The organism is uncultured Solobacterium sp. (genome assembly GCF_963517755.1).
Classification (GTDB): domain Bacteria; phylum Bacillota_I; class Bacilli_A; order Erysipelotrichales; family Erysipelotrichaceae; genus Bulleidia.
The window spans coordinates 1-57,671 of sequence record NZ_CAUQGG010000010.1 but is presented as its reverse complement, the minus strand read 5'-3'; the positions used below and the strand labels follow the sequence as shown (position 1 = coordinate 57,671).

The window sequence follows — 57,671 nt, the reverse complement described above, 5'->3', positions numbered from 1 at the left end:
AGTTCCATCGTCCTTGCAGTTTTCAAATACCTATTTTCATTTAAATCTTGGAAATGGAGCTTATATTACTACACTTCCTGGTTCCACATTTACAGAAGGACCTATTACTGCGACTGGATTCGAGGAGCTTGTAAAAACGCCAACCGGAACAGGCACTTCTCCATATGGATATCCAACCGCAGGGTCTGCACAGGCAAGAAATGGTGAATTAATCTATAAGACAAAGACTTCTTTGACTAATGTGGCTTCTGCTGGTGAAATTAGTTTTAGTATTGATAGTGCATATCTAAACCAAGATCCAAACCAAATTCTTACGAATTTAATTCAGGTGAGTTTAAGTACGGATGCAACTCCAACGGTGGATGTACGTTCTTTTAATGCAAAGTCTACAGAAGAATTTAGATATAATTTCTGGACGGATCAATCAACGGAGACGATTAATAAAGGTGATACTACAATTTCATTGATGGCCTCAATTACGGGTGGTAAATCATTGACAGAGGCAGGTAGTAAGACAACTGTTGAAATTGAGTATCCGAGTGATATTGAATTAGTTTCTCTTGAAGAGACACAACTCTATCATAGAAATGGAACTGTTGTATCTACAACAGAGAGTGGTGGTATTAAGACTACAAAACTAGAATGGGATGAGCCAGGTTCTTATTCTGGGACTCCTGTATTTAAGCCACATGTTAAGGTTCCTGCAAGTTCTACTCGTGCAAGTGGATCTACCTTTAATATTGTTTTAAGGAATTTTAAGAAGACTATTTGGGATGATACGCCAAATGTTGATCGTACATCTAGTAATGTTTCTACAATGATCGTTAAGATGATTGATGGAGTTGATCCAGAACAGGTAACATCGCATGCCTTAACAGATACAGCAGTTAACTGGGCTTATCAAAAATATGATACTTATAACGTACGTTTAGGTTCTATGTTGATTAAAAATGAACTGACAACTCCAACAAAACCAAAGACAATTGAAATGACAATTGATGAGACAGATACTGCTATCATCCGTGGGGTAACAATTCCGTATCATACTGATATGGTGTATGGAAATATCTATTGGACATCTGCTAGTGGTGCTAGCGGTGTAGCTAGTTCAAGTATCTTACAGAAGTCTAATGTTTCTGCGCTAATTACAAATACTGCACTAGGCTTAGATATCAATGATTCTATCAAGTCTATTAAGGTTGATTTGGGACCAATTCCGGCACAATATGATGGTGTTCGTCCACAACGTGACCTATTAGATACATGGAATCCAAATAATAAATTTATTAGTGATGGTGAATACTATGGTTGGTCTTATATTCCAAACGGCGTGTACGGTAGCTGGAAAGTAGGTACAAACGCAGACGTTAAGACAACTGTTAAATTTTATACAACAGGCATAACACCAACCGCAGGTGATACTTACCACTTAACGGGTAAGTCTAAGGCACCGGAAGTAAAAAATGGTGTTGGCACGATCAATAAGACACAAATTCTAGGTGGAAATTCCTTTACGGTATCAGGACGTATCGATGATGCCAACTGGGACTGGAATCCACTTCAAGAGCCTGAGATTTATGTGATTATGCCGGAAGGTTTTACATATTCAAATCTACAAGTTACTGAAGGAACGTTAAGTGCACCAACTTATGTAGGTGAGTTTGAAAAAGATGGTGATAAGATCAAGGTTTGGAAATATTCCATCGACATTGGTCAAGAGACAAGAGGTCAATACCAACCTAACTTTACTAGTAAGAATATGACGGTGAAGTTTGATGTTCATGCGGATAAGACCGTCAAGGTTGCGACTTACCATATCAATGATTTCTTAGGTATTACGACGAAGGACTTCGACGCGATTGGTGCAGTCATCAAACCTGAAAAATGGGACCGCAGTAACTGGAATACTGACAAATATACAACTGTATTTGGCACGTCGGTTAACTCTGGTAAAACGATGGTTTCCCTATCTGAAAGTACTGGTGTAAAAGTAAATCAAGCTGCAGAGGTAAACGCACATTCTTCCTTAATCGATAAGGATACAGGTGCTGAGCTTATCTATGATAATACTTCTGCGACAACAAAAGAAAACACCACAGTTGTACTAGGGAAAGGTGATACGACAACGATGCGTATCAAACTGAGAAATAATAGTGGACAGCCAATTAACTATGCAAATGTATTTATTCCGTTACTGAATGAGAATTTAGACTTTGGTCCTTCATTTATGCCAGAAGGCGCAACACAGTTACCGCTAAAACTAGAACGTGTGGAGGCGACACCTAACTTTGAAGTGAAATACATCAAGTTAAGACCAGGGAAAACTTATGCACTCAATCATGCTCCACAGCCAAGTGATTACGATATCGTTACAAATCCAGCAGATGCCAATATGGTAATGCTCGTAGCGAGAACAACTGTAAGTGATGGGGATGGCGGTAGAATTGAAGTTACATATAAGGCTGAAAATGACCTATCGATATCTTATAACAATAAGGTAGATGTTATTACGCCAGTGTTAGATTATGACATTAATGGTAACCGTGCGACATTAACACTTGAACCTGCTGCGATGACCTATCATGGTTCTTCAATCAAAGTCACAAAAGAATGGAAGAATTATGATGGAACATTATTAACTGCCCCAGTAAGTGAAGTAGAAGTAGAGTTATATCGTGATGGAACATTTGTAGAAAAGAAGAAGATTACAGCTGCCAACCACTGGAAAGTATCCTTCGATAACATCGATATAGTAAACCCAGCTACGGGTGCTAACTATCAATATACAGTCAAAGAAGTTGGAGTAGATAGTTCTAATAAGATTCAGATCGATAATGCTTGGTATAGTGCAACTGTAACAGGTGATGTAGACCAAGGATTTACAGTCACAAATAAAAAGTCTTTAAATGCTACACCGCTGGTTCCATCAATAATCACAAAGACGATAACAAAGGAATGGGTTAATCTTACACAGGCAGAAATTGATACATTATCTACAACAATTGCCCTATATAAGAATGGAAATAAAGTCCAAGAAGTAACTGTTGATAAAAACAATCACTTTACAGCAACATTCTCTAACTTACCAGTAACTGATACAATTACATCTACCGCAAATGTTTACACGGTAAAAGAACTTGATGGTGATGGTAATGCGGTAGAAGAGGGAAATTCAATCACAATTGATAGCAGAGACTTTATAGTCCACTATGATGGTACAAAGATTGTCAATACTTATGTACCAAAACCTGTATTGGTTGATCCTCCAGTCAAGAAGATTGTAGAAGGAAATCCAACGAACGCATCCACATTCCAATTTGAGATGAAGGCAATCAATCCAACAGATCCAATGCCAAATGGCAGTGTAAATGGTGTAAAACTAGCTACGGTAATTGGAAGTGGTGAAGTTGAATTCGGTACTTTTGAAATTACACAGGCAGGTACGTATCAGTATGTGATTCGTGAAATCAATGGTGGTATCGCAAATTATACCTATGATACAACTCTCTATACAATCACATTTGATGTAAGAGACATTGCTGGACAACTTGTGGCTGATACTCATGTCGAGAAGGCGGATGGTACAGTCGTAAATGAAGCAGTATTTACAAATGTCTACAAAGCACCAACATCAACACCAAAGACAGGAGATAGTTCACATTTACCAATTTACATTGGTGCGATTATCATCACTCTTGTAGGATTTGGTTTTGCATGCATAAAGAAAATTCAATCAAACAAGCAATAACAAAACTCAGTGGGTTGATAGGTAAAAACTATCAACCTTTTTTGTGGAAAAGAATGAACTTACGTGAATATTAGGGTAGAGGTGAGATGATGAAATGTCCGCGTTGTGGGAATGCTCGTAAATCGTACTTTTACAAAGGGAGTCATGGATATTATTGTAGAAAATGTATTGGGTTTGGAAGACTGCTATTAGAAGAGGAAGAGATGGCTGGAAAGCTTGAAGATATACACGCTGATTGTAGTGAATACACCATGCAGTATCCCTTAACAAAATTTCAAGAAGTAGTGTCGAAAGAGTGTCAGATGTACATACGTACACAGGATGTATTACTAGAATGTGTTTGTGGTGCGGGTAAAACAGAAATGGTGCTTGCTAGTATTGCGGATGCGCTAAACGAGAATCGAAAAGTTTGCTTTGCGATTGCGAGAAGACAAGTGGTATTAGAACTATCAGAAAGACTACAAATCTATTTCAAAAAAGCAAAGATTGTTGCGGTATGTGGTGGCCATACAGATGTACTTGATGGAGATTTAATCGTGTGCACTACCCACCAGTTATATCGCTACCAAGGCCAATTTTCATTACTGATATTAGATGAACCAGATGCTTTCCCATATCGTGGAGATGAGGTATTACATGGTATTGCACAACATGCGTGCATAGGTCATATCATCTACCTAACGGCGACACCAGATAGTTACCTGTTAAGTAAAGTGAAAGAAGGAACAATGCGTCATATCGTATTAAATAAAAGACCTCATGGACACGATTTACCAGTACCAAGACTTTTTATTTATCCATCGATAATATTGTTTTATGTATTGTTACGATGGATAAACGAACATGCATGTAATCCAAGAATTATCTTTGTGCCAACGATAAAAACAGCAAAGAGATTCGGATATATTCTTAGTACATTAATGAAGTGTTATGTATGCACAAGCGAAAGTGAAAATCGAGATACTATCATCCATGAGTTTAAACAAGAAACAAATGGCATCATGATTGCGACGACAGTACTTGAAAGAGGTGTCACAATTCCAAAAGCAGATATCTGTGTATGGCATGCGAATCACTCTGTATTTGATGAGGCTGGTTTAATTCAAATGGCTGGTAGAGCAGGAAGAAGCTTTACATCACCAGAAGGAGATGTCCTGTTTTTATGCAGTGAAAAGACAGAACTTGTACAATTTTGCAAAGAAAAGATTGAGCAGGCAAATCACGTATGTATTGTTTAATGTGTGGAATGGAAAAAGGGGATGGAGATTTCATTGATATCCTAGAGAATGATGATCCCCTATGTCATAGATGTCGCAGTAATTTAAATCGTGTCAAATTTCGTATGAAGTTTCATGGATACAAGCTATATGCAAGTTATGTTTATGATGATGCTTTTGCGAAGATATTAGTTCAATACAAGGAATGTTTTGATGAAGCTTTGAAAACAGTATTTCTCTATCCATTTCGTTGGTGGTTTATGATTCGATTTTTTGGATATACTGTCTGTTATTTGCCAAGTTCAAAAGAGAAAATCGCAAAACGTGGGTTTCACCATCTAGAAAAGATGTTTTCATCTATTCCTTTACAACAGGCAGATCTCTTTGAAAAAGTGAATGATTTTGATCAGAAAAATCGTAGTGTTGAAGAGCGAATGAAGATGGTTGATAATATTGCATTAAAGAAACATTGCGATGTGCCTAGGAAAGTTTTATTGGTGGATGATACGATTACAACAGGTGCTTCTTTGTTGGGGGCACTTCATTGTTTACAAGATTATGACTGTAAGATTGTAATCTATGTTGTCAGTGTGAATCATTTATGGCTAAAAAAGCCGAAAATATTCGGAAAATAAGGTGCTTTCTAGAGCGTTGGTGGTGCTTGTCTCATTGCCTTTTATATGCCGAAAATATATAATAAAATAGTTATTTAGTATAAAAAATATGGAGGCATTATGGCAAATTTTTTAAGTCGATTATTCAACGAAGACGCCCGTAAGTTAAAACAGATTCAAAAGAAGATCAAGCCAGTTTTGGATTTGGAAGAAGAATATAAAGTAAAGAGTGATGATGAACTCAAAGCGATGACACCTTATTTGAGAGAAAAACTCGCTGCAGGTGCTACATTAGACGATATCTTTGTGGAGGCGTTTGCGACAGCACGTGAAGCCTGCCGAAGAGTAATCGGCGAATTCCCATATCCTGTTCAGCTCATGGGTGCTGCTGTTATGCAAGGTGGCGATATCGCCGAAATGAAGACAGGTGAAGGTAAGACTTTGACATCTGTTATGGCGGTATATCTAAATGCCTTAGAGGGTAAAGGTGTTCACGTTGTAACTGTAAACGAATACCTATCAGAACGTGACTCCGCATGGATGGGAGAAATTCACCGCTTCTTAGGCCTAACAGTTGGCTTAAACCTTCGCCAATTAACAAAGGCTCAAAAGCGTGCAGCGTATGCATGTGATATTACATATACAACAAACTCAGAACTTGGATTTGATTATCTACGTGACAACATGGTGACTCGCGTTGAAGACCGTGTACTTCGTGGCTTGAATGTTGCGATGGTCGATGAAGTTGACTCCATTTTGATTGATGAATCTCGTACTCCATTGATTATTTCCGGTGGTAAGAAAGATACAGCGAATCTTTATCTACAGGCTGACCGTTTCGTAAAGCGTTTGGTAAAAGATGAAGATTATGAATTGGATGTTAAGTCACGTACAGTTCAGTTAACGGAAAAAGGTACCGCAAAAGCAGAAGCTACTTTCCGTATTGAAAACTTATTCAATCTAGCGCATACGCAGTTATTGCATCACATTAATCAGGCTTTAAAAGCTAACTATGTGATGTTAAGAGATATTGAGTATGTCGTAGATGAAGAAAATGATGAAATTGTTATCGTCGATCCAAATACTGGTCGTTTGATGAAGGGTAGACAATGGTCTGATGGTTTACACCAGGCAGTGGAAGCTAAGGAAGGTATTTCTATCAAGCAAGAAACAACAACTCTTGCGACAATTACATATCAGAACTTCTTCCGTCTCTATAACAAACTTTGCGGTATGACTGGTACAGCGAAGACAGAGGAAGAAGAATTCCTAGAGATTTACAACATGTACGTATTTGAGATTCCAACAAATCGTCCAGTTGCACGTATTGACTACCCAGATGCGGTATATGGCACAAAGAAGGCAAAGTTCAATGCACTTGTGGATGAGGTTGTAGAACGTCATGCGGCAGGTCAACCTGTGCTTGTAGGTACAATCGCGGTTGAAACTTCTGAATTGATCTCTAAATACTTAAAGGAACGCCATATTCCACATGAAGTATTGAATGCTAAAAACAATGCTCGTGAAGCAGATATCATCGCTAAGGCCGGTCAGAAGGGTGCAGTTACCATTGCGACAAACATGGCTGGTCGTGGTACCGATATTAAGCTTGGCGAAGGTGTTCGTGAGTTAGGTGGTCTTTGTGTATTGGGTTCTGAAAGACATGAATCTAGACGTATCGATAACCAGTTGCGTGGACGTTCTGGTCGTCAAGGGGACCCAGGTATGTCACGTTTCTATGTATCTGTACAAGATGATCTTATGGTTCGTTTCGGTGCAGAACACATGGAAGCGCTATTCGCAAAACTTGGTGATACTGTTATTGAATCTAAGACAGTGACGCGTTCTATCTCTGGCGCACAACGCCGTGTTGAAGGTGTTAACTATGATGCTCGTAAGCAGTTATTACAATATGATGATGTTATGCGTCAACAGCGTGAAACAATGTATGATACAAGAAATTTCATTCTTGAAAATGAAGATGTTCACGCAGTCATTCATGATATGTTTAAGCGTGTTATTTCCGACATTGTTGCAGCACATTTCAACAGTGAAGCTAGGGATCAAGACTTAAATGAACTCATTGCGGCTTTAGATGGTATCGGGTTCAAGGGTGTTGTTCGTGTAGAAGATATTGAGGGACGTACTGAAAATGATGTTGTGGATATCTGTTTAGAACAGGCTTGGTCTGATTATGAACAGAAGATTGAAAAAGTAAAAGATAAGGTACTACCAATCGAGAAGGAAGTATCCTTACGTATGATTGACCGTGCTTGGTCTAACCACATCGATACGATGTCGAAGTTACGTGATGGTATTGGTTTACGTTCTTATGCGCAAAGTAATCCTCTACAGGCATATGTCACAGAAGGATTCAACTTATTCGAAGATATGATGCGTACAATTTCTCGTGAAATCGTAGCATTCTGCATGAATATCCGTGTTGTAGACGGACCTGAACAGGAGGCGTAATCATGGAATTGTATGAGATGAGACAAAGCGTTTCGCAGTGCCAAGCAAAATTGGAGTCGCTTGGCCACTCTCTTTGACTTGAAAGGAAAAGAGAAACGTTTAGCAGAAAACACTGCCTTAATGTCAGAAGCTGACTTCTGGAATGACCAGAAGAAAGCACAAAAAATTATTCGCGAAAGTAATCAATTAAAAGCTTTAATCGAAACACACCACTCCTTAACCGATTCCTTTGCGGAGTTAGGCGAAGGAATCAGTGAGTTATCATCTTCCTTTGATGAAGATATGAATGAACTCATCAGTGAAGAATATGTTGAGACAATGAAGAAGTTTGAAGAGTTTGAAATTCAAGTTCTATTGTCTGGGCCGTATGATGATCATAATGCCATTTTAGAAATTCACCCAGGTGCTGGTGGAACAGAAGCGATGGACTGGGCCGCAATGTTATATCGCATGTATATGCGTTGGGCTGAAAGAAAAGGCTTCAAGATTGAACTAATAGATTATCAAGAAGGTGAAGAAGCAGGTATGAAATCCTGTTCTGTTCTCATCCAAGGTCCGATGGCATATGGTTACTTGAAAGCAGAAAGTGGAGTACATCGTTTGGTTCGTATTTCACCATTCGACTCTAACGCAAGAAGACACACGTCCTTTGCATCGGTAGAAATCATGCCAGAATTTGAGGATGATCTTGAAATTGAAATTGATGATAAAGATTTAGATATTATCACAATGCGAGCTTCAGGTGCTGGTGGTCAGCACATCAATAAGACAGACTCTGCTGTACGTATGACACATATCCCTACTGGGATTACTGTGTTCTGCCAATCACAGCGTTCGCAGATTCAAAACCGTGAAGCATGCTTGAATATGTTGAAGTCAAAGTTACTACAACTCAAAATTCGTGAGAATGAAGAGCGTGCAGCTGCGGTAAGAGGTGAAGTGAAGGCAAATGAATGGGGTTCTCAAATTCGTTCTTATGTCTTTGCGCCATATACAATGGTAAAAGACTTACGTACCGGTCATGAAGCAGGCAATGTACAAGCTGTCATGGATGGCGAAATTGATGGCTTCATTGATAGTTATTTACGTAGTATGATTAAGGCAGATGAATAAAGAACTGCACTATCAAATCACAGATAAACAAAACGGTCTTACAGTAAAGGCCGTTTTATCGTCTTTGGGTTTTAGTCGTCATGAAATTTCACGCTTTAAATTCTCAGCATATCAGATGTATTTAAATGGAGAACCTGTGATGGTCAACCAAGTTGTACATACAACAGATGTTCTAATGATTGAAGAATTGAATCTAGAAACATATCCACTTCATCCAAGTGTCATGCGACCAGACATCTTGTATGAAGATGAAGATATTGTGATTGTGGATAAACCTGCAGGCATACCATCTCATCCGAGTCATCTTCATTTAACGGATGATATGGGAACAATTCTAAGAGATTATTACCAAGATGAGCACTTTGTGATTCGTCCAATTGGACGATTAGATAAAGATGTATCAGGTATTATGATTTATGCGAAAAATCAACTCTCTGCCGCAAGATTAACAGCACAAAGGAAAGATGGAATCCTTCAAAAGCACTACTACGCGATTGTTGAAGGACAACTAGAAGATAAAGCTACACTAATTTTTTCCTTGTTGAAGGAAGATGGACAACTGACACAATCCTTCAATCAAGGTGGAAAACAATGTATTACAGAATATGAAGTAATGAAAAGGTATCAAACAGAGTGCCTGATAAAAGTGCATTTACAAACGGGAAGAACACACCAGATACGTGCTGGTTTTGCGGGGATTGGTCATCCACTTTGTGGGGATACGTTGTATGGTGGCAGTACACAATGGATCAAACGACCAGCATTGCATTGTGCAAGAATTGAATTATTACAACCCTTTACCAAAGCGAAGATTATTCTAGAATCACCATTACCAGAAGATATGAAAAGAAAGTAGTTAGACTACTTTCCCTTGTTTGTAATATTGAATCATCTCAGTTGTAAGTGAAGCATTATCTAGACTGTTAATCTCTTCCTCACGGTCTGCCCACCGTGCAACACGTAACTCATTTTCATCCATCTGGATAGGAGAATCACCATGTGCTTTACACCAGAATCCAAAAAGTAATGTGGATGAGAAGGACCATGGTTGTGATTTATAGTATTGAATATCGGTTACATCTAGACCAGTTTCTTCTTTTACTTCACGCTTTACGGTTTCTTCGATTGTTTCACCAATTTCACAGAAACCGGCAACCAGTGCATAACTTTGGTAGTGACCATGCGCATACTTCGTTACGAGAATCTGACCTTTTTCATTGGTAATACCAACGATAACAGCAGGTGAAATCTTAGGATATACTATATTTGAGCAATGTGGACAACGCATCGCTCTTTCTTTTTGATCAAAGTTCATTGGATGGCCACACTTACCACAGTATTTGTTATCTTGAATCCAACGATACAGTTGCCAAGCTGTAATCGCCGCAAAACCTAACATTTGATTTTCAAAGGTACGCATCGCGCGGAAGGATACCTTAATATGATCAAGACTTGTTAAGTCAGTGAGAAAGAATTTTATATCATCGATAGAAAATAGATAATAACAACGACTTTCCTGGGAAATTTCATGATAGCGATAAAAGTGATGTTCGTCTTTCATTAAGACTTGGTCTTCTTCAAAAGAGAAGATAATATCATTCTCGGCAGGCGTAACATCTGTTTGAAACGAATTCTTATAAACGTGTGGGTAGATATCTTGTATCATCTTATGACCTCCTGGAAATAAGAAATGGTCCTTATCGGACCAACAATAATATTATAGAACAAAAAAATTTTAATTGTAAGACTATTAAATTTAAAAGCGGATGCTATAGTAAAGGTGCGAAGAGAAGTACCCTAGAAGAAAGGATAAGGAGGTACGAGCTCATGAAGGAAGTGTTACTCAATTACAGTTTACGCTCCAACATTTAACAAAGATCGTTAAATGAAATGTTTCTCAAGAAAAGTTGAGGACAGACCAATGGACAATTTAAAATAAAAATAGAATATAAATAATCATTTGTGAAAAACAAATTATTCTGAAATCCGTATTTCAGTAGCGAAGTATCGCAAAAAAGATAATGCAGTAAATCTATAGCATCAAGAAAGGTCTCGCAAAAACAAACCGTTGGATTGAAACAGCAGGGTTTAATCGAGACCTTTTGTTATGTCTATGTAGCAATGTACGTTTAAGGTTTATAATATTTATTTGCATTGCATTGTAATATGAATTATATATGAAAAATATAAATGAAAGGAGTGAAATTAATGGCAAATAAAGAAAATATGACACTGCGAATCGATCATGATATTAAAGTACAGGCAACGAAGTTATTCAAATCTTTAGGGCTTGATATGAGTACTGCTACTGGAATTTTCTATCGACAAGCATTACAACATCGTGGACTACCATTTGATGTGAGAATCGAAGAGCCAAATATAGAGACATATGCAGCGATGGAAGATGCCACAAAGAGAAGAGATTTAAATGGTCCTTTCGATAGCGTTGAAGAACTGATGGAGTCATTAGATAGTTAAATAGATTTATATAAATAAACTATCAGAAGAGGCTGTATTAAAAAATTGTAAGGAATACATGCATGAATGAGAAATGATATGCGTATTTATTTGTTTAAATATGTATTAAAAGCAGCACATAAAACCAGAATCGTTGAATATGCTGCTTTTAAAGGACTATGACTGTATAGAAACTTATGTCATTGATTCTTTACAGGTTTGTCTTATTTATGCGATTGAAATAAGAATCGAATGACATAGATGGAAGTGATACATGGCAGGACTACTGGAAGTGGAATGGCGAAGAAGATTGGGGTAATAAAGCCAAATACTACGACAGCTAGTATATGGTATGCAATGATTGCAATCTGTTTAAATTGGATCTGTTGATTTAGTTTTGCGGATGTCTGGATTGTAAAAACTAAATCACTTAAACGTTTACGCGTTAATATAATATCGTTATCTTCAGAATCTAAATTCTGGCTAATACCAAATTGAACATTCACATCAGCGGTAGATGAAGAAATAGAGCCATCGGCATTTGCGTACATACTGATAGAGTCATGCGAGCATGATTTTATCAGATTTTCTTTTTCATTCATGTCTACATTTGCATGAATGTTTTTAATATCACAATTTTTTTGAATATATTGAATTTCTTCATCATTTCCACGCGCAAATAAATGTACATCTGTTAGTTCTTTAAGTGAATGGATGGCTTGTAAACTATTTGGGACAATTGGCTTTTGCATAGCGATTAAACCGAGCACGTGGTCTTCACCAATTAGGATAAATACTTTCTTTCCTTGCCCTACAAGTTCATCAATCTTTTGTCTTGTAGTTGGGTTAATGATATCTGTATAAGATAAATCATGAACATTACATAACTGATAGGTATTTTGAATTGTATCGCTTTGATGTGTCTTTTGAAAATTTGTTAGAACACTTAGGTTTACAGAAGAAATCTTTTGTGATTTTAAGTAACGTGTAATCGCTCTAGAGTAACTGTCATGTCGTTTGTTGGATAGCGTATATGCAATATAGCGCATGATATTTAAGTCGGTTTCATCAAGTGGAATAAAATCCGTTACTTCAGGCTTTGAGGCAATCAAGATATCGTCTTGTTCGAGGAATAATGTTTCAACTTTACCGGCTGTTTCTAGTGCATCCACATTACGGAATAGCACATGATTTTTCGCTGCGTAGATTGCCTTTTCTAGTACTTCTTTTTCAGAGGAGATTGTTAATGCATTCATTGCAACGGAAGCTAGTACTGCAATTGAAACACTAATCGCGATAGAGAAAGATTTACCAATTAAAATCCAACCAAAGAATAAAATAACAGCCGCAATAATCGAATATAAGAATAAGTATTTAGAGAAGTTTTTAAATGGTGAATCAAACGATTTATCGTTCGCTGTTTCCTTAGCGAGTTTTGCGAATTGTAATAGGGTAGTCTTTTCACCAATCTTTTCTACTTTAATCTGAAGAGAGCCTTGCAAGCAACGTGTGCCTGCATATACGTAGGAACCTTCTGACTTTGTGATATTGGATTGTATACCAGTTAATGTAGATTCATCTACAGATGCGTAACCTTCTACAACAATGCCATCACAAGGAATATTTTCATTTGGTCGAATAATTAAAATCTGATTCTTTTTGAGTTGGCTTGTTTCTTCAATAAATTCACCAGTCTTATTAAAGACTGCTGTATTTTCTGGGATATATTGTTTAATGTTCAATGATGTTGTGGATGTTTGTTGCATGTATTTTAAATACTTTGTTTTATAGAGATCTGTACCAAGAATTGTAATCATTGAAATCATAAATGGGTACGCATTTACGGTATTTTGAATTGTTAGCAAGATACCGTATAAGAAAGAAATACTAATGGCAATACTACCGATGGTTGCAGAAGATGGATTCTTCTTTTGAATCTCCTCTTTTGCATGCATGAATATTATGCGTCCAACATACAAGGAATAAAATGAGAATAGTAATCCAATCCAAGGCGTTATATGTAATATCCATAGTATTGTTAGTAGAATGACTTCGAACACAAAGACAATTAAGATACGGTAATTTGGCTTGGTTGGATTTTTCTCATCTTGTTGAATGAAAAAATCTGAAGTTGGAATTTCACGTGTATATGCATGATATCCACAGGCTTTAATTTTTTCAATGATATTATCTGCAGTAATGATAGTTGGATTATATTCTACGGTCACATTGCGGTCGCTTAAAGTAACCGTTACAGTAACGATTCCTTTTGTGTTGATTAAGTATTGATAGATTGTATCAGCACTTGCATTTAAATACAGATTTGCGACCGAAAATGTTTGTTTCTTTGTTTCCATGGATATCCTCTGTTATATTTTACAAAATTATCATCAGAATAGGAATGTAAATTCTGTGATAGATAAAAGAAAACACATGGAATCCATGTGTTCATGATACAAATTATCTTCCGCGGAAACTGAAGACTACGATGATGGCGCTGACTACTAGTTGCACAATCGATCCTGGCAATACACCAAGTGTATCGTAAATGACAAGTAGAAGACGTGGTACTTTGAAACTGCCATTTAGATTTCCAGTTAGATATAGAGCTAGAAGTACAGCTGCGTATAGAAACCAAATTGTACCGAAAATGATACCAGCCCAATCTTTTCTCTTCTCCATAATTTTGTTCCTCCGTAAAGAATTATACCATTCTTATCGCATATAAAAACTAGTTTTGTATATATTAACAATACAAATGTTATTTCATATTTTGAATGAAAGGATTATTTTACAATTTTGGTTAGTATTATCTAACAAAAAAGCATGGAATTGATGCGGATTTGTTTTTGTTTGACAAATATTGAGTATAATTATAACGAGGTGATTAAATTATGATACAGGATAGAATCAAAAAGTTAAGAGCTTTGATGGCTGAGCGTAAGATTGATGTATATTATATTCCAAATGAAGATGACCATCTTTCTGACGAATATACAGCTGATTATTTCAAGTGTAAATCATACATGTCTGGTTTCAGTGGTGAAGCTGGATGTACAATTATCACAAAGGATTTCGCAGGTCTTTGGACGGATGGTAGATTCTTTACACAGGCTGAAAATGAACTTCAGGGAACTGGTGTTACACTAATGAGACTACGTCAAGAAGGTGTACCAAATCCAATTGACTTCTTGATTGCGAATACACCAAAGAACGGTGTGTTAGGTTTTGATGGTGCAGTGGTTTCTGCTAGAAATTACTTACATCTAACCCAAGCATTAAAAGAAAAGAATGCGAAGTTATATACAACAGAAGATCTTGTTGGCATGGTTTGGGGTAAGGAAAGACCTACAATGCCAACGGAAGAATTATATGTACTTCCTAAGAAGTATACAGGAGAAGAGGCTTCTGAGAGAGTTGCACGTACAAGAGAAGCGATGAAGGCTGCTAACTGTGATGTAATCTTATTGACAGCGTTAGAAGATCCATGTTGGTTGTTGAATATTCGTGGTAATGATATTGCATGTACACCAGTTAGTTATGCATTCGCTGCAATCACAAATAAGAAGCTCTACTATTATGTAGATTCCAAGAAGATTAATGCAAAGGTTGCAAAGTACTTCAAGGATAATAAGGTAACAGTACGTCCTTACAATGCGCTAATGAAGGACTTACAGAAATTAGAAGGAAAGAAAGTTTGGGCAGATTTGGGACATCTCAATTCCAATCTGTATAAAGCATTAGTAGGTAATGAAATCTATGATGCAATTTCACCAGTTGCTTACTTCCGTGCAATCAAGAATAAGACAGAAATTAAGAATACTCGTAACGCACACGTAAAGGATGCAGTTGCGATGGTGAAGTTTATCTATTGGGTAAAGAATACTGTTGGAAAAGGTAAGATGACAGAAGTGACTGCACAAGATCATTTATATGCATTACGCGCAGAGCAGAAGGATTACATCGAACCATCTTTTGAAACAATCTGTGCATATCAAGAGAATGCCGCAATGATGCACTATACCGCAACAGAAGAAAAACATGCGGCAGTGAAGGCAAGAGGTTTCTTACTTGTTGACTCTGGTGGAACGTACAAGGATGGTACAACAGATATCACAAGAACAATTGCGTTAGGTGGTTTAACTGCAGAAGAAAAGAAGTTATATACAAAGGTATTAAAGGGACATCTTGATTTACTGCATGCAAAGTTCTTGTATGGTACAACAGGTAATAACCTAGATATTCTTGCAAGAAATCCATTATGGAATGATTGCATTGATTATCAATGTGGTACAGGTCATGGTGTAGGTCATGTATTAGCGGTACATGAAGGTCCACATGGAATTCGTTGGGGCATGCCAGTAAATGGTAAGGCAGCTGTTCTCCAAGAGGGTATGGTTGTTACAGATGAACCAGGTGTATATCTACCACATAAGTTAGGTATCCGTATTGAAAATGAAATGATCGTTCAAAAGGAAGAAAAGAATTTCTATGGACAATTCTTATCCTTCGAAGACATTACATATGTACCATACGACCGTGATGCGATTGATACACAGTATCTCAGCGATGAAGAAATCGATTGGATCAATGCATATCACAAGATGATTTGGGAAAAGATTGGACCACTTCTCAGTGGTAAAGAAAAGAGCTTCTTAAAGAAGGCAACAGGAAAGATTACATGCGCATGAAATTTATCTCTTGGAATGTAAACGGCTTAAGAGCCGCGATGAAGAAGGGTTTTGCGGACTTCTTCCGTGAACAGGACGCAGATTTCTTTGCATTACAGGAAACGAAGATGCAGCCGGATCAACTTGAAGATGCGATGAAGTTCGAAGGTTATCATATGTATATGAACAGTGCAGAAAGAAAAGGATATTCTGGAACACTCATCTATACAAAACATGAACCACTCAGTGTAACTTATGAAATCGAAGGCGACGAAACCAAAGAGGGTAGAGTCATTACCCTTGAATATCCAGATTTCTATTTTGTATGTGCATATGTACCAAATTCCAAAGATGGATTATTACGTCTACCATATCGCATTGAATGGGAAGAGATGCTACGCAAGCATCTGATGGAATTAGATAAAAAGAAACCAGTTATTTATACAGGGGACTTAAATGTTGCACATGAAGAAATCGACTTGAAGAATCCAGCAACAAATCATAAGAACCCTGGTTTCTCAGACGAAGAACGTGCAGCGATGACGAAACTACTAGGTTCAGGTTTTAGCGATACATTTAGAGAGCTTTATCCGGATACACAAAAGTTTTCTTGGTGGAGTTATCGTATGAAAGCACGTGAAAGAAATGTTGGTTGGCGGATTGATTATTTCTTGGTAAGTCAGCGTCTACTAGCAAATGTACAAGATGCATTGATATTTGACGAGACCGAAGGGTCTGATCATTGTCCGGTTGGATTAAATATCAATCTGTAATAAAATAGTACATATTAGAATTACGGAGGTGGAATCATGGATGTAAAATCTATGGTATATGGATATAAGGAAGAACTTTTAAAAAGATTAGGAAAGCTTGTATCAATTAATAGTGTAGAAGGAACACCAGAACCAGATGCACCGTTTGGTAAAGGACCTAAGGTTGCTTTAGAAACGGCATTAGAAATGATGAAAGCAGATGGTTTTAATACAGTAAATTTAGATAACTATATAGGTTATGCGGAAATCGGTTCAGGGGAAAAACTGATTGGTATTATTGGACATTTAGACGTCGTTCCTGCCAATGTAAAAGATGGATGGAATACGGATCCATTTGAAATGGTAGAAAAAGATGGCATTCTATATGGACGTGGTGTAAGTGATGACAAGGGTGCGATGGTTGCCAGCATGATTGCATTAAAGGTAATCAAGGACATGAATGTTCCACTTACAAAGCGAATTCGTTTAATCTTCGGTACAAATGAAGAAACTGGATCGAAATGCTTGAAGCACTATGTTGAAAAAGAAGGTTCTGTAGATTATGGATTTACACCTGATGGTGACTTCCCAGGTGTGCATGGTGAAAAGGGCATGATTTCCATGCGTTACCTATCTAAACATACAACAATCAAGGATATCCAAGGTGGTAGTGCAAAGAATATCGTTTGTCGCAACTGTTATGTGGTTATCGATAAAAATAGTTTTTCTCGTAAGACACTAGAAGATTATTTCAATAACGAAAATCTTGAATTTAGCATTGAGAACGTTGGTGAAAATGATGTTAAGATTTCTGTTCAGGGAATCGCAGCACATGCAAGTTTACCTGAACTTGGAAAGAATGCATTATCCTATCTGATGGATGGTTTAAAACAGTCTGGTTTCCAGGATGGATTCGTTGACTTTTATTGCAAGCACTTTGGTCTAGCGACTGATGGTAGTGGCTTTGGTGCAAATTGTTCAGATGAATATGGAGCGTTAACACAAAACAATGGTGTCATCTCTATGCAGGATGGTGTCATTGAAGGTTCTGTCGATATCCGTTTCCCAGTTACTTTAACATCGCGTAAGGTGCTTAAGTTAATGGAGGGACATCTAGAAGATGAAAATGGTGTGATTGAAGTACTCCATACACATGAACCACTATTCTTCCCAATTGATTCTCCACTTGTAAGTGCATTATGTTCTGCATACCGTGAGGTAACTGGAGATAAGGATGCACAACCAATCACATTAGGTGGTGGAACATACGCAAAGGGAATTGATAATACAATCGCATTTGGGTGCGCATTCCAAGGCAAGGATTATCATATCCATGACGCAAATGAATATGTTGAGATTAATGAATTACTGCTACAAGCAGAAATCTATGTAGCCGCAATTCTAAAACTCTTAGCAATCTAATACATTAGACAGGAACTGGTAAAGCAGCCTGTCTTTTTCATTTATCTAATATTCTTTGAAGATTGGTGCGTGGTATAATAGTCACATGACAAAAGTAGCGATTTTATATGATTTTGATAAAACACTGTGTGGAAAAGACATGCAGGAATATAGCTTGATTCCTTCTCTAGGCTATGAAAACCCAAAAGATTTTTGGAAGGAAGTAACTTCTTTAGCGTATGAACATAATATGGATGCGATTAGTGCATATCTATATCTATTGCAAAAGAAGTTTGAGGAGATGGGTCAACCACTTACAAAACAACAATTTGAAGGAGTAGGAAAGGGTATTGTTTTGTATAATGGCGTAGATACTTGGTTTAAGCGAATAAATAAATATGGTAAGAAATTAGGGCTTGAAGTAGAACATTGCATTATCTCAAGTGGTATGAAGGAAATCATTGAGAATGTAACAGTTGCGGATGCGTTTAAACATATTTATGCATGTAGCTATTTCTACGATGAAAATGGATTTGCTAGATGGCCAGCGCAAATTGTAAACTACACAACAAAGACACAATATATCTTCCGCATCAATAAACAAGTCTTAGATGAAAATGACTCGGAAGACCTAAATACTTATATTGATCCAAAACTACGCCCCATCCCATTAACGAAAATGGTTTATGTTGCGGATGGTTTAACAGATGTACCGTGTATGCGTCTTGTAAAAGAGTATGGTGGTCGTTCGATTGCGGTCTATAATGAAAAATCCGCGAAGGCAAAAAAGATTGCGGAAAAACTCATTCGTGAAGAACGTGCAAACTACATGGTGAAAGCAGACTACAGTGAAGGCTCAGAAATGGAAACACTAATGAAGATGATACTCAATCACATGAGTGCAGATAGTGCATTAGAAGCTTTGGAAGGCAAAATCAAATAAAGAGGGATAGATTAATGACAAACGCAGAGAGATTTTTAAATGCCTATGCACAATGTGAAAAGAAGTTAGCAGAACTAGCAGAACAGCCAAAATATATTCCATTCTCACAACTTGTTGCGCGATGTGCAAATCGAAGTAGAGTCGTCGCAATCAACCAACAATCCCTACGGGAGTACAGTGAATTGCGTAACGCAATCGTACATATTCGTGGTAGCGAAAAAGAGATTATCGCAGAACCATGCGATAGTGTAACAGAGGATATTGAACGTATTGCAAAGTTATTAACGGAGCCACATGATATTTTAAAGTATGCAAGCATGCCTGTTAAAACAGTGCATATCGATGCAAGTATTCGTGATGCTTTTCAACTGATGCAAGAAATGGACACATCAAAGCTTCCAGTATATAAGGGACAAAATTTTGTGGGAATGATTACGTTAGATGAAATTGCAAAAGTTGCGATGCAAGGAAGAACAGATAATACAGTTGTATCAGATATTATCTCTTCTACCAAAAATTCTAGAGTTGTATTTACTTCGAAGAGTAATAATGTGGATGTTGTATTACGTTATTTCGATAAGGCAAGAGATGAAGGTATTACGCTACTAGCAATCCTAATCACCGAATCAGGAAAGCCTAGTGAAAAACCTATCGGAATTATCACAACAGCTGACTTACCAAATATCTTAAATATTTATGCATAAAAAATAATAGGGTGAATGCCCTATTATTTTAGTTCGAATTGTAGTGATGCTTGACCATCTTTGTAATGCAAGTGCAACATTGCACCATTGATCATTGTGATGCGTGGTACAGTATGACCGATATCCGCATCATAGATAACTGGTATATCTTGTAATGCATGTTTAATTGCATCTTCATAACTTAATCCAGTACTATTGGATTCAAAACAGGTTCTACCAATAATGATTGCTTTTGTTGTTTGAAACCAGCCTATATACTTCATCTGTAAAAGTGTACGGTAAAGTGTTTCACTATTCATTGCAAAGTTATCGAAATACCAAATAATACCATCATTACGATAACGTTCGATAAACTGTAATGTACCATCGTATGGTGTGCCAATTAAATCTTTCAATACATCAATACAACCACCGATACATCTACCTTCTACATCGATTGTATTTGAAGTGGACTTCCAGATACTATCTTTATCATAGATAATATCATCACTGAAGAATGGTGGCTGTTCCATGCGACGTGGATAGTTGTGTTGTACAACTAAATCACCTTTTAGAATCGCAAGATTTCCCTCTAAATAATCGGGAGTAGGGGTTGCGTAGTAATCACCTGCGTTTTCTCCATAGAGTGTTGCGATATCGTATTTTGTTGTAATTGGATATACAAGCCCAGTTGGATCAGAAGCACCCATAATCCACTTTGGATTTTCTTGAATGATAGATGGGTTTAAATGAGGAAGGATATCAAACAAGAAGTCACCTCCAGTTGCGGCCATCATCATATCTACATCTTGATCGAGTAAGAGTTCTTCAACTTCTTTTGCACGAATGATTGAAGTATTACTTGGTTCAGTTTCATTGCGTACAGATGCAGTTTCTTTTGTTTGATAACCATACGCATGCAGGTTATCGATTGAACGCTTATATTTCTGTATAAATTTTCCAACACCTGAACTTGGTGCACAAATGCCGATTGTATCGCCTTGTTTTATAAATTTAGGATATTTCATAGTTGATCTCCTTAAATCGTATTATACATAAAATAACCATTGGTGGGGAGCCGATGGTTAAGTAAATCTTATTATTATTTATAAATTGGGGGGGAATTTATGAATTTAAGAAATAATTTAATTACTGTACTGCATTCTAGCTACTCTTTAGTAACTCTGCTCTACGTCCTCCTTTCTGTTTACAGTTAATACTATAAAGTGAATATGTTAAGAAAATAAGAAGGCTATGTGAACTTTATCTGAACAAATGATGTGTTCAATCACATATTTCACTAGAATTAATAGATGGTATAATAACTCTATGAAAATAGAAAATAAAATCTGTAAAACAGGCATGGCTCTAATTCTAGCTGTTGGAGTTCTTGGCTGTACGGTAAAAAAAGATTCGGTATCTACACATACAGTAAATGATGGTAACTATACAGGAATTGGGACTGGTTACAATGGTTATGTAACAGTATCTGCATCTTTCCGTAATGGGCTGTTAACAAATGTAATTGTGACGGATGAACAGGAGACAGATGCAGTATCTGATGCGGCGTTAACTAAGATTCCTGAATATGTAATCGATGATCAATCTTTAAATGTTGATGTATCTACAGGTGCAACACAGACTTCAAAAGCAGTACTAGAAGCGATTGGAAATGCGATAACTGCTGCCAATGGAAATGTAGAGGAATGGCAGAAGGATTGTACTGGGAAAAATAAAGAGAAGGTTATTGAAGAAGAATCAGATGTAACAGTTGTTGGTGGTGGTGCTGCAGGTATCGCTACAGTGTTACGACTTCAGGAAAAAGGATATACGACAAGCTTGATTGAAAAGGATAGTGAGATTGGTGGTTCATTACGCTACTATGCCAATAGTGGACAAATTGTTGCAGGATCCACAAAGGCAAATCTAGAGGGTGTTGATACTGCAAGTACATTGGCAGAAGATATCACTGCTTATAGTAATCAAACAAATAGTCCAACTTTAAGTCAATTATTTGAAGATCAGATAGGTGAAACTGTAGATTGGCAATCAAAGATTCTAGGAATTACATTTGATAAAAAGATAGGATATGTACCTACGGATGGTTTATCCTTAAAATCTGTCATGATGTATGATGAATCGAGTGGTGAAATCGATGACTTACTACAGAAAGAAGTGAAGGTATCTGGTTCTAGTGTTTATACCAATGCAGGTATCATTGGCTTGCGTTATGATGAAAGTGGCAAGGTTATTGGTATAAGAGCGAAGAAGTCTAATGGTGATATTATTGAGACAACATCAAAGTATGTTGTTCTAGCAACAGGAACTTCTGCTGGAAATTTGAATTTGATTCCTGAGCGTGATCGTAATTCAAATTATCTAGGTCTTAAGACAAATACAGGAGATGCGTTAGCACTTGCAAGAGATGCTGAACATCCGTATCAGATAGAAGATGGTTCGGTGGTATATAACCATTTAGGCTATAGTGTACGTGATATTACATTGGATACATATCTTGCGACAAAGTCTGTTCTTGAAAAAGGTGTTGCGTTAGTCAATAACAATGGAGAGCGTTTCATCGATGAGACAGAACCTTATAATCAAATCTCTGAATCGATTCATAACCAGAATAATGCGACTTCTTATCTTGTAATGAATGAAGATGTCTATGAAGAATGGAAGAAGAAATTACTTACAACAGCCACTATCTCTAAGGCTGATGTAAAATATCTACAGTCAATGTATGGTATCGTTCCATTTAGTGGAGAAACATTAAGTGAGGCTGCGCTTTCAGCTGATTTAGATGCACAGAAGTTAGTACAAACAATCAACTACCATAACTTAGAAATTGAAGATTCTAGTACAAATATAATGGGGAAAATTGACCCAGATAAACCTACATGCATTATTCCCCTAAATAAATATCGCTATGAAACAACAGGCGGTTTAAAGGTAGATGATTACTTAAATATTCTAGATGGTAGTGGTGCCTCAACGTTAAATGTATTTGCGGCAGGTAGTATTGCAGGAAATGTATTTGGCGAAAAGATGCCAGGAGGAGCAGGACTTGCATGGGCATTTATGTCTGGAAAGTATGTCGCAGATGAAATTGTAAGTGCCTTACAAGAAAAATAAATGAAAGAGTATGTATGAACTTCAATTCATGCGTACTTTTTTTGATGGATTGGTTGTATCATTAATACGGTTTTACAATCCAAAAATAAATCTGTTATAGTATGGTACGCAAGGGGAAGTAAGATATGACAAATATGAATGAAAAAAAGATAGATTTAAAACAGAGCATAGACTTTATACGTATCCTCATATATGCGGCAATCGCAGGCCTAGGTGCAGGTGTTCTTGGTACATTATTTACATTTAGTGTAAATTACGTTACACAACTAAGAGTTAACCATCCATGGCTTATATATTTCTTGCCTATCGGTGGTATTGTTATTGTGCTGCTGTACAAACTGGCAAAATATAAGGATGCTGGAACAGATTTGGTAATTAATTCAATACATTCTGAGCCACATTTACCAGTTCGTATTGGACCACTAATCTTCATTTCTTCTGTTATTACACATTTATTTGGTGGATCTGCTGGACGTGAAGGGGCGGCGCTACAGATTGGTGGTAGCGTTGGTAGTTTTATATCAAAGACACTACGTTTAAAGGAAGAAGACAAAAAGACATTGATTATGGCTGGTATGTCTGGCTGTTTCTCGGCTCTATTTGGTACACCTTTAACAGCAGCTATCTTACCATTAGAAGTAGTACACGTAGGATATATGCAATATGCAGCATTACTTCCATGTGCTATCGCATCACTAGTTGGACATAGTGTAGCTATCGCAATGAACTTAGTAGAGCCAATGAATCATATTGGTACAGTTCCTAATTTGGACGCAATCACAACGATTGCGGTGATTGGTTTATCACTATTGGCTGGACTTGTCAGTCGTCTATTCGTCTTTAGTTTACATAAGACACATCATATTTTTGCGATGATTGAAAATGCATATGTTCGTGCAATAGTAGGTGCTTGTATCATTATCGTATTGACACTGTTGGTTGGTAATCAAGATTACAATGGTGTTGGTCCACAAATGATTGAACGTTCGCTAAGTGGAGATGTTCCAATCTATGCATTCTTACTAAAGATTCTCTTTACTGCAATAACATTATCTGCAGGATACAAAGGTGGTGAAATCATTCCTTCTTTGATTATTGGGGCAACTCTTGGTAGCGCATTTGGTACAATATTTGGACTGCCTGCGGGTCTATGGGCTGAGGTTGGTATGGTTGCGGTATTCTGTGGAGTTACAAACTGTCCAATCACTTCATTGTTAATTGGGTTTGAATTATTTAACTTTCAAGCAAGCTCATTTTTATTGATTGCGGTCGCAATTAGTTATATCGTTTCTGGTTATTCTGGTTTATATAAAGCGCAGATGATTATCTTCTCTAAGACGAGTCGCACTCGCATTGAACGCAATACAAACTAAAAGCATTTCAGTATAAAAATGAGTAAAAAATAGTAAAATAGAAGCGTAGAGGTGAATACTATGAAGAAAATTACTTATTTCCATCTAAATTCTTGTCCTTATTGCAAGAACGCAAACAAAGCAATTGAAGAATTAAGAGCAGAGAATCCAGAATATAAAAATATTGAAATTGATATGATTGAGGAAAATGAGCATCCTGAAATCATTGAAAAGTATGATTATCACGCAGTTCCATGTATGTGGATTGGCGATCAGAAAATCTATGAGGCGCATTTATTTGAGAAATATGACGAATGCAAGGAACAAGTGCGTAAAGTATTTGAGGCTGCTAAATAGTTTTTCTATGAGGGATCTATGAAAGATTCCTTTTTTAAGTAGATAAGGAGGTTGAATGTTATTACTAGATAAAACATTGTTAAAGATGACTAAAGGTCTTTGGGGTTGGATCCTTTCACTTGTTGTAATACGTGTTTGTTCACTTGTGATGATAACTAGCTTTGCGACACGTATTTCCTATTTCTTGGGAAATATGATGAATCCAACATTTACGCATGATGAAATACGAAATGTGGTGATTCAGATTCTTGTCGTATCTGTATTGATATTTGTATTTCAATTCATACAGGGAGAATTAGAGTATCGCGCTCAAGCAGCAGCGCGTTCATCAATACGTCAGAAGTTATTTACAAAAACAATGTCATTAGATGCAGGGTACATTGAAAAGATAGGCCCTAATTCCGCAATTACTTCGGCAGTTGATGGCGTAGAACAAATGCAGGTATATTACAGTGTTTATTTACCAAGTTTATTATTCAGCGTGATTGCGCCAATTTACTTGTTTACTAAAATTTATCCTAGTTCTTTCTTGATTGCATGCATACTGTTAATAGTATCCTTTGTTTTACTACCATTACATAATGTATTTCGTTATCGCATTGAAAAGCTAAGAAAGTCATATTGGGTTTCGCTAGAAGATATGACAGGCTATTACTTGGATAGTATTCGAGGTCTTTCCACATTGAAGTTGTTTGACCAATCTGATAAACATGCGGAAGTCTTAGGAGAAAAAGCAGAGTATCTCAATCACCAAATCAATGAATTTATGAAGGTAAACTTCACATCATTTTTAGTGACGGAAGGAATCATCTATATCACATTATTTGTATGTGTACTAATCGCAGTTAGCAGTTTATCAAATCAAACAATGGAACTTAGCACTGTGTTAATGATTTTGTTGTTAGGATATAGCTACTTTGGATCAATTCGCCAACTAATGTCCGCAACGCATGATGCACTTACAGCTGTTTCTGCCGCAAGCCGTGCTGAAGAAATACTTGCGGTAAAGACAACAGAAATCAAGCAAGAAAAACAACCGATACCATACCAAGATGGTATTGTACTAAAAGATGTATCTTTCTCTTACGAAGGTAGAAAAGAAGTATTACATCATGTAAATATTAAAATCGAAAAATCAAAGACAACTGCACTCGTTGGATTATCAGGTTGTGGTAAGAGTACGATTGCGTCAATGTTAATGAAGTTTATCTATCCTGCAAGTGGTGCTGTATATCTAAATGGAATAGATTATGCATGCATGAATCGTGAAGAGATTGGTAAATATATTGTAATGGTTCCGCAAACGGTAAATTTATTTAGTGATACAATTCGAAATAATCTTTTACTAGCCAATCCATCCGCAACCGATGAAAAGATTTGGCAAGTATTAGAGGAAGTGAGCCTTGATAAGCATCTTCAAAGAATGAAAGATGGTTTAGATACGATGGTGAGTGAATCTGGGTCTAATCTATCTGGTGGGCAAAAACAAATGATGGGTATCGCTAGAGCTCTATTAACAGATGCGGAATATATCATCTTTGATGAAGCTACTTCTGCAGTCGACCCTGAAAGTGAAAAGATTATTTGGCAGTGTATCGAAAAGTTATCTAAGAAACGTACACTTATTATTATTTCACATCGTTTGTCTGCGATTCGTAACGCCGATCAAATTATCGTACTTCAATCCGGTGTTGTAGAAGAGGTAGGTAATCATGAACAACTTATGAAGAATCATGGGCTGTATCGTACACTTGTGGAAGAACAGAATGAACTGGAGGTACAAGGATGAAAAAATATGCATATTCAATTCCAGTTCTAGCATCAAGATTAATCAAGAAAGCTAGGCCAATCGCGAAATATCTAACGATATCGACCTTAGCTAGTATCGTCGGTAATCTTTCGCATATGGGCGTGATGGGATTTGGCGCACTTTGGATTATGAAAGTTGCAGGTATTGTAACAACTAGTAGTGCAGGGTTTTATGCATGCATGATGTTATTGTGTGGCCTTTTAATCGCATTATGTCGATATCTAGAAGGTGTGTTTTCGCATCTAGGTGCGTATGGTATCCTTGCCAAGATGCGTGTTGATTTATTTACGTCTATCAATCGATTAGCACCTGCATATTTGATTGATCAAAAAATAGGTGATGTGATAAATATTGCGGTAGGTGATATTGAGACGTTGGAATACTTTTTTGCGCATACGATTGGTCCAATGTTTACAGTAATATTACTACCAGTAACGACTGTTATTATCGCATTACAATTTAACCCTTTCTATGCGTATGTATTGATTCCTGTATACTTAATTATCAGTATTATCATTCCTCTTGTTGGACTGTATCTTGGAAGAGGGATTGGGAAAGAATATCGCAAAGATCTAGGAAAGTTAAAGGCAGTCATTCTTGAAAATATATACGCAATCAAGGATATACAAATCTATCATGCAAGTGATGAAAAGATTACACAGGTCATGAAGTATAATGATCAAGTTAATAAGGACATGCATGCAATGACGATGCATAAACAAGCATTATCTTCTGCACCAAACTTCTTTGTCTATCTTGGTAGAGTGATGATATTGGTTGTGGCTGCGTATTTACTTTCTAATGGAATAGGTGATCCGGTTGGTACGATTGTCATTTCATTTATCGCAACTGCTTCTTTCTCTTCAACGTTCTCACTGACATTTGTGGTAATTCACTTACTTGAGGCATTTGCGGCGGCTGAACGAATCTTCTTGATAGAAGATGCCAACCCACTTACTACAGATCCCAAGGAATCTATTCGGATTGACCACGTTGAATGCATTAATTTTGAAGATGTTTCATTTATATATCCGAAAACAAATCGTGAGATTTTAAAGCATTTCAATCTATCAATACAAAATCAGGAACATATCGGTATCGTTGGTGAAAGTGGTTCTGGTAAATCTACAATTTTGAGATTGTTATTAAGATACTATCCAATACAAACCGGGAAGATACAGATCAACGGAATTTCCCTAGATCAATTTTCATTTGAGGAACTTCATCGTCATATTGCAGTGCTAGAACAAGATACATATCTTTTCAATGATGCAATTGCACAGAATATCGCAATTGCTAAGCCTGAAGCTACGATGGATGAGATTCGTCTAGCCGCAAAAAGAGCAGGCATTGATGATTTTATTATGAGTTTAGCAGACGGATATGATACGCATATGGGACAGATGAGTTCACGTGTATCAGGTGGTGAGCGTCAAAGAATTGGTTTAGCACGTATTATGTTAAAACAACCAGATGTGATTATCTTGGATGAACCTACAAGTGCACTAGATGTATTGCATGAAAAAGAACTTCTCCACACGTTAGAGAAGGAATTTAAAGATAAGATGATTCTGACGATTTCACATCGGTTATCAACATTGACATATTGCGATCGTATCATTCAAGTAAAAGATGGAAGTGGTAATGTAAAAGGTTGATTGGCATGCAATCAACCTTTTATAAAGTTCTGTAGATGTAGAATGATTCTACCGAATATATTCTTTTCTTGTGGAAGTGTAATACTAATTGTTTTTGTATAGATGGTTTTATTATCAGCAGTAAATGTAATTGTTGCTTGAATATTTTGGTCATAAAGTTCTGCTGAGAACTTTTTTGGAAGATCAACTTCATATGTACATTCTACATCCGCTGGTAAATCAAGCGTAATATCTTTATCTATCTTCACGTCGATATTCGCTGTATGCATGAATGATTTATATTCAATCGTACTAACAACATCATTCTTTTTCAGAATTGTTTTCTTATGCCAAGAAGCTAAGCTAGTTAAGGCAGTCTGTGCATCGCTGAGGTTGGAGTATTGTTCAACGTTGGTGCTTGCTCCAGCTGTTACCGCAATGATATTCATATCATTAACAGTTGCCCAATACGCGATACATCTGCCAGCCTGCAGTGTATATCCGGTTTTACCACCGGAGAGATTTGCTAGGTTATAGCCGTATGTATCTGCGTATGCCCAAATTGTGCTAGCAAGTGGAATGCCAAATGGATAATAGGTTGTGGCTTGTGTTGTGTGTTCTTTTGTAGAGAAGATTTCTTTAAATGTTGGATTTTGTAATGCATAACGCAATAACTTTGAAATATCCTCGACTGTTGAATATTGTCCCTCACGGTCAAGACCATGGGCACTCTTGAAAACGGTATGATCCATCCCTAGTTGAGTGGCTTTGTCATTCATCATTTGATAGAAGTTTTCAAAGCTACCACCAATCTGTATTGCAAGTGCATTTGCGGCATCTGCAGCGGATGGTATCGCTGCAGCGTAACATAGGTCTAGTACTGTTGCTGTATCACCATTTACATATCCTGCAACACTTGCTTGTTCCTCATACAGGCCATCAATCATCTCATTAGTAATCGTTACTGTTTGATTCAGTGAAGAACTATTTTCGATTGCTAGAAGTACCGTCATCATCTTTGTGAGTGATGCGATACTGATTTGTTCATCCTGTTTCTTTGCGGATAATACTTGACCTGTATCTGCATCTAGAAAGATGTAGTTTGTACTATATAGATTTTTGCCTAAATCAAAAGCGTCATCTGTTGCGGTAACTGGTAATAGTGTTGTTAGCGCAATCACGAGTGTACATGTGATTGCAAATAAGATTGTTCGTAATTTCTTCATGAGTCTATTATATATTAGAGTATGGAAAGTTTCCCATTAAGTTTTTAAGTATGATATAACCTATATAGAAAAGAAGAGGTTTTTTATGGAGAAAATCGCTAGTTTTACAGTGAATCACCTGGTTTTAGAACCGGGAATATATGTATCTCGTCAAGATTATTTCAATGATGTGACAATTACGACGTTTGATTTAAGAATGACAACACCAAATAGAGAACCAGTGATGAATACCGCAGAAATGCATACAATTGAACATCTAGGTGCTACATATTTACGCAATCATTTGATGTGGAAAGATCGCATTGTTTATTTTGGCCCGATGGGTTGTCGTACAGGATTCTATTTACTTTGCGAAGGAGATTTGACTTCTCGGGATATTGTTCCGTTAGTGAAAGGACTCTTTGAATTTATACGTGACTTTGAGGGAACTATCCCTGGTGCAGAAGCACGAGATTGTGGTAATTATTTAGATCAAAATCTACCGATGGCAAAATATCTTGCAAGTCGTTACTTAGAAAATACAGTAAAGGAGATTGACGAGGCACACCTCGTGTACGCAGAATGATGAGAGTAGGAATTATTGGTGCGATGGATGTTGAAGTAACATCGATCAAAGAGCGCATGACAATCGAAAAGATTGAACAGGTTGGAGATAATACATATTGTTTGGGAAAAATCGGTGATACGGAAGTTGTTGTCGCAAGATGTGGGATTGGTAAAGTAAATGCCGCAATCTGTGCTACAACCATGTGTGTAAAATATGAAGTAACACATATTTTGAATACAGGTATTGCAGGTTCTTTAGATAATCAAATTAATATCGGTGATATCGTTGTATCTACAGATGCAGTATATCATGACTTTAGAATTGAACCATTTGGCTATCCTGCTGGAATGGTACCGGGTAGAAAGAGTATATCCTTTCAGGCAGATGAAAGTCTACGTAAATTGGTCGTGGATAGTATTCAAAAGGTCGCACCTGAAATTCAGGTCTTTGAAGGACGGGTTGCGAGTGGGGATATCTTTGTAGGACAAAAAGAAAAGAAAGATTGGATTATTCAAAACTTTGGCGCGAAATGTTGTGAGATGGAAGGCTGTGCAATTGCACATGTTGCGACAGACTTTGCGGTTCCGTTTGTGATTGTACGTGCAATTTCTGATAAAGCAGATGAAGAAAGTACTGTATCTTACGAAGACTTTGAAGCACAGGCAGCGGAACATTGTGCAAATTTAGTCTTCCAAGTATTACAGAGTTTATAAGCGGGAAATTTCCGCTTTTTTTAAAGAGTGATGAGAAGTTATGTGTATAATACAAGTATGTATAACCAACAGGCATTTTTAAAATATATACCAGTGGGATTATTTCTTTTTGTGTTTGCATATCTTGTGATATGCATGACAAAAATGATATACCATAAGTCTTTTCGTCGGTATCGTAAGCGTGCTTTTTCATCACTACTTTTATTAGTGCTATCGGCAGTGATGATATGGGAAGCATTCTTTTCTACGATTCCGGTGAATCGGGATGCGTTTTTTTCATTGTCGGATATTCCTGTATATACATCATCACCATACGTTGAAGTTAATCATAATATTCCATTCTTTACAGAAGAAGAATTAAAGAGTGATGAATATGAGTCGTACAGCGAATTAGATTATCTTGGCCGTTGTGGACCAGCGATGGCGATGATAGGCATTGATATGATGCCGACACAGAAGCGTGGCTCTATCTCAATGGTGAAACCGACTGGTTGGCATTTAGCTAAGTATGATTTTATTGATGGAAAATATTTATATAATCGTTGTCACTTGATTGCATACGAATTAAGTGGAGAAAATGCAAATGTACAGAATCTAATTACGGGGACACGTTATATGAACGTGGTGGGAATGCAGCCGTTTGAGGATAAAACTGCGTGGTATATATTACGTACAGGAAATCATGTACTATATCGATGTACACCAATCTTTGAAGGAGATAATCTTTTGGCAACAGGGGTACTGTTGGAAGCACGTTCAATCGAAGATCATGGAGAGGGAATCTGTTTCAATGTATTCTGTTATAACGTTCAGCCTAATATCAAGATTGATTATCATACAGGGGACCATCAGTTAGTGGTACAAGACTAATTTGTGTAAAAATAACAAATCGATACCAAAAAGATTCAGAATTATGTATAATACATGTGACTAAAGGAGATAAAGAACATGAAATTAGTTAAGAGTTTTTTAGCAGCAGCTACTATCCTAACATTAGCAGGTTGCGGATCAAAGGCTATTTACAAAGCTGGTACATATGAAGCAACAGCTGAAGGACGTAATGGTGACGTTACAGTTGCAGTTACAGTTTCAGATTCAAAGATTGAAAAGGTAGAAGTTAAGGACCACAAGGAAACAGCTGGTATCGCTGATGGTGCTTTAGAAGAAGTTCCAGCAGCTATCGTTAAGCAGAATAAGGCTGATGTAGACACTGTTTCTGGTGCTACACTTACTTCAAACGCAATCATTACAGCAACTAAGGATGCTTTAAAGAAGGCAGCTAAGTAAGCGAAAAGAGGGCATTTTGCCTTCTTTTTTTGTAAAAATAAACAAATTCATATCAAAAATGCGAAAAACATGCATAAATAAGCACTTTTTTAAGATTCACTAGTTGAAAATACATAAAAATCAATTAAAATTAAGTTATCAAAATAAAAGGAGGCCATAAACATGGCAACAGTAAAAGTCGTTACAAAAAAGACATTAGCAGATGATTTAGCAGAAAAATACGGTTTAACAAAGAAGGCTGCTGGAGAAGCAGTTAATTACGTATTTGATGAAATCGCTACAACAATTAAAAAGGGTGGCGAAGTTTCATTAAATGGCTTTGGTAAGTTTACAGTAGTTAAGAAGAAGGCTCGTACTGGTTTAAACCCAGCTACAGGCGAAAAGATTAAGATCAAGGCTACTAAGGCTCCAAAGTTCAAGGCTAGTAAGACTTTAAAGGACTTAGTTAAGTAATTTTATGAGCGGTATATCCGCTCTTTTTTTATGCATGAAGGTATAAAAAAACCTGTGTTGTTATGACACAGGTTTTAATGATTAGGCAATGTATACACGCTTGATAATTACTGGGGTTGTTGGCTTATCACGGAAGTCTGTTGGTGTATTTGCAATCTCATCAACTACTTCTAAACCTTCTACAACATGTCCAAATGCAGCGTAGTTTCCATCTAGATGTGGAGCGTATGCATGCATGATGAAGAACTGTGAACTTGCGGAGTTAGGATCCATTGCACGAGCCATAGAAATAACACCACGAGTGTGCTTGATAGGATTGTTAAATCCGTTTGAAGCGAATTCACCAACGATGTTTTCCTTGGAACCACCTGTTCCATTTCCAACTGGGTCACCACCTTGGATCATAAATCCAGGGATGATACGGTGGAATGATAATCCATCGTAGAAGCCTTCACTAACAAGTTTGTTGAAGTTAGCAACTGTCTTTGGAGCAGCTGTTTCATCAAGTTCTAACTTGATAACTTTGCCGTTATTCATTTCGATTACAATCATGTAGGCCTCCTATTTTAAATGCCAGATATCGCGGTTGTAGTCTAAGATTGTACGATCACTTGAGAAGAATCCACTCTTAGCAATATTTACTAATGACTTCTTCTTCCATGCGAGACGATCTTCGTAATCAGCTAATACGTGGTCCTTTACTCTGCAGTATTCTTCAAGGTCAAGTAATGTCATAAACCAGTCCTTGTTGATTAAGTTATCACGTAAGTCAGATAACATTTGCTTATCGCCTAACTTAATAAGTTCTGGACTTGTGATGAAGTCTACACATGCATGAATGAGTTGGCTGTTGTTGTAGTAATCAGCTGCGTGGTAACCACTTGTTTCGTAGAGTTTGATTACATCGTCGGATGAACGTCCGAATGTATAGATGTTATCCTTACCAACGAGTTCACCGATTTCAACGTTAGCTCCGTCATTTGTACCTAATGTGATAGCACCATTTAACATGAACTTCATATTACCTGTACCAGAAGCTTCCTTAGAAGCTAGGGAAATCTGCTCTGAGATATCACATGCAGGAATAACTGTCTCTGCCTTTGTTACGTTGTAGTTTTGTAACATAACAACCTTGAGGTATGGACTTACTTCTGGGTCATTCTTAATTAAGTCTTGTAAGCAAATAATCAAGTGAATGATATTCTTTGCCATGATGTATGCAGGTGCTGCTTTTGCACCAAAGATTACGGTAATAGGACGAGCTGGCTTTTGACCTGCCTTAATCTGTAGGTACTTATAGATTACCCACAATGCGTTCATCTGTTGACGCTTGTACTCATGTAGACGTTTTACTTGGATATCGAAGATAGAACTTGGATTGATTTCAATTCCTTCTTCCTTCTTAATCATATCCGCAAGACGTACTTTGTTTGTATACTTGATATCATCTAACTTCTGTAGTACTGCTGTATCGTTGATATACTTCAATAAGTCTTCTAACTTACTAGCATCTTTACGCCATGCATCACCGATTAATGTATCGATGTAATTTGCAAGTTCTGGGTTGCAATGCATGATCCATCTACGGAATGTGATACCGTTTGTCTTGTTGTTAAACTTAGAGTTGTAAATGTTATAGAATGGCTTTAATTCTTGGTGCTTTAGAATTTCTGTATGAAGTGCTGCTACACCATTGATGGAATTACTGAAATGCATGTCCATTCTTGCCATGTGTACGCGGTGATCATCATCGATGATTGTTAATTCTTTATCACCCTTAAAGGCAATATTTACGGCATAATCTAATCCACCAATAATAGGAACGAGCTGTGGTACAACTTCCTGTAGATAATCTAGAGGCCACTTTTCTAGCGCCTCCGCCAGGATTGTATGGTTTGTGTATGCACATGTATTAGCGACAATGTCTGCTGCTCTACGGAATGTGATACCTTCATTCATCAATAAACGAATTAATTCAGGAATTACCATAGAAGGGTGAGTATCATTGATCTGGATAGAAACATGCTTATCTAAATCGTTGAGGCTGTGTCCCTTTTCTTTTTCTTCCTTGATAATCAATTGAGCAGCGTTACTTACCATAAAGTACTGTTGGTAAATACGTAATAACTGACCATCCTTATCACTATCGTCTGGGTAGAGGAATAGTGTTAAGTTCTTATCAATATTCTTCTTATCGAACTTTGTGCCATTGTGAACGATAGATTCATCAACAGTATCTAAGTCAAATAAGTGCAATGTATTCTTGTTTGTCTTATATCCGATAATATCTAAGTCATACATATGTGAGTAGTATGTCTTACCAGCAAGTTCAACTGGGAAGGATACATCAGTATCATGTAATACTGTAGAACCATTCAACCATTCATCAGGAATTTCATGTTGCTTTCTATCCTTAAATTCTTGACGGAATAAACCAAGGTGATAATTTAGACCAACACCATCACCCTGTAAGTTTAAAGTAGCGATGGAATCTAAGAAGCAGGCAGCTAAACGACCTAGACCGCCGTTACCAAGTGAAGGTTCCTTTTCGAAACTTTCAACTGTGCGAATGGACTTACCGTTTTTAGATAATAATTTTGCTAATTCATCATATAGACCTAAGTTGATTAAGTTCTTACCTAACTGTTTACCGATGAGGAATTCTGCACTGATGTAGTACAACTTCTTTTCACCTGTAATCTTCTTAACATGATCTTGTTCTTCCTTTACGATAGCGACAATCGCATCATAAAGTTCTCTGTCAGTGGCATTTTTAATCTGCTTTTTCAAGCTTGACTCAAGTTTTTTCTCTAATGTCATGAGTATCTCCTTTATCAAAATAATTAAAACCATAGACAACTATACCATAAATGAGAAAAAAGTGAATTCTATTCACTTGACATGGAAAAATATTACTTCATGGGTTAATATTTAAACTGAAAGCGGAGTTAAATGAATAGTAATATGAGAAAAGCAGGAATTTTAATGCCAGTCGCATCTCTGCCTGGCCGCCACGGATGTGGTACTTTTGGAAAAGAAGCATATGATTTTGTAAAGATGATGCATCAGTCGGGCCTAGGCATTTGGCAGTTGTTGCCATTAAACCCTTTAGGATATGGAAATTCACCTTATCAGCCATATTCATCTTATGCGGTTGATGAGTTGTATATATCATTAGATGTTTTAGCACAACAAGGGTTATTAGAGAAAGTGCCTTCTTATCATCGTAATGATGATGAGATTCAGTATGAAGTAGTTCGTACGTTCCATGATAAGTACTTGCGACTAGCCTATCAGAAATTTGAAAAGGATGAGGCATACGAATCCTTTATCAAGCAGCCTTGGGTAAAAGAGTATGCAATCTTTAAGACTTTTAAAGTTGCGAACAATTTACGACCTTGGAATGAATGGGAGAAGGAACAGAAAGATTATCCAATCAACCAGAAATTAGATTTATCAAAGTATGAAGATGAAATTGCATACCAGATGTTCTTACAGTTTGTATTACATCAACAGTGGCATGCACTTAAGAAATATGCAAATAGTTTAGGAATTCAGATGGTGGGTGATATCCCATTCTATGTAGGATTAGATTCTGCGGATGTTTGGGCACACCGTGAAAACTTCTTGTTAGATCAAGATGGTAGACCAACATTTATCGCTGGTGTTCCACCTGATTACTTTTCAGCGACAGGACAAAGATGGGGCAATCCTATCTATGACTGGAAGTTTATGAAGAAAGATAAATTTACATTCTGGATTGAACGTTTATCATACATGGGAAAGATGTTCGACGTTGTTAGAGTCGATCACTTCCGTGCCTTTGATACATACTGGAAGATTCCGGCAGATTGTCCAACTGCGATTGAAGGCGAGTGGATTGAAGCACCTGGATATGAATTGTTTGATACATTATTTAAGCAATATCCAAACCTCACTATCGTTGCGGAAGATTTAGGAGATTTACGTCCAGAAGTATTGGAATTAAGAGATTACTACAAGTTTAGGGGTATGCGTATTGTTCAATTCACATTTGACCCTGAGGGCATGGAAGAAGATAAAACTCATCTATTGGTATATACTGGGACTCATGACAACGATACGACATATTCCTGGTATTGCAAACAACCTGCTTCTTTAAGAAGAAAGATGCGTCAGTACCTATGGAAACACGGATATCGCAAGCATAGCTTTGTCGATGATGTGATTGACTATTCGTTGGATAGTAATGCGGACATGGTAATTATTCCGATGTCAGACTGGATCCATGCTGGTAGCCAAGCACGCTTAAACATGCCTGGTAGCGTAGGTGCACCAAACTGGATGTGGCGGATGAAAGATTTACGCGCATTTGCGAAACGTATCAAACAAATGAGGTCAGACTTAGTGCGAGCTGATCGTATCAATCACGACTAAGAAGGTTAACAAAAATGGATATTATCTTAAATATTATTAAATCTGTAATTTTTGGAATTGTACAAGGTGTAACAGAGTTTCTGCCTATCAGTTCAACAGGTCATTTAATTTTATTACAGACGTTTATGCCTTTGAATGTCTTTGCCGATCCTGCAAAAAATAAAGCCTTCTGGGATGTATACAAGGTCGTGATTCAGTTCGGCAGTATTTTGTCTGTACTGTTGTTGTATTGGAAGCGTTTATGCCCACTCGGCAAAAACGTATCAGAGCCAAAGAAAAAGAATATCTACCACACATGGTTAATGGTTGTAGTGGCATCTATCCCATTAGTAGCAGGAATGTTACTGAATGATTGGATTGACAATGTGATGAGTGCACCATATATCATCGGTATTACTTTGATTCTCTACGGTATCTTGTTTATATGGATGGAGAATCGAGAAAAGAAGTTTACAGTTGAACATGTCAGTCAAATCACACCTAAGAAAGCCTTCGGTGTTGGTATGTTCCAGATTTTGGCTTTGGTTCCAGGAACTAGTCGTTCTGGAAGTACAATCTTTGGTGCAACTTTATTAGGATTTAATCGTGCAACAGCTGCAGAGTTCTCATTCTTTATGGCAATTCCAGCAATGTTTGGCGCAAGCCTTTTAAAGATTATCAAAGCAGACTTCTCATTCGGCTTTTGGCCACTCATGATTTTACTCATTGGTACAGTGGTTTCCTTTATCGTTTCAATTATTGCGATTCGTACCTTAATGAACTACATTCGTAAGAATGACTTCAAGGTATTTGGCGTATATCGTATTATTCTCGGAATTATCGTCCTGATTCTCTGCATTACACGCTTTATAGCATAGAACGGCGGTATTATGAAAGAAATTATTACTCTTGGCGGTCTATTTTTAGAAGGGTTATTATCATTCTTCTCACCATGTATTCTTCCACTTGTTCCGTTATACATTGGCTACCTTACAAAGGGTTCCATGATGACAGACGAAAATGGACAGGTACGTTATGATCGAATGAAAACACTTATTCTAACAATCGGATTCGTCTTAGGAATCTCGACAGTGTTCGTGATTGCAGGGCTTGGATCTAGTGCACTAGCAGCTGTATTCAAGCAATACACATTGCAGTTTCAAATTGCAGGTGGTGTATTACTAGTCATCCTTGGTCTAGCAAATCTACACATTATCAATATTCCTTTCTTGAATCAGACACACCAAAAGACAATGCGTGTAGAAGGTGGGATGACTTTCTTCAAAGCATTTGCGTTGGGATTTGTGTTTAGTTTTGCATGGTCTCCATGCGTAGGTCCATTATTGGCCCAAGCAATCTTACTAGCATCTACTGCTACAAACGGACTTGGTTGGCTATATATTGCGTCCTATGCGTTAGGATTCATTGTTATCTTCTTACTCATTGGATTCTTTACAGAAGAAATATTGAATCTAATCAAACGTAATAAGAATGTTGTGAAGTATACAGGTATCGCAAGTGGAATTCTTGTCTTGGCAATGGGATGCTTTATGTTATTCCAAGGCTTTACAACAATGCATGCACTACAGAATCGTTCTTCTACAACTCCTGCAGAAACAACAGTAGAGGATTCAAAACAGGATACAACTAGTAAAGAAGATACTTCTAACAAGGAAGATTCATCCACAAAAGAAAATACAGATTCATCAGCAAAGACAGCTATCGAAAAGTATAACTTTGCGCTTGTAGATGGAGAAGGTAACACTCATAATCTGAGTGATTACAAAGGAAAGACGATTGTCATGAACTTCTTTGGCACATGGTGCCACTACTGTAACGAAGAGTTTGAGGGATTACAGAAGATTAATGATGAGATGAAAGATGATGTTCAGGTATTGATGATTGCGGCACCAGGTCTAAATGGTGAGGGTAGTATTCAGTATGTTGAAGAATACATGAAGAAAAGAGGCTATAACTTTACAATTCTGTATGATACAACATTAGAAGCTACAGATACGTATCATATTTCTGGTTATCCAACAACGTATATCGTTCGACCATCAGGAGATTTCTTAGGATATGTACCAGGCTATGTATCTGAAGAACAAATGCGTAATTATATCAAGACAGCACAAGAATAGTAGAAATCAATGTTTGTGAAAAGAAACAAAATTGATTCGTTGAAAACCTTCGAAAGAAGGTTTTTTCTCTTGACACTTTGAAAACGCTCACATATTATTTTGGTGTATCCTGTAAACGTTTCCGTAAACGGTTACGAGTAAAAGGGGTTTTAAATGACGACAATTAAAGATATTGCACGTATTTCAGGGTATAGCATTGGAACAGTTTCCAGAGTTATCAATAACCATCCTGATGTTAGTGCGGTAGCAAAGAGAAAAATTGAAAAAGTAATCAAGGACGAAAAGTTTGAACCAAACTCAAATGCGAAACTTTTAAAACAATCTGCGACATCCGCAATTACGATTTTGATTAAGGGATTGCACAATGCCTTCTTTAGTATCATTGTCGAAAAGATGCAAAGTTATCTGCAGGAAAGTGGGGAAGATGTCTCTGTCGTATACTTGGATGAACTTGAAAATGAAGTGGAAGTAGCAATTCGCATCTGTAGCGAAAAGAAACCAAAGGGCTTTATCTTCTTGGGTGGCAATCAGAAATATTTCCGTGAGTCATTTGCGAGTATTAAAGTGCCATGTGTATTATGTTCAGAAAGCGCAGCAGAGATGAACTTTAGTAATCTTTCTAGCTTTACAACAGATGATAGAGAAGCGGCACGCGCAGCAGCGGAATACTTGATTCGCTCGGGACACAGAAAGATCGGCATTGTATGTGGGTCGGCTGAATCGGAAGCCGGATTGATTGGTTCAAAACGTGTGGAGAGTGCAATCGCAGCGTTTAAAGAAAACAAGATACCGTTTAATAAACGTAAGCAGTTTGTGCCAGGAAAGTTCTCGCTTGAAGATGGATATAATGGTACGATAAAATTATTAGATAGCTATCCAGAGGTTACTGCGATCTATGCGGTCAGTGACGTTGTGGCAATTGGTGCATTACGTGCAATCAATGACCGTAAACTAAAGGTGCCACAAGATATATCCATCATCGGCAACGATGGAATTGACTTTGCAAGGTATGTAACACCGCGTCTAGCAACTGTCGAACAGGATGTTTCACAACTTGCCAAACGCAGTGTAGATGACTTGTTATTAAGATTAAATTACAATAAACCTGTAATACATGAAATTATTCCATTTCATGTATTAGCAGGAGAGAGTATTCGTATACAAAAACCAGTGGAGGAAAAGTAAGATGTCAACAGTAAGTCTAAAGCATGTCCAAAAAATTTACCCAAACAGTGGTGAGGTAAAAAAGAAAAAGAAGGGCGAAGAAAAGAAAGTAAACCTAAAGATCACAGATGAAGGTGTGGTTGCGGTTGATGATTTCAATCTAGAAATTGGCGATGAAGAGTTCATCGTATTAGTAGGTCCTTCTGGTTGCGGTAAGTCCACAACATTACGTATGATTGCGGGATTGGAAGATATTACACGTGGAGAATTATTCATTGATGGTAAGCTAATGAACAACGTATCTCCTAAAGATCGTGATATTGCGATGGTTTTCCAGAACTATGCGTTATATCCACATATGAGTGTTCGCCAAAATCTTGAATTCCCACTCAAGATGCATAAGGTTCCAGCTGATGAAATCAAGGCTAAGGTTGAAGAAGCAGCTGAAATTCTAGACTTAACACCATATCTAGACCGTAAGCCAAAGGCTTTATCCGGTGGACAAAGACAGCGTGTTGCGATTGGACGTGCGATTGTGCGTAATCCAAAGCTATTATTGATGGATGAACCACTCTCTAACTTGGATGCGAAGTTAAGAAATCAGATGCGTGCTGAAATCATCAAGTTAAGACAGAAGATTAAAGCAACATTTGTCTATGTAACACATGACCAGACAGAAGCAATGACACTGGGTGACCGCATCGTTATCATGAAGGATGGCGTTATCCAGCAGGTTGGAACTCCACAGCAATTATTTGATCATCCAGTTAATGAGTTCGTAGCAGGCTTTATCGGCATGCCACAGATGAACTTCTACAGCGGTGAGCTCTTAAAGAATGAAGCTGGTAAATACTGCGTGAAGTTAGACAATGCGGTGATGGAAGTTTCTGAAGAAAAACAAGCCCTCTTGGCTGAAAAGAACGTACAACCACAGCCAATTACAGTTGGTGTACGTCCTGAACACATCTCACTTGGTGGAGATAGCGGCAAGACAATTGAAGGCATCGTTGATGTAAGTGAAATGATGGGCTCCGCAATCCACTTACACGTAAATGCGTGTGGTAAAGACAGCATTATCATCGTTCCAACACTGGATTTAAATGGTAGAACATTCAAGATTGGCGATAAGATCGACTTTACATTTGGTGGTAATGTCATGCACATCTTTGGAAGAGAATCTCATCAGAATTTAGAGTATTAATTTTAAAATTTCATAAAAAGATATTGAAATTTGAAAGCGCTTTGCATAAAATAAAACTATAGAGTTGTAAACGTTTCCAGTAACGTTTACGAAATCATACACTTTTTCGGGAGGAAAACATGAAAAGTACAAAGTTAGTATCACTTGGTTTGGCTGCTTTAATGGGTATCTCTGCATTAGCAGGATGCGGCGGCAAGAAGGAATCAAACACAACAGCTTCAGATTCTAAGGAAGTTACACTTACAGTGTGGACACCATCTGAAGATCAATCAGAAGAACAGGGCAACTGGCTCAAGAAGCAATTAGACGCTTTCCAGGAAGCTCACCCAGAATGGAAGTTAACATTCAACACAGGCGTATGCCCTGAAGGTGATGCGAAGACATTAGTAGCAGCTGACCCATCAGCAGCAGCTGACGTTTACATGTTCGCAAACGACCAGATCCCAGATTTATTAAAGGCTAACGCTATCGCTGAATTAGGTGGATCTGCAGTTGAAGCAATCAAGAAGAACAACAGTGACATTACTGTTGATACAGTAACTTATGAAAACTCTGTATATGGTGTTCCATTTACAGCAAACACATGGTTCATGTACTATGACAAGCGCGTCTTCTCTGAAGATGATGTTAAGAACTTAGACACAATGCTTACAAAGGGTAAGGTTGGTTTCCCACTCTCTAACTCTTGGTATATTCAAGCATTCTACGCAGCTAACGGATGCACATTATTCGGTGAAAATGGAGCAGATGCTAAAGCTGGTATCGATTTCGGTGGTGAAAAGGGTACAGCAGTTACAAATTACTTAGTTGACTTAGTTCAGAATCCTAACTTCAAGGATGCATATGGTCTAACACCAAGCACATTAGCTGATGGTACAGTCAATGCATTATTCTCAGGTACTTGGGATTACAAGGCAGTTGTTGACGCTTTAGGTAAAGAAAACGTTGGTATTGTAGTTCCTCCTAAGTACACATTAAATGGTAAGGAATTACAGTTAAAGGCATTCGCAGGTTCTAAGGCTATTGGTGTTAACCCAACAAGTAAGAATCCAGAAGTTGCAGTTGCATTAGCTTCATTCTTAGGTGGTGCAAAGGCTCAACAAGCTCACTACGACTTACGTAATATCATTCCTACAGATACATCATTGAATGTTTCTGATGCATTGGCTAAGGCACAGATGGATACAATGGACTTTGCTTCAATTGTACAGCCACTACAGTCAGGCATGGCTCAATATTGGACACCAGCAGAATCAATGGGTAAGGAAATCGTTGCCGGTACAGTAACACACGAAAATGCTGCTGAAAAGACAGAGAGCATGAACAAGGCAATGAACACTGCTTCCGTTCAATAATATTGCATTACTGATTAAAAGAATGTGGTTGAGATACTTATTTTAACCGCATTCTTCTTCGTTTATAGAATTGAGGTAATCGTATGGAAAATAAAAAGATTCAGGACAAAGTCACCGTGTTAAAAGCGATAAAATCCGGTGATTTACAAACGAAACTATCCATCCCATTTATGGGACTTGGTGTATTTTTGAAAGGGCAGAAAATCAAAGGTTGCCTCATATTCCTTCTGGAAGTAGCGTTCTTCTTATATATGGCTACTTCTGGTATCCATGCTTTATCATTGCTACCATCACTGGGTGATCAAGCACAAGGTAAAGTATGGAATGAAGCAAAACAAATTTTCGAATATTCTGTCGGAGATAACTCACAGCTCATTCTCTTATTTGGTGTTGTCGCATTATTTGTTATCGCAGGTTTTATCCTCTTATGGGTATTACAGATCAAACATGCATACAAACTACAATTAAAGAAAGCAAATAATGAACATGTCAATTCCTTTAAGGAAGATTTGAAGTCTCTATTAGATGGAAACTTACATATCACATTGATGTCATTACCTTGTGTTGGTATCTTAGTATTTAATATCGTGCCATTGGTTTATATGATCAGTATGGCATTTACATCTTATTCCAAAGAAGATGAACACTTACAGTTGTTCGATTGGAATGGACTAACACAGTTTAAGCGTGTATTAAACTTCAGTGGTAATATGGGTAAACAGTTCTGGCATGTTCTTGCTTGGACAGTTGTTTGGGCTCTTGTTGCGACATTCTTAAACTACATTACAGGTATGATCCTTGCAATGATTATCAACCGTAAGGAAACAAAGGCAAAGGGATTCTGGCGTTTCTGCTTTGTATTATCTATTGCAGTACCACAGTTTATTTCCTTGATGATTATGAACATCATGTTACAACCATCAGGCGCAATCAACGTATTACTACAGAATAGTGGAGTTATTAGTGCACCTCTACCATTCTTAACAGATGCGATGTGGGCTAGAATCACAATTATTGTAATCAACTTATGGATTGGTATTCCATATACAATGTTACAGGTTACAGGTATCTTGCAGAACATTCCAGGTGAGCTCTATGAAGCAGCTCGTATGGATGGTGCAGGACCAGTGATGATCTTCTTTAAGATTACACTTCCATACATGTTATTTGTTACTACACCATACTTGATTACATCATTTGTTGGTAATATCAATAACTTTAACGTTATCTATCTCTTGTCAGGTGGTGGACCAACATACGTTGGAGATACTGCAGGTCAAACAGACTTGCTTGTAACATGGTTGTACAAGTTAACAATCGATCAACAGTACTACAACTTAGGTGCAGTTATCGGTATCTTGACATTCATCATCTTAACAACAGTCACATTGATCACATATCGTAGATCGAAGTCTTATCAGAATGAGGAGGCGTTCATGTAATGAGTACGAATACACTAAAACGTAATAAAAAGAGCGTATCTAGCCGTGTTGGTAACTTCTTCGTTCATGTATTTCTAGCAATGCTAGCAGCGGTATGGGTATTACCAATTTTCTGGATCATCCTAACTAGCTTTAGAGCTGAACAGGGATCCTATGTAAGTACATTCTTCCCTAAGGGATATACACTTGCAAACTACATTAAATTATTTACAGACCGTAACGTCTTAAACTTCCCACGTATGTTTGCAAATACACTTATTATTGCAATATTCACATGTATTATTTCAACATTCTTTGTATTATCTGTTTCATATAGCTTATCTCGTATGCGATTCAAGCTACGTAAGCCATATATGAACTTAGCGATGATTCTTGGTTTATTCCCAGGATTCATGGCGATGATTGCCGAATACTATATCTTAAAGGCACTTGGTTTAACAGAAGGTTCTGCAGTACGTCTAGCATTAATTATTGTTTATTCTGCTGGTACTGGTTTAGGTTTCCAAATTGCCAAGGGTTACTTTGATACGATTCCACGTTCTGTCGATGAAGCAGCGATTATGGATGGTGCGACACAGTGGCAAGTATTTACAAGAATTACAATGCCATTATCAAAGCCAATCATTATCTATACAGTCATGACTTCATTCATAGCTCCATGGGTAGACTTTATCTTTGCGAAAGTTATTGTTCGTGCAAATGCAGATCAATTTACAGTCGCAATCGGTTTATGGAATATGTTACAGAAGGAATATATTAACCAGTGGTACACAAGCTTCGCAGCTGGTGCGGTTATTATCTCTCTTCCAATCGCAATCTTATTCGTATACATGCAGAAATTCTACGTTGAAGGAATGTCTGGTGCAGTTAAAGGATAACAAAACAAAAACGGTAGAACCTTTTGGTCCTGCCGTTTACTTTGTAAAATCGTAGTATGATAGATATGAATCAGGAGGACTCACATGAAAACGTATATCTTTGACTTGTATGGAACACTCATTGATATTCATACGGAATTACATAATCATAAGGTATGGAAAGCACTATCAGACATGTATGCATGTTATGGTGCAATCTATACACCAGAACAGTTTAAACAAGCATATTTAAAGTTCAATAAAGAAGAGTGGAAACGAGTAGAAGAATTACATCCTGATACATATATAGATATTCAATTTAAAAATGTATTCAAACGTCTATTTGACGAAGCACCGATTCATACGGAAGTATTACCAATTCAAGATATAGAAACCTGGTTACTCTTTGTGGAAACAGAGTTTAGACGTTTAACAAGAATACGTTGTAAACCATATCGCAATACCATCAAAACATTGCAAACACTAAAGCAACAAGGTCATCAGATTATCTTACTGTCAAATGCGCAGCGTTCTTTTGCGCTTGCAGAGATGGGTATCTGTGATTTAATCCCATACTTTGACCATATGTATATCTCTGCTGATTATGGAATTCGTAAGCCAGAGAAAGTATTTATGCAAAAAGTATTAGATGACCATCAACTTGATGTTTGTGATTGCGTCATGATTGGTAACGAAGTAGGTAGTGATATGCAAGTTGCGGCATCTTGTGGGGTAACTGGTATATTATTAAATACAGCACATCGCAAAGAAAAAGTAATTCAGGAAGAATTAGAAACATTACAACAAGAATATCCAAACTTCCAGTATCAAATCATTACTTCAGGGGATATTTTAGAAATTTTAGGAGAATAAGTTATGCCAACATGGTTAAAAGATGCAGTTTTTTATGAGATTTATCCACAGTCATTCTATGATACAAATGGAGATGGTATTGGGGATTTAGAAGGTATCATTCAAAAGTTAGATTACATCAAGGAACTTGGTTGTAATGCATTATGGATCAACCCAATGTATGACTCGCCATTTATGGATGCAGGATACGACGTGAGGGATTATAAGAAGGTTGCGGCTCGTTATGGTACGAATGAAGATGCGTATCGTTTATTTGAGGAAGCACATAAGCGTGGTATCAAAGTATTGCTAGATTTAGTACCTGGTCATACGTCTGATGAACACGCTTGGTTTAACGCAAGTAAACAGCCTGAAGAAAATGAATTCTCCAGTCGTTATGTATGGACAAACGGTGCCTTTGTAGGTGTCAAAGACCACCCATATATGGCAGGTATGTCAGATCGTAATGGAGCATATATGTTAAACTTCTTTGCGTCTCAACCAGCACTTAACTATGGGTGGCTAGATCGTACAGAGAGCTGGATGTCTGCGGTGGATAGTCTAGAGGCTATCGCTACCAAAGAAGCAATGAAAGATATCATGCGTTTTTGGTTAGATCATGGTGCAGATGGCTTCCGTGTTGACATGGCAGACTCACTTGTAAAAAATGATGATAACAAGAAATCAGCGACTGCGAAAATCTGGCGAGATGTTCGTAATATGCTAGATCAAGAATATCCGGAAGCTGCACTTGTTAGTGAGTGGTCCAATCCAGAACAGGCAATCAATGGTGGTGGCTTCCACATGGATTTCTACTTGGATCATTGGCACAATGGATACAATACATTACTACGTGATTATGAAACAGGTGGAGAAGATAATAGTTTCTTCTTAAAGAGTGGCAAAGGTGATATTTGTCGTTTCTTAAATGACTATATGCCTAAGTATAAGGCAACTAAAGAGAATGGTTATATCTCCATGTTTACATGCAACCATGACACACCACGTCCTGCAAATACATTAACTCCTGACGAGTTAAAGATTGCGTATGCATTTATCCTAACTATGCCAGGTGTTCCATTTATCTATTATGGTGATGAAATCGGTATGCGCTATATGAAAGATATCCGCTCCAAAGAGGGTGGCTTCCATCGTACAGGCTCACGTACACCAATGCAGTGGGATAATAGCGTAAACAAGGGCTTTTCAACTGCTGAAGCACATCAACTCTATCTCGCAGTGGATTCATCTGAAGATGCGCCAAGCGTAGCAGATCAAATGAATGATGATAATTCTCTCTACTCGACAACAAAGTCTCTTGTGGCATTACGTCACATGCATGCAGACTTACAGGCTGATGCAGACTTTAATGTAATTTATGCAGAAAAAGAGAAGATGCCATTTGTATACAAACGTGGAAAGTTGATACTAGCAATCAATCCAAGTAGTGTAGAAGAAACAATTTCTCTTGATGAGCTACAAGGTTATAACCCAATCTATACAATTGGAAAAGCATCTATTGAAGATACAACTCTTACAATCGGACCAAGTTCGTTTGTAGTACTTCAAAGAGGATAAATTTTATGAAGTATGTCAATAATGGCTTACGTGTATGTTGGATTTTTTTCAAGACTGTTTTATGGGAACTATTAACAGAACTGATTAGTGTTATTATTTTAACCATTTTATTTACAATTAAAATGCTGCAGTTATATGGAAAAAATATGAATTCACAGGATCTTTCTAGTTATATTTTCCATGATTTAGAATATGATCCAGTATTTTTTGGTTGCCTTCTTATACTCAATATTATCTTAATATTAGTCTTATATGTAATATATCATCGTAAAGAACCGGATATGTTACCATTTGAACGTAAGAATTGCATTTCAAAATATATCAAAGGGTATATTTGTGGTCTAATCTTATTTACATTGATTTGGCTTATTTCTCTTGGGCTTGGCGGTTTCCAGGTTGAATTGATATTTAAACATGGAAATATAGCTATGCTTTGTTTATTCTTTGTTGGCTATCTCTTTCAGGGAATGAGCGAAGAGGTACTATTTAGAGGATATCTTTGCAAAAGACTAAGCACATTTCTTCCACTTCCAATGGTAATTGCGTTGACAAGTTTACTATTTGCTGTAATGCATTTGGGAAACGATGGAATTTCAATACTAGCATTTATTAATCTTGTTATATTTGGTGTATTTACTGCGCTAATTCGCTATCATTCAAATAGTTTATGGTTCATAGGCGCTTTACATTCTGCTTGGAATTTTACGCAGGGACCACTTTTAGGAGTTGCTGTATCAGGCAATGGTAATCAGCAATTTGTTCTTTTTTCAAAACTAAGTGATACAACTACGCTTATTAATGGTGGCAGTTTTGGTTTAGAAGGTAGTTTAATAACAACACTTATTTTGTTGGTGGCTATTTTTGCAATTACTAAAAAGTTTAGTTGTATTGAAAAACTAATTTGTAAATAAAATTCAAAAAGTTATTGACATTTATTAAATTCAAAATAAACTATAAGCATAAGCGATGATAAGAAGAGTAGCTGAAAGATAGTATCACAGAGAGTCCTCGAATGCTGAGAAGAGGATATACGAAGGTTTAGTGAAGATGGTCTTGGAGTTGTACTTCCGAAATGTAGGGAGTACCGGGATGTCCCGTTATAGACAAAGAGTATGTTGGTACTCAATGAGGTATGTATTGTGAAATGCATATGAACTAAGGTGGTAACACGAGATTATTTATCCCGTCCTTACATGTAAGTGTAAGTGCGGGATTTTTGTTTATATAGATAGGAGGAAGCGATGATTGAATTAAGTAACATAGTTAAAACATTCAAAGCAAACAAGGAAAACATCCATGCGGTAAACGACGTTTCATTAACAATTAACGATGGTGAAATCTACGGTATCATCGGATATTCCGGTGCTGGTAAGAGTACGTTAATTCGTTTGATTAATCAACTAGAAGTACAGACAGCTGGTGATGTAGTGATTGATGGTGTTAACATCAAGGAACTTAGTCCTAGAGAATTACGTTTACAGCGTCAACAAATTGGCATGATCTTCCAACATTTCAACCTCCTATGGAGTAGAACAGTCGCGGAAAACATCGAACTTCCTCTAGAGTTCGCGCATGTGCCTAAAGCAGAGAGAAAACAAAGAGCAGCTGAGCTAATCGAAATGGTGGGCTTAACTGGTAGAGAGGATGCATATCCAAGTGAATTATCAGGCGGTCAGAAACAAAGAGTTGGTATTGCAAGAGCGTTAGCGAATTCCCCAAGAATTCTGCTATGTGATGAAGCGACATCAGCACTAGACCCTGATACAACAGAGCAGATTCTTGAGTTATTAAGAGAAATTAATCGACGTTTAGGAATCACGATTGTGATGATTACACACCAGATGGAAGTGGTACAAAAAATCTGTACACGAATGGCTGTGATGAGTGATGGAAAGATTGTGGAAGAAGGAACAGTTAAACAATTGTTTGAACATCCAAAACACGCAGTCACAAGAAGATTCGTACAGAATATTGAAGCTAACCAAACAATCGAAGAACTAGCTGAAAGTTTGAAAGAGAAATATCCAAGTGGTAAGTTACTTCGTTTATCTTTTACGGGAAATAACGCAGAGCAGCCAACGATTATCAATGCGGCAAGACTTGTACCATTTGAAATATCAATTGTTGAGTCAAACATCTCACAATCCTCCGTTGGGCCAATGGGTGTAACATACATTCATATCAGTGGTGGCGTAGATAGTGACTACAACAAGTTTGTGACATACTTAACTGACAACAATGTCATTGTGGAGGTGCTCTAATGATAGGCGGCGTACTAAACTTAGATCAGCTATTTACAGCTATCAATGAAACAATCTACATGACACTTGTATCACTTGTACTTGCGACAATCTTAGGATTACTGATTGGTATCCTGTTGTACTGTACACAAACGGGTGGTCTATTCCAAAACAAGATTATCAATCGAGTGATTGATGTGATTATCAACGTATTACGTGCGATTCCATTTATCATCTTACTGATTATCTTGATTCCATTTACAAAGCTGATTGTAGGAACGATGTTAGGGGCTACGGCAGCTTTACCTTCACTGGTGTTTGCGGCAGCGCCATTCTACGCACGAATGTGCATCATCGCATTCCAAGATGTAAACAAAGGTACCATTGAAGCAAGTAAAGCAATGGGTGCCAGCAACTGGCAAATTATTCGAAAAGTATTACTTCCTGAAGCATTACCATCCTTGATTTCAGGAATTACAGTAACAGGAATTTCCTTAATCTCTTATACAGCCATGGCAGGTGCTATCGGTGCTGGAGGACTTGGAAACCTAGCATACTTATATGGTTTTGCAAGAAGAAATGAATTGATACTTTATACTTCAACCATCATCATTATTATCATTGTATTTGTTATACAGTGGTTCGGTGATGCAATCGTAAAACGAATCGACAAACGATAAATATATAAAAAGAAAAGGGAGAAAACTCATGAACAAGATTACAAAGATTATTGCAGCAGCTACATTCGCATTAGGCTTAACAGCTTGCGGAACATCCAAAAAAGAAAATGCATCCACAACAGCTTCAGACAGCACTAAGTTAACAGTGATTGCAACTGCTAACCCACACGCAGTGATTCTAGAAGAAGCAAAGTCTATCTTGAAGGACAAGTACAACATCGACCTAGAAGTAACAGTTACTGATGATTACTTCATTCCAAATGAAGCAGTATCCAACGGAGAAGCAGATGCAAACTACTTCCAGCACGTTCCATTCTTTGACAAAGAAAAGAAAGAAAAGAACTATAAGATTTCAAATGTAGGTGGTATTCATATCGAACCATTTGGAATCTACTCTAAGACAATCAAGAACGTTTCTGATATTAAGGATGGTTCAACAGTTGTTATTTCTAACTCTGTAGCAGATAACGGTCGTATCTTAGCAATTCTTGCACAGGAAAACCTTGTGAAGTTACCAGATAACGCAGATGTATTAAACTTAACAATCGCAGATATCGATAACGATACAAACAATCCTAAGCACTTAAAGTTCCAGGAAGTAAAACCAGAATTACTCGCAACAGCTTATGAAAACGGTGAAGGTGATTTAGTAGCTATCAACGGTAACTTCGCAATCAATGCTGGTCTAAAGCCAGGCTCTGATGCATTAATCCTTGAAAAGGCTGATTCAAAGAACCCATATGTAAACATCATCGCTTGCCAAGAAGGTCATGAAAAGGATGAAAAGATCCAAGCTTTAGTTAAGGTATTACAGTCTGAAGAAATTCGTGAATTCATCAAGAAGAACTGGTCTGATGGATCTGTTATCCCAGCTGAATAAGAATTAATATTGGTCATGCATGCATAGTGCATGGCTTTTTTTGTTGGAAATATTCAGATAAATATCAATTTCTCTTCACATGTACAATTTGAAGAAGAGTGATACTCTAGATGTAGATGGATTTGAATTAACATCTATGGAAAGGATGTAGTATGGAAATTAAAGAAACAGCCAGTGCGGGAACAATTGAAAAATGTGATTGCCTTGTAACAGTTTCAAAGGGAGAAGGGGATATCAAAATCAACCTTTCTTCAAAAGTTTTATATCAATATGGTGATAGTATCAGAAATACAATTCTTCAAACATTAAAGAAATTAGATGTAAATGATGTGACGGTTGATGTTGAAGATATGGGTGCTTTTGAGTATGTGATCGTTGCTAGACTAGAAGCCGCAATCTATCGTAGTCAGAAACAGATGGATCAAATTCCATGGGGAGATTTACTACATGAATAATATGAATCAATTACGTCGAACGATGATGTTTTTAAATGCACAAAAGCCAAATTTACTAAAAGATCCATTTATTTACAAACCGGATTCTTTGATATTTGATTTAGAAGATGCAGTTGCACTAGGTGAAAAGGACGCAGCTCGTTTTGTGCTTGCTCATGCGCTTCAGAGTGTTGATTATCAAAACTGTGAGAAGGTAGTCCGTATCAATGGAATTGATACACCATTCTGGAAAGAAGATATCCGTTGTGCAGTATACGCAGGCTGTGATAGTATCCGTATTCCTAAGACAGAGTCAGCTGAAGATGTAAAATCAGTTGAAGCAGAAGTATTAAAAGCTGAAAAAGAAGCGGGTGTTGAAAAAGGTCATACCTTATTGATGGCTGCGATTGAATCCGCTAAAGGAGTCATCAACCTTAAGGAAATCTGTACAGCCTCTTCACGATTATTTGGAGTAGCACTATCTGCTGGTGATTATACAAAAGACTTACATACAGTCATCACTGGTACAGGTGTTGAACTCTCAGGTGCTAGACAGTTAATGGTAATTACCGCAAGAGCAACTGGTGTTCAATGTTTCGATACTGTCTATACAAGCCTTGATAATATGGAAGGCTTGAAGGCTGAAACAAAACTAATTCATGATATGGGATTTGATGGCAAATCGATTATTAATCCAAGACAGATTCCAATCGTTCATGAAGTATATACACCAAGTCAAGAAGATATTACCTTTGCACAAAAAGTTGTGAAAGAGATTGATGAAAAACGTGCACAGGGTATCGGTGTATTTACTGTGGATGGCAAGATGATCGATGTTGCATTCTATGATGGCGCAAAGAGAACGATTGCGCTTGCAAAAGCTGCAGGTGTATATCAGGAGGTGGACAATGCTTAATGCAGTAGGAAGAGATATTCCACAAGAAGTATTAGATGAAACTGGTAAAACAGTCTTTCAGGGAACATATCAATTTGACCAACACGAATATACAAAAGCACCTGTAAAGGCAAAAACTCGTATAGGTGGTAGCGGTAGTAAACTTGAAAGTAGTATTCAAGAAGTATTACAGAAGTGTAATGCCCATGATGGTATGATAATTAGTTTCCACCATCACTTCCGTGAAGGTGACCTAGTGGTAATGCAGGTGATGAATGTCATACATGAATTAGGGTATAAAGATATTACAATTTGTGCTAGTTCCTTAAGTAAAGCACAAGATGACCTTGTGCCAATGATTGAAGATGGTACTGTAACACATATTGAAACATCTGGTGTTCGTGGCAAGATTGGTGAGGCTATCAGTGAAGGGAAACTGAAGGATATCGCTATTTTGCGTTCTCATGGTGGAAGAGTGCGCGCGATTGAAACAGGAGAAACAAAGATTGATATTGCCTTTATCGGTGCTCCAAGTTGTGATGAGTATGGAAACTGTCGAGGTGTTGGTGGTAATAGTAATTGTGGTGTATTATCCTATGCTGCAATCGATGCAGAATATGCAGAGAACGTCGTAGTGTTAACGGATTGTATCGTTCCATTTCCAAACTTTCCGGCAGATATCAGTATGACAAATGTTGATTATGTCATCAAAGTTGATACGATTGGCGATGCGGATAAGATTGCGACAGGTGCCGCACGTCCTGTAACAGATATGAGAAAACTCATGATGGCACAAAGTTGTGCTGATTTTATCGCATGTACACCAGCGTTTCAGGATGGATTTTCATTCCAGACAGGAATTGGTGGAGCTTCTATCGCTACGGCACAATGCCTTGCGGAAAAGATGAGAGAAAAGAATATTCATATGAGTTTTGGTGCTGGCGGAATGTCAAAACCAATGTGTGATTTATTAGAAGAAGGTCTTGTAAACTGTCTTTTAGATACACAGGACTTTGATGTACCTTCGATTGAGAATCTAATTTCTAATCCCAAACATTACTCCATCACAACAAAGGAATATGCAGATCCTTTCTGTAAAGGAGCTGTTGTAAATAAACTGGACTTTGTCATTCTAGGAACCTTAGAGGCAGATATTCACTTCAATTGTAATGTTGTAGTAAGCTCCGAAGGAGAACTGATGGGTGCACAAGGTGGTCATCCGGACACAGCAGCTGGTGCGAAATGTACAATTGTCATTACACCACTTTTACAAGGAAGAATTCCAACAATACGTAACCAGGTTACAACGGTTACTACACCTGGTGAAACAGTCGATGTCATCGTCACAGATCACGGTATTGCGATTAATCCAAAACGGCAGGATCTATTAGAAGTCGCACAAAACGCACATCTTCCTATTAAGAAAATCGAAGAGTTGTGTGATATTGCATATCATATGGCAAAAGAACCTGCGCCATTAGAATATGAAGATAAGGTTGTGGCTATCATTGAAGCTAGAGATGGCACCATCATGGATGTTGTTCGAAAGAGAAAGGATAAAAACTAATATGACAATCGGTTTTCGTGCCTTTACAGACTTTGAAAGACCTTCACCGGCGCTAATTGAAGCGTATCGTAGTTTACCATCTGCTAATATCGGCGATTGTTGTTATAAGATGAACTGTATGTTTGATGGCATTCATTCCTTCAATGATATTCCACTTTGTGGTCCTGCCTTTACTGTCAAGGTTCCAGCAGGAGATAACCTTGTGGCACAACTTGCCTTAGACTATGCAAAACCTGGGGATATCATTGTGATTGATGGTGCGGGGTTTACCAATCGTGCTCTTGTTGGAGGAATGATGGTAACTTACGCAAAGGAAAAACAATTAGGTGGTTTTGTAGTAAATGGTGCAATCAGGGATGTTGATGACATCAAGAATAGTCCAATTCCCGTTTATGGCATTACCCAAACACCATTAGGGCCATATCGCAGTGGTCCAGGTGAAATGAATGTGCCTGTATGTTGTGGTGGTCAAGTTGTAATGCCTGGAGATATCATCGTCGGTGATCATGATGGTATTGTTGTAATTCCGCAAAAGGATGCGGAGGAATTATTACAAGCTGTAAGGAATAACTTGGCACACGAACAAACAGAGATGAAAAAGATGAAGAGTGGAACATATACAATGCAGGAACATCAAAAAGAATTCCTAGAGAAATTCTTGAAAAATGGTGGCGTCTTTAAATAGAAAAGAATGGATTGGAGAATATCTAATGAAAGATGTTCTCCAATTTTTTATCATAAGTGCAAAATAGACCTTCAACATCAATGAAAAAGGGAAACAATTACAAAAACACAGCGCATTAAATGCGATTTTCATGTATGATATTTGTAATGTAATAAGAGAGTAGGAGATTAGAATGGCAGATAAAATTATCGTCTTAGATTTTGGAAGTCAGTACAACCAGTTAATCGCACGACGTATTCGTGAATTTGGAGTTTATAGTGAACTTCATCCAGGAGATATGACACTTGCAGAAATCGTTGCAATGCAAGATGTAAAGGGAATTATTTTCTCTGGTGGCCCAAACAGCGTATATGAAAAGGATGCACCTAAGTGTGATCCAGCCATCTTCACATCAGGCTTACCTATTTTAGGTATCTGTTATGGTATGCAGATGACACACTTCATGAATGGCGGAAATGTTACACCATCCGACAAGAAGGAATACGGTCGTACAGAAATCACAGTAGATACATCATCCCCATTATTTAAAGGTTTACCTGAAAAGCAGATTGTTTGGATGAGCCATGGCGACCAAGTATCTACACTAGCAGAAGGATTCCATTCAATTGCAAGCAGTGATACATGTCCATTTGCGGCTAGTGCAAACGATGAAAAGAAGATCTACACATTACAGTTCCACCCAGAAGTACGTAACTCTGAGTACGGACTAGATATGTTAAGAAACTTCGTATTCAACATTGCTAAGGCTGAAAATAACTGGACAATGAAGGATTTCGTAAACCAACAGGTAGAAGAAATCAGAGCACAAGTTGGTGATGATAAGGTATTACTAGCATTATCCGGTGGTGTAGACTCATCTGTAGTAGCTGCTTTATTAGATAAGGCAATTGGCAAGAATCTATACTGCATGTTTATTGACCACGGTCTTTTACGTAAGGGTGAAGCAGAAGGTGTTATGGAAACATTCACACGCAATATGTCACTCAACCTCATTAAGATTGACGCAAGAGAACGTTTCTTGAATAAACTTGCAGGTGTATCAGACCCTGAAGAAAAGCGTAAGATTATCGGTGGTGAATTCATCTATACATTCCGTGATGAAGTAGCCAAACTCTTACAAGGAACAGATATTAAGTGGTTAGCACAAGGAACACTCTACACAGATATTATTGAATCAGGTACAAAGACAGCACAGACAATTAAGTCACACCACAACGTAGGTGGCCTACCTGAAGATATGAACTTCAAGCTCATTGAACCATTAAACAAGTTGTTCAAAGATGAAGTACGTGCATTAGGTACAGAGTTAGGATTACCAGAAGAAATGGTATGGCGTCAACCATTCCCAGGACCAGGACTTGGTATTCGTGTACTTGGAGAAATCACAGAAGAGAAGTTAGAAATTGTTCGTGATTCAGACTTAATCCTACGTGAAGAAATCCGTAATGCAGGACTAGAAAGAGATATCTGGCAATACTTTACATGCTTACCAAACATCCGCTCTGTAGGTGTTATGGGAGACCAACGTACATACGACTACACAGTCGTTATCCGTGCAGTTACATCTATCGATGGTATGACAGCAGACTGGGCAAGAATCCCATACGATGTACTCGATAAGATCTCCACACGTATCGTAAACGAAGTGAAACATGTTAACCGTGTAGCCATGGATATCACATCCAAGCCACCGGGAACAATTGAGTGGGAATAGTATAAACAAGCATAATCAGAATTTAAAACCAGCAAATAATTTTTGCTGGTTTTAAATTGTTATTAGAACATTAAGGATAATCCGTTATAAGTTATAAAATTGATTTAAAAATTGAATGAGTTCCTCTTTAGAAATATGATTTATACCCAATTGATTAAGATTGAATTCTTCTTCATTTATTTTTTGAATAAAGAATGATAAATCTTCTTTAATTTTATTCGGTAAAGTCATATTTAAGTTTGGTGATAGTAAAGTAGATAAACGAATAATATCATTTCTGTGTTTTTTAATATCTTTACTATCAATTAGCTCTCCATGTTCTTTTCTATATGTTAAGTCTATCCATGCTTTAGCTTTAAATGGAATAATGTGTTCTGCATTAAGGATAGAGATATCATCAATCTTTGATATCCCTTCGGTAAGGAAGTTGTAATAAGTATCATCTAATAAAATGGCGGATAGACTTGAAACTTCGTCATCGATATGAATTGGTATTATATTCTGTTTTATGGATGATAAAAGTCAATCTTGTTTTCTAGAGAATAATTCAATCATTTTAGGGTAATCAGGAGATTTTGGGTTTGAGAAACGGTAGTATTCAGATTTGTTAGTTGTTTTGCTTATATGTTCGTAACCTGCATCATTGATATATTGCCAAAATATCTCACAGAATTCTTTTGTTAGGGTTTCAATAATGAGTACCATATCAATATCATTTGTAGCACGGAAATTTAACGAATTATCTGACATCAAAAGTTCACATGCGGTTCCTCCGATAATGACATATTGATCTTCGAAACCCTTAAAATATTCTTTGAATGATGCAATTCCAATCATAGTATGCTAAAACGTCTCCTTAAATATTTTCTTTAGTAAATTTTCGATTTCAATATCTAATCTTTCATCTTTGTTTCCTAATAGAGATAGGATTAAAGAAATGTCATCGATAATTTTTTTGTTTTGGCTAAAGAGTAGCGGATTGTATTTCCATATTTGTAATTCAA

General features: G+C 37.3%; 49 protein-coding genes and 1 other annotated feature (1 of these 50 running past the window's edge). Of the genes, 41 read left to right on the top strand and 8 right to left on the bottom strand.

Features of this window, described 5'->3' with window-relative positions; genetic code table 11:
• The 6 genes from RWM19_RS06865 to RWM19_RS06840 form a co-directional block, all read left to right on the top strand.
• On the top strand, positions 1 to 3,748 hold the 3' portion of the coding sequence (locus RWM19_RS06865; RefSeq protein ID WP_313985276.1) for a Cna B-type domain-containing protein. It extends 248 nt beyond the left edge of the window; 3,748 of the gene's 3,996 nt are visible here — the last part of the coding sequence; its start codon lies beyond the left edge, outside the window; the stop codon is at positions 3,746 to 3,748.
• A 203-nt stretch (positions 3,749 to 3,951) separates the two neighbouring features.
• Positions 3,952 to 4,986 (top strand): helicase-related protein, encoded by a 1,035-nt coding sequence (locus RWM19_RS06860; protein ID WP_313985273.1) that lies wholly within the window; start codon positions 3,952 to 3,954, stop codon positions 4,984 to 4,986.
• The gene (locus tag RWM19_RS06855; protein ID WP_313985270.1) at positions 4,974 to 5,600 is read left to right on the top strand and encodes a phosphoribosyltransferase family protein; all 627 of its coding nucleotides are present in this window, start codon (positions 4,974 to 4,976) and stop codon (positions 5,598 to 5,600) included. Before RWM19_RS06860 ends, RWM19_RS06855 begins: the two co-directional genes overlap by 13 nt.
• Positions 5,601 to 5,699: 99 nt before the next feature.
• Positions 5,700 to 8,051 carry a preprotein translocase subunit SecA gene (gene secA, locus RWM19_RS06850; protein ID WP_313985266.1) on the top strand — a complete coding sequence of 784 codons (2,352 nt, stop codon included), beginning with the start codon at positions 5,700 to 5,702 and terminating at the stop codon, positions 8,049 to 8,051.
• A gap of 2 nt (positions 8,052 to 8,053) precedes the next feature.
• A protein-coding gene (gene prfB / locus RWM19_RS06845; RefSeq protein ID WP_313985264.1) for a peptide chain release factor 2 occupies positions 8,054 to 9,164 on the top strand; the annotation gives its coding sequence in 2 pieces (ribosomal slippage) (positions 8,054 to 8,125 and positions 8,127 to 9,164; 1,110 coding nt in all).
• On the top strand, positions 9,157 to 10,020 hold the full coding sequence (locus RWM19_RS06840; protein ID WP_313985262.1) for an RluA family pseudouridine synthase: 864 nt from the start codon (positions 9,157 to 9,159) through the stop codon (positions 10,018 to 10,020). The genes prfB and RWM19_RS06840 overlap by 8 nt, the downstream gene beginning before the upstream one ends.
• Here RWM19_RS06840 and nudC read toward each other — a convergent pair whose 3' ends face one another.
• Positions 10,021 to 10,830, bottom strand: coding sequence for an NAD(+) diphosphatase (gene nudC / locus RWM19_RS06835; protein ID WP_313985260.1), 810 nt, complete (start codon positions 10,828 to 10,830; stop codon positions 10,021 to 10,023).
• A gap of 542 nt (positions 10,831 to 11,372) precedes the next feature.
• Here nudC and RWM19_RS06830 point away from each other — a divergent pair.
• Positions 11,373 to 11,642, top strand: a complete 270-nt coding sequence (locus RWM19_RS06830; RefSeq protein ID WP_313985258.1) for a type II toxin-antitoxin system RelB/DinJ family antitoxin — start codon at positions 11,373 to 11,375, stop codon at positions 11,640 to 11,642.
• Between the two features lie 203 nt (positions 11,643 to 11,845).
• On the opposite strand, the gene RWM19_RS06825 is transcribed toward RWM19_RS06830, so the two are convergent.
• Together RWM19_RS06825 and RWM19_RS06820 are read right to left on the bottom strand one after the other, a co-directional pair.
• Positions 11,846 to 13,978 carry an HAD-IC family P-type ATPase gene (locus RWM19_RS06825; protein WP_313985257.1) on the bottom strand — a complete coding sequence of 711 codons (2,133 nt, stop codon included), beginning with the start codon at positions 13,976 to 13,978 and terminating at the stop codon, positions 11,846 to 11,848.
• 103 nt (positions 13,979 to 14,081) lie between these two features.
• On the bottom strand, positions 14,082 to 14,303 hold the full coding sequence (locus tag RWM19_RS06820; RefSeq protein ID WP_294023875.1) for a hypothetical protein: 222 nt from the start codon (positions 14,301 to 14,303) through the stop codon (positions 14,082 to 14,084).
• Between the two features lie 212 nt (positions 14,304 to 14,515).
• Between RWM19_RS06820 and RWM19_RS06815 the strand changes: the two genes are divergently transcribed.
• The 5 genes from RWM19_RS06815 (at position 14,516) to RWM19_RS06795 (ending at position 20,091) form a co-directional block, all read left to right on the top strand.
• Entirely contained in the window at positions 14,516 to 16,312 is a 1,797-nt protein-coding gene (locus RWM19_RS06815; protein WP_313985253.1) for an aminopeptidase P family protein, read from the top strand.
• Positions 16,309 to 17,064 (top strand): exodeoxyribonuclease III, encoded by a 756-nt coding sequence (locus RWM19_RS06810; protein ID WP_294021527.1) that lies wholly within the window; start codon positions 16,309 to 16,311, stop codon positions 17,062 to 17,064. The genes RWM19_RS06815 and RWM19_RS06810 overlap by 4 nt, the downstream gene beginning before the upstream one ends.
• A 36-nt stretch (positions 17,065 to 17,100) precedes the next feature.
• Positions 17,101 to 18,465: a Sapep family Mn(2+)-dependent dipeptidase gene (locus RWM19_RS06805; RefSeq protein WP_294021526.1), complete on the top strand. Its 1,365-nt coding sequence runs from the start codon at positions 17,101 to 17,103 to the stop codon at positions 18,463 to 18,465.
• An 85-nt stretch (positions 18,466 to 18,550) separates the two neighbouring features.
• The gene (locus RWM19_RS06800; RefSeq protein WP_313985249.1) at positions 18,551 to 19,387 is read left to right on the top strand and encodes an HAD family hydrolase; all 837 of its coding nucleotides are present in this window, start codon (positions 18,551 to 18,553) and stop codon (positions 19,385 to 19,387) included.
• 14 nt (positions 19,388 to 19,401) lie between these two features.
• Positions 19,402 to 20,091: a CBS domain-containing protein gene (locus RWM19_RS06795; RefSeq protein ID WP_313985246.1), complete on the top strand. Its 690-nt coding sequence runs from the start codon at positions 19,402 to 19,404 to the stop codon at positions 20,089 to 20,091.
• Between the two features lie 23 nt (positions 20,092 to 20,114).
• Here RWM19_RS06795 and RWM19_RS06790 read toward each other — a convergent pair whose 3' ends face one another.
• The gene (locus RWM19_RS06790) at positions 20,115 to 21,098 is read right to left on the bottom strand and encodes a S66 peptidase family protein (RefSeq protein WP_294023328.1); all 984 of its coding nucleotides are present in this window, start codon (positions 21,096 to 21,098) and stop codon (positions 20,115 to 20,117) included.
• 301 nt (positions 21,099 to 21,399) lie between these two features.
• Here RWM19_RS06790 and RWM19_RS06785 point away from each other — a divergent pair, with 301 nt between their 5' ends.
• The 5 genes from RWM19_RS06785 (at position 21,400) to RWM19_RS06765 (ending at position 28,382) form a co-directional block, all read left to right on the top strand.
• The gene (locus RWM19_RS06785) at positions 21,400 to 23,205 is read left to right on the top strand and encodes an FAD-dependent oxidoreductase (RefSeq protein WP_313985243.1); all 1,806 of its coding nucleotides are present in this window, start codon (positions 21,400 to 21,402) and stop codon (positions 23,203 to 23,205) included.
• 125 nt (positions 23,206 to 23,330) lie between these two features.
• The gene (locus tag RWM19_RS06780; RefSeq protein WP_313985241.1) at positions 23,331 to 24,578 is read left to right on the top strand and encodes a chloride channel protein; all 1,248 of its coding nucleotides are present in this window, start codon (positions 23,331 to 23,333) and stop codon (positions 24,576 to 24,578) included.
• A gap of 60 nt (positions 24,579 to 24,638) precedes the next feature.
• The gene (locus RWM19_RS06775; protein ID WP_294021519.1) at positions 24,639 to 24,914 is read left to right on the top strand and encodes a glutaredoxin domain-containing protein; all 276 of its coding nucleotides are present in this window, start codon (positions 24,639 to 24,641) and stop codon (positions 24,912 to 24,914) included.
• A gap of 55 nt (positions 24,915 to 24,969) precedes the next feature.
• Entirely contained in the window at positions 24,970 to 26,703 is a 1,734-nt protein-coding gene (locus tag RWM19_RS06770) for an ATP-binding cassette domain-containing protein (RefSeq protein ID WP_313985237.1), read from the top strand.
• Entirely contained in the window at positions 26,700 to 28,382 is a 1,683-nt protein-coding gene (locus RWM19_RS06765; protein WP_313985235.1) for an ABC transporter ATP-binding protein, read from the top strand. The genes RWM19_RS06770 and RWM19_RS06765 overlap by 4 nt, the downstream gene beginning before the upstream one ends.
• 11 nt (positions 28,383 to 28,393) lie before the next feature.
• Here the strand turns inward: RWM19_RS06765 and RWM19_RS06760 are convergent, their stop codons facing one another.
• Positions 28,394 to 29,587 (bottom strand): hypothetical protein, encoded by a 1,194-nt coding sequence (locus tag RWM19_RS06760; RefSeq protein WP_313985234.1) that lies wholly within the window; start codon positions 29,585 to 29,587, stop codon positions 28,394 to 28,396.
• A gap of 85 nt (positions 29,588 to 29,672) precedes the next feature.
• Between RWM19_RS06760 and RWM19_RS06755 the strand changes: the two genes are divergently transcribed.
• The 5 genes from RWM19_RS06755 to RWM19_RS06735 all read left to right on the top strand — a co-directional run bounded on the left by RWM19_RS06755 (position 29,673) and on the right by RWM19_RS06735 (position 32,587).
• Positions 29,673 to 30,152, top strand: a complete 480-nt coding sequence (locus RWM19_RS06755; RefSeq protein WP_313985231.1) for an S-ribosylhomocysteine lyase — start codon at positions 29,673 to 29,675, stop codon at positions 30,150 to 30,152.
• The gene (locus tag RWM19_RS06750) at positions 30,149 to 30,847 is read left to right on the top strand and encodes a 5'-methylthioadenosine/adenosylhomocysteine nucleosidase (protein ID WP_313985228.1); all 699 of its coding nucleotides are present in this window, start codon (positions 30,149 to 30,151) and stop codon (positions 30,845 to 30,847) included. The genes RWM19_RS06755 and RWM19_RS06750 overlap by 4 nt, the downstream gene beginning before the upstream one ends.
• Positions 30,848 to 30,982: 135 nt before the next feature.
• Complete coding sequence (locus RWM19_RS06745; RefSeq protein WP_313985225.1) at positions 30,983 to 31,717, top strand: DNA/RNA non-specific endonuclease; 735 nt, start codon at positions 30,983 to 30,985, stop codon at positions 31,715 to 31,717.
• Positions 31,718 to 31,795: 78 nt separating this feature from the next.
• Positions 31,796 to 32,134, top strand: a complete 339-nt coding sequence (locus tag RWM19_RS06740) for an FMN-binding protein (protein ID WP_313985222.1) — start codon at positions 31,796 to 31,798, stop codon at positions 32,132 to 32,134.
• Between the two features lie 162 nt (positions 32,135 to 32,296).
• The gene (locus tag RWM19_RS06735; protein ID WP_006526626.1) at positions 32,297 to 32,587 is read left to right on the top strand and encodes an HU family DNA-binding protein; all 291 of its coding nucleotides are present in this window, start codon (positions 32,297 to 32,299) and stop codon (positions 32,585 to 32,587) included.
• An 81-nt stretch (positions 32,588 to 32,668) separates the two neighbouring features.
• Here RWM19_RS06735 and RWM19_RS06730 read toward each other — a convergent pair whose 3' ends face one another.
• Positions 32,669 to 33,139, bottom strand: coding sequence for a peptidylprolyl isomerase (locus RWM19_RS06730; protein ID WP_313985218.1), 471 nt, complete (start codon positions 33,137 to 33,139; stop codon positions 32,669 to 32,671).
• A 9-nt stretch (positions 33,140 to 33,148) separates the two neighbouring features.
• On the bottom strand, positions 33,149 to 35,407 hold the full coding sequence (locus tag RWM19_RS06725; protein WP_313985216.1) for a glycogen/starch/alpha-glucan phosphorylase: 2,259 nt from the start codon (positions 35,405 to 35,407) through the stop codon (positions 33,149 to 33,151).
• Between the two features lie 132 nt (positions 35,408 to 35,539).
• Between RWM19_RS06725 and malQ the strand changes: the two genes are divergently transcribed.
• The 19 genes from malQ (at position 35,540) to guaA (ending at position 56,667) form a co-directional block, all read left to right on the top strand.
• Positions 35,540 to 37,003 carry a 4-alpha-glucanotransferase gene (gene malQ, locus RWM19_RS06720; RefSeq protein ID WP_313985214.1) on the top strand — a complete coding sequence of 488 codons (1,464 nt, stop codon included), beginning with the start codon at positions 35,540 to 35,542 and terminating at the stop codon, positions 37,001 to 37,003.
• Positions 37,004 to 37,017: 14 nt separating this feature from the next.
• Positions 37,018 to 37,860, top strand: coding sequence for an undecaprenyl-diphosphate phosphatase (locus RWM19_RS06715; RefSeq protein ID WP_313985211.1), 843 nt, complete (start codon positions 37,018 to 37,020; stop codon positions 37,858 to 37,860).
• A 12-nt stretch (positions 37,861 to 37,872) separates the two neighbouring features.
• Positions 37,873 to 39,123: a cytochrome c biogenesis protein CcdA gene (locus RWM19_RS06710; RefSeq protein ID WP_313985208.1), complete on the top strand. Its 1,251-nt coding sequence runs from the start codon at positions 37,873 to 37,875 to the stop codon at positions 39,121 to 39,123.
• Between the two features lie 153 nt (positions 39,124 to 39,276).
• A complete protein-coding gene (locus RWM19_RS06705) occupies positions 39,277 to 40,308 on the top strand; it encodes a LacI family DNA-binding transcriptional regulator (RefSeq protein WP_294019966.1) in 1,032 nt (343 codons plus the stop codon).
• Position 40,309: 1 nt separating this feature from the next.
• Complete coding sequence (locus RWM19_RS06700; RefSeq protein ID WP_313985204.1) at positions 40,310 to 41,488, top strand: ABC transporter ATP-binding protein; 1,179 nt, start codon at positions 40,310 to 40,312, stop codon at positions 41,486 to 41,488.
• Between the two features lie 119 nt (positions 41,489 to 41,607).
• Positions 41,608 to 42,843: an extracellular solute-binding protein gene (locus tag RWM19_RS06695; protein WP_313985202.1), complete on the top strand. Its 1,236-nt coding sequence runs from the start codon at positions 41,608 to 41,610 to the stop codon at positions 42,841 to 42,843.
• A gap of 83 nt (positions 42,844 to 42,926) precedes the next feature.
• The gene (locus tag RWM19_RS06690; protein WP_313985199.1) at positions 42,927 to 44,285 is read left to right on the top strand and encodes a sugar ABC transporter permease; all 1,359 of its coding nucleotides are present in this window, start codon (positions 42,927 to 42,929) and stop codon (positions 44,283 to 44,285) included.
• On the top strand, positions 44,285 to 45,163 hold the full coding sequence (locus RWM19_RS06685; RefSeq protein ID WP_313985196.1) for a sugar ABC transporter permease: 879 nt from the start codon (positions 44,285 to 44,287) through the stop codon (positions 45,161 to 45,163). The genes RWM19_RS06690 and RWM19_RS06685 overlap by 1 nt, the downstream gene beginning before the upstream one ends.
• A gap of 84 nt (positions 45,164 to 45,247) precedes the next feature.
• Complete coding sequence (locus RWM19_RS06680; protein ID WP_313985194.1) at positions 45,248 to 46,015, top strand: HAD family hydrolase; 768 nt, start codon at positions 45,248 to 45,250, stop codon at positions 46,013 to 46,015.
• Between the two features lie 3 nt (positions 46,016 to 46,018).
• A complete protein-coding gene (locus tag RWM19_RS06675) occupies positions 46,019 to 47,572 on the top strand; it encodes an alpha-amylase family glycosyl hydrolase (protein ID WP_313985191.1) in 1,554 nt (517 codons plus the stop codon).
• A gap of 5 nt (positions 47,573 to 47,577) precedes the next feature.
• Entirely contained in the window at positions 47,578 to 48,483 is a 906-nt protein-coding gene (locus RWM19_RS06670) for a CPBP family intramembrane glutamic endopeptidase (protein WP_313985189.1), read from the top strand.
• A gap of 46 nt (positions 48,484 to 48,529) precedes the next feature.
• Positions 48,530 to 48,766: a binding site (T-box leader), on the top strand.
• Between the two features lie 47 nt (positions 48,767 to 48,813).
• A complete protein-coding gene (locus RWM19_RS06665) occupies positions 48,814 to 49,833 on the top strand; it encodes an ATP-binding cassette domain-containing protein (RefSeq protein ID WP_313985185.1) in 1,020 nt (339 codons plus the stop codon).
• The gene (locus RWM19_RS06660; protein ID WP_294023157.1) at positions 49,833 to 50,492 is read left to right on the top strand and encodes a methionine ABC transporter permease; all 660 of its coding nucleotides are present in this window, start codon (positions 49,833 to 49,835) and stop codon (positions 50,490 to 50,492) included. Before RWM19_RS06665 ends, RWM19_RS06660 begins: the two co-directional genes overlap by 1 nt.
• 28 nt (positions 50,493 to 50,520) lie before the next feature.
• Positions 50,521 to 51,372: a MetQ/NlpA family ABC transporter substrate-binding protein gene (locus RWM19_RS06655; RefSeq protein ID WP_313985182.1), complete on the top strand. Its 852-nt coding sequence runs from the start codon at positions 50,521 to 50,523 to the stop codon at positions 51,370 to 51,372.
• A gap of 152 nt (positions 51,373 to 51,524) precedes the next feature.
• Positions 51,525 to 51,827 carry a citrate lyase acyl carrier protein gene (gene citD, locus RWM19_RS06650; protein ID WP_294019980.1) on the top strand — a complete coding sequence of 101 codons (303 nt, stop codon included), beginning with the start codon at positions 51,525 to 51,527 and terminating at the stop codon, positions 51,825 to 51,827.
• Positions 51,820 to 52,722 (top strand): aldolase/citrate lyase family protein, encoded by a 903-nt coding sequence (locus RWM19_RS06645; RefSeq protein ID WP_313985179.1) that lies wholly within the window; start codon positions 51,820 to 51,822, stop codon positions 52,720 to 52,722. Before citD ends, RWM19_RS06645 begins: the two co-directional genes overlap by 8 nt.
• Positions 52,715 to 54,268, top strand: coding sequence for a citrate lyase subunit alpha (gene citF / locus RWM19_RS06640; RefSeq protein WP_313985178.1), 1,554 nt, complete (start codon positions 52,715 to 52,717; stop codon positions 54,266 to 54,268). Before RWM19_RS06645 ends, citF begins: the two co-directional genes overlap by 8 nt.
• Before the next feature lies 1 nt (position 54,269).
• Complete coding sequence (locus RWM19_RS06635; protein ID WP_313985176.1) at positions 54,270 to 54,953, top strand: RraA family protein; 684 nt, start codon at positions 54,270 to 54,272, stop codon at positions 54,951 to 54,953.
• A 172-nt stretch (positions 54,954 to 55,125) separates the two neighbouring features.
• A complete protein-coding gene (guaA, locus tag RWM19_RS06630) occupies positions 55,126 to 56,667 on the top strand; it encodes a glutamine-hydrolyzing GMP synthase (RefSeq protein ID WP_294019984.1) in 1,542 nt (513 codons plus the stop codon).
• Positions 56,668 to 57,189: 522 nt separating this feature from the next.
• Here guaA and RWM19_RS06625 read toward each other — a convergent pair.
• Complete coding sequence (locus tag RWM19_RS06625; RefSeq protein ID WP_313985171.1) at positions 57,190 to 57,504, bottom strand: hypothetical protein; 315 nt, start codon at positions 57,502 to 57,504, stop codon at positions 57,190 to 57,192.
• Positions 57,505 to 57,671 lie beyond the last annotated feature (167 nt).

Coding starts and splice junctions, on each gene's coding strand:
- RWM19_RS06860 (WP_313985273.1), top strand. CDS start 3,952: ATGGCTGGAAAGCTTGAAGATATACACGCTGATTGTAGTGAATACACC.
- RWM19_RS06855 (WP_313985270.1), top strand. CDS start 4,974: ATGTATTGTTTAATGTGTGGAATGGAAAAAGGGGATGGAGATTTCATT.
- secA (WP_313985266.1), top strand. CDS start 5,700: ATGGCAAATTTTTTAAGTCGATTATTCAACGAAGACGCCCGTAAGTTA.
- RWM19_RS06840 (WP_313985262.1), top strand. CDS start 9,157: ATGAATAAAGAACTGCACTATCAAATCACAGATAAACAAAACGGTCTT.
- nudC (WP_313985260.1), bottom strand. CDS start 10,830: ATGATACAAGATATCTACCCACACGTTTATAAGAATTCGTTTCAAACA.
- RWM19_RS06830 (WP_313985258.1), top strand. CDS start 11,373: ATGGCAAATAAAGAAAATATGACACTGCGAATCGATCATGATATTAAA.
- RWM19_RS06825 (WP_313985257.1), bottom strand. CDS start 13,978: ATGGAAACAAAGAAACAAACATTTTCGGTCGCAAATCTGTATTTAAAT.
- RWM19_RS06820 (WP_294023875.1), bottom strand. CDS start 14,303: ATGGAGAAGAGAAAAGATTGGGCTGGTATCATTTTCGGTACAATTTGG.
- RWM19_RS06815 (WP_313985253.1), top strand. CDS start 14,516: ATGATACAGGATAGAATCAAAAAGTTAAGAGCTTTGATGGCTGAGCGT.
- RWM19_RS06810 (WP_294021527.1), top strand. CDS start 16,309: ATGAAATTTATCTCTTGGAATGTAAACGGCTTAAGAGCCGCGATGAAG.
- RWM19_RS06805 (WP_294021526.1), top strand. CDS start 17,101: ATGGATGTAAAATCTATGGTATATGGATATAAGGAAGAACTTTTAAAA.
- RWM19_RS06800 (WP_313985249.1), top strand. CDS start 18,551: ATGACAAAAGTAGCGATTTTATATGATTTTGATAAAACACTGTGTGGA.
- RWM19_RS06795 (WP_313985246.1), top strand. CDS start 19,402: ATGACAAACGCAGAGAGATTTTTAAATGCCTATGCACAATGTGAAAAG.
- RWM19_RS06790 (WP_294023328.1), bottom strand. CDS start 21,098: ATGAAATATCCTAAATTTATAAAACAAGGCGATACAATCGGCATTTGT.
- RWM19_RS06785 (WP_313985243.1), top strand. CDS start 21,400: ATGAAAATAGAAAATAAAATCTGTAAAACAGGCATGGCTCTAATTCTA.
- RWM19_RS06780 (WP_313985241.1), top strand. CDS start 23,331: ATGACAAATATGAATGAAAAAAAGATAGATTTAAAACAGAGCATAGAC.
- RWM19_RS06775 (WP_294021519.1), top strand. CDS start 24,639: ATGAAGAAAATTACTTATTTCCATCTAAATTCTTGTCCTTATTGCAAG.
- RWM19_RS06770 (WP_313985237.1), top strand. CDS start 24,970: ATGTTATTACTAGATAAAACATTGTTAAAGATGACTAAAGGTCTTTGG.
- RWM19_RS06765 (WP_313985235.1), top strand. CDS start 26,700: ATGAAAAAATATGCATATTCAATTCCAGTTCTAGCATCAAGATTAATC.
- RWM19_RS06760 (WP_313985234.1), bottom strand. CDS start 29,587: ATGAAGAAATTACGAACAATCTTATTTGCAATCACATGTACACTCGTG.
- RWM19_RS06755 (WP_313985231.1), top strand. CDS start 29,673: ATGGAGAAAATCGCTAGTTTTACAGTGAATCACCTGGTTTTAGAACCG.
- RWM19_RS06750 (WP_313985228.1), top strand. CDS start 30,149: ATGATGAGAGTAGGAATTATTGGTGCGATGGATGTTGAAGTAACATCG.
- RWM19_RS06745 (WP_313985225.1), top strand. CDS start 30,983: ATGACAAAAATGATATACCATAAGTCTTTTCGTCGGTATCGTAAGCGT.
- RWM19_RS06740 (WP_313985222.1), top strand. CDS start 31,796: ATGAAATTAGTTAAGAGTTTTTTAGCAGCAGCTACTATCCTAACATTA.
- RWM19_RS06735 (WP_006526626.1), top strand. CDS start 32,297: ATGGCAACAGTAAAAGTCGTTACAAAAAAGACATTAGCAGATGATTTA.
- RWM19_RS06730 (WP_313985218.1), bottom strand. CDS start 33,139: ATGATTGTAATCGAAATGAATAACGGCAAAGTTATCAAGTTAGAACTT.
- RWM19_RS06725 (WP_313985216.1), bottom strand. CDS start 35,407: ATGACATTAGAGAAAAAACTTGAGTCAAGCTTGAAAAAGCAGATTAAA.
- malQ (WP_313985214.1), top strand. CDS start 35,540: ATGAATAGTAATATGAGAAAAGCAGGAATTTTAATGCCAGTCGCATCT.
- RWM19_RS06715 (WP_313985211.1), top strand. CDS start 37,018: ATGGATATTATCTTAAATATTATTAAATCTGTAATTTTTGGAATTGTA.
- RWM19_RS06710 (WP_313985208.1), top strand. CDS start 37,873: ATGAAAGAAATTATTACTCTTGGCGGTCTATTTTTAGAAGGGTTATTA.
- RWM19_RS06705 (WP_294019966.1), top strand. CDS start 39,277: ATGACGACAATTAAAGATATTGCACGTATTTCAGGGTATAGCATTGGA.
- RWM19_RS06700 (WP_313985204.1), top strand. CDS start 40,310: ATGTCAACAGTAAGTCTAAAGCATGTCCAAAAAATTTACCCAAACAGT.
- RWM19_RS06695 (WP_313985202.1), top strand. CDS start 41,608: ATGAAAAGTACAAAGTTAGTATCACTTGGTTTGGCTGCTTTAATGGGT.
- RWM19_RS06690 (WP_313985199.1), top strand. CDS start 42,927: ATGGAAAATAAAAAGATTCAGGACAAAGTCACCGTGTTAAAAGCGATA.
- RWM19_RS06685 (WP_313985196.1), top strand. CDS start 44,285: ATGAGTACGAATACACTAAAACGTAATAAAAAGAGCGTATCTAGCCGT.
- RWM19_RS06680 (WP_313985194.1), top strand. CDS start 45,248: ATGAAAACGTATATCTTTGACTTGTATGGAACACTCATTGATATTCAT.
- RWM19_RS06675 (WP_313985191.1), top strand. CDS start 46,019: ATGCCAACATGGTTAAAAGATGCAGTTTTTTATGAGATTTATCCACAG.
- RWM19_RS06670 (WP_313985189.1), top strand. CDS start 47,578: ATGAAGTATGTCAATAATGGCTTACGTGTATGTTGGATTTTTTTCAAG.
- RWM19_RS06665 (WP_313985185.1), top strand. CDS start 48,814: ATGATTGAATTAAGTAACATAGTTAAAACATTCAAAGCAAACAAGGAA.
- RWM19_RS06660 (WP_294023157.1), top strand. CDS start 49,833: ATGATAGGCGGCGTACTAAACTTAGATCAGCTATTTACAGCTATCAAT.
- RWM19_RS06655 (WP_313985182.1), top strand. CDS start 50,521: ATGAACAAGATTACAAAGATTATTGCAGCAGCTACATTCGCATTAGGC.
- citD (WP_294019980.1), top strand. CDS start 51,525: ATGGAAATTAAAGAAACAGCCAGTGCGGGAACAATTGAAAAATGTGAT.
- RWM19_RS06645 (WP_313985179.1), top strand. CDS start 51,820: ATGAATAATATGAATCAATTACGTCGAACGATGATGTTTTTAAATGCA.
- citF (WP_313985178.1), top strand. CDS start 52,715: ATGCTTAATGCAGTAGGAAGAGATATTCCACAAGAAGTATTAGATGAA.
- RWM19_RS06635 (WP_313985176.1), top strand. CDS start 54,270: ATGACAATCGGTTTTCGTGCCTTTACAGACTTTGAAAGACCTTCACCG.
- guaA (WP_294019984.1), top strand. CDS start 55,126: ATGGCAGATAAAATTATCGTCTTAGATTTTGGAAGTCAGTACAACCAG.
- RWM19_RS06625 (WP_313985171.1), bottom strand. CDS start 57,504: ATGATTGGAATTGCATCATTCAAAGAATATTTTAAGGGTTTCGAAGAT.